This is a genomic window from Pantoea sp. B623 (genome assembly GCF_024814475.1).
Taxonomy (GTDB): Bacteria; Pseudomonadota; Gammaproteobacteria; order Enterobacterales; family Enterobacteriaceae; genus Pantoea; species Pantoea ananatis.
Genome location: NZ_JANUXM010000004.1, coordinates 230,309 through 286,788 on the forward strand (window position 1 = coordinate 230,309; position 56,480 = coordinate 286,788).

A 56,480-nucleotide genomic window follows, 5' to 3' on the forward strand; every position below is an offset into this window, starting at 1 on the left:
CTGATTGTTAAGTTCGTGTTGGCATTTTGTATCCAGATTTCACAGCCTGTAAGCAGACACAAAAAACCTTCCATATTTCAGCTCAAGTGTGGCTGAAGCTTTCATAAGCATCTGATTAGCAAGAAAAGCCAAATTCGTTAACCAGAAAAGGTATTTTATAACTTTTGCCGACAGTCCTTAACATGACCGCGTTAATCGAACTCATGGCGAATGAATTAAAAAATCGATGGCGCTCAACAGGCGCGTGATGCCGTAATTTCAGATACTCAGGAGCACGAAAATGAAAGCACTTGTTCAGGATATTTTGTCTATCTTCTCTCCTCAGACCGTTAGCCCTGTGTTTATCCGTACAGGTTTGTCTCAGGATGAAAAAAATGCCATCAAGCCGATGGGCGTGACAACCGTCACCTGGGCGACATCGATGGAAGAAATCACGGATGCCCTGCTGCGCAAAGCAACGGAGGCGGGTGCTGTGGGCTATCACATTACCCACGTTGATTCCCATAAACCGGGTAACGATCAGCAGCATATTCTGGAAGCCACCGCGACGCTGTATGCGCTTGACGAGAAGGCGTTGCAGAGAGCCTGATTGTGACCGATCACTCTTCGCAATGCGTTATTAGCCACCCTGAACCCTGCTGTTATCTTCGGCAATAACAGCAGGGGTTCCCTTTTTCCCCTGCTTACGCAACGTTATCTCATCTTTTTCAGGCCGTGATCGCTTTACATATTCTGCCTGATCTTCATGTTTCTTATGTATGCTGTAACTAAATAAGGCTGTTCAATAAATTGTTACGCTGCCAGAAGTACGCGTTTGCTCATCAGCCACTATAGTTTTCAACACACTTTCCCCCTGCGCCGACAATGAGGTTTTTATGAGCAAGCTCTTTTCCCCTTTCTCTCTTGGTGAGTTAACCCTGGATAACAGGATAGTCATTGCGCCAATGTGTCAGTATTCGTCTGATGAAGGCAGTGCGACCGCCTGGCATCGTATTCATCTGGGCCATCTTGCCTTATCGGGTGCAGGCTTGTTGATTATTGAAGCTACCGCCGTTGAGGACATCGGCCGGATCACCTATGGCGATTTAGGCTTATGGGACGATGAAGCAGAAACGGCGCTGAGCGAGGTTCTGCAGGATATTCGTCAGTACTCAGATATGCCGATCGGCATTCAGCTCGGCCATGCCGGGCGTAAAGCATCCTGCACCGTTCCCTGGGAAGGTGGCGAACAGATTGCGCCTCAGGATGGCGGCTGGCAAACCCAGGCCCCTTCTGCCCTGTCGTTCAGTGATGGCGAGCATCCTCCGCTGGAGATGCAGGCCAGCGATCTTGAGCGCGTTAAAAATGCCTTTGTCGCAACGGCAAAACGCGCGGTTCGTCTGGGAATAGAATTAATTGAAGTTCACGCCGCGCATGGCTACCTGCTCCACCAGTTTCTTTCTCCCTTATCCAACAAGCGAAGTGATGAATACGGCGGCTCGCTGGAAAACAGAATGCGTTATCCCCTGGAAGTGTTTCATGCGGTACGTGAAGCCGTACCCGCAGAGATTCCGGTTGGGGTGCGTATTTCGGCCAGCGACTGGGTAGAAGGCGGATGGGATGTCGGCCAGTCCATTGCCTTCTCTAAGCAGCTTGAATCCCTGAACTGTGCCTACATCCACGTATCCAGCGGCGGACTGTCGGAACAACAGCAGATTAAGGTCGGGCCAAATTACCAGGTTCCTTTTGCACGCGACATCCGCCAGCAGATTGGCATTCCGGTGATTGCGGTAGGCTTAATTACCGAGCCACAGCAGGCTGAAGATATTTTGCAACAGGAGGAAGCCGACCTGGTCGCCCTGGCGCGCGGCATGTTGTATAACCCACGCTGGCCATGGCACGCCGCGGCCGAATTCAATGCCAATGTCAAAGCACCGCCGCAGTATCTGCGCTCAGAACCCCATGGCGCGAAAGGAACGCTGACGCAGGACGAATAACTGACCCTGGCCGCACCAGGTTGCGGCCTTAACGGTTAGCCTGCTGGTGACACTGCAGCAGCGCCAGATGCGGACCTGACAGGGGCTGACGTTCAGGCGGAAACTGCTGCGCAACCGGTGCCATCGAACTCTGTGCCAATACCACCCGCTCTGCGCCCTGCTGCCAGGCATGTTCCACCGCTGTACGTACGCAGTGAAAATATCCCGCTCCATCTCCCGCTTTAAAGTGCTGCCAGGCTTCGGGAATCAGGCGGATCTCCGGCGTTTGCCCGTCGGTACAGAACAGCGCACGCGTTGCGCCAAGCGTGGATTCTGCCGCACAGAGCACCACCGTTTTTTTTGCGCTCTGATGCACGGCTTTTGCCAACATGCCGTCGGTACGCCAGACAGCGCAGGGTTGTCGGGATGAGGTAAAGGCTTCGGAAACCGGCCCTAATGTCGAGCAGGTGATCAGAATGACATCGAAGTGCGGTTGCAGATCCCGTAACAGAGCAACCAGCCGCTCGTGCAGTCCTGCGGTCAGTCCGCCGCTGGCTTCAGCTTCAGCCAGCAGGTGCGGCATGACCAGATGGCTGAGCTGCAGATGGCCCAGCTCAAGCTGACGGGCAGCATCGTCAAAAATGGCGATATTGCTGGCGGCGGTATGTAAGCAGGCAATATTGATCACGTGTTGGCTCTTAGGCTGAAAGATGTCCCTCATCATGCCACGCGTTTCCCCGGCCACCAAGCCCTTGCCCGCCTCACATATTTGGCGGTTTTGCGTCAGTCGTTCACGTTAACCGCACGCTTATTACTTGCTCTCTGTGACGTCAGGCAGGTTCAAGGGATGAGGCTGAAAAAGAGGACTACAATCGCCAGGTGCCGTGCTGAAGCACCGTACGATAACCGTCTTTATCCTGGAAGGTAGCGCCGTTTTCAGCCCAGTAGGGATTAAACGATGATACGCGCGTAAAACCTGCGCGGGTCAGGCTGAGGCAGCGTTGCTGCCAGTCCGTTTCACTGGGCAAATACAGCACCAGAAGATCCTCGGCTGTTGAAGCCGGTTTGACGGGATGGTGATGGCAGTGGGTAAATTCCAGATGCCAGGACAGGGTTTCATCGCCCAGCATCACCCCACTAAATCCCTCGTGATCGGTGAATTCCCCAATGGGCATCAGGCCCAGGCCCGAACAGTACATTGCGCTGCTCTCGGCTAAATCAGTAACGGGTCGGGCAATACGCAATTGCTGAATCGTCATCTCTTTTCCTCGTCGGGTAAACGCGCTAATAATATGCCATTCAGATGGCCTTACACTGAGGTTTATAGTGCATCTTCAGACCCCGCGTTTATTGCTCAGAGCTATGCGCCCTTCCGATGACAAGGATCTGTTCAGGATTTACGGTGATCCCGCGACCAATACGTTTAACCCGGCAGGCCCTTATCCTGACCTGGCTCACGCGCAAAAGGTGCTGGCCGACAGACTGCGATCGTACCAGCGTTATGGCTATGACAGCTGGGCGATAGCAACCCAGGATGCACCGGATACCCTTATCGGTTTCGGTGGGCTGAGCGTTCGCATTCACGGTGACGAAACCATTCATAATCTTGGCTATCGGTTTGCCACCAGCGCATGGGGTAAGGGCTACGCTACGGAGCTGTCGCGCTTCGCGCTGGAGTATGGTTTTCGCGAACTGGGGTTGGATACGATATCAGCCCGGGTAAGAAGCCATCATCACGCCTCTATCCGCGTGCTGGAAAAAACCGGGTTGCGATTTCTTAAAGAGATTCATGATGTGGATAATGCGCCGCCCAGCCTGTTTTATTCGATCACACAACAAGCATGGCAGGCGCTGGTGGCAGCAGATAATGCGGCTGATATTCACGCTCGTTGCCTATGCAATGACGCACAGCGCCTTCCCTGACCATCAGGCTCAAAGCGGCCCGTCCTGATAAAGCCTTTCTTTTTGTTAAAGGCAACCGCCTGATGATTCTGTTCATCAACATCAAGTTGATTAACGCCCTGATCATGACTGGCCTGTTGCAGGAGTAATGTGGCTCTCCCCCGCGGGATGGCATCGACAAAGCGCATCTCTGTAAAATTTCCACTGGCTCTGGTAAACCCGATGATTGAGCCGTCATGACTACAGACGGAATACTTACTGACCCGAACCATAAAGGACTGGCTGGACAGAACGACAGATATGAAGTGGGCCAGTACAGATGCGGAGCGGCAGGTATCGTGCTGATAAAGCCGAAGGAAAACGCAGGATGATTAAATCTCGCTAATTATTATTAAGCATACCTTAACTTTCCCAGCCCCTTAGTGCCCTTTTATATGGAATTTCGCGCCGGAAATCCATATAATTTATTAATAATATTTAAGTATAAGGGTCTCTGATGCAACTTATAAAAACTGAATACTCTCTCAATTCCGGTTATCCGATTGTCAGGCGCACGCTGGAGGACAAAAAGAAACGAGTGGAACAACCTGGTTTCGGTCCTGAGTCTTGCTGTGCAGTAGTCGAGTACAGGCTTCGGGGGAATATTCGTTATGCGTTCGGAAACAGTCGGATGCAGGTAAGCATGCCACCAGGAATCTATACCCATAACTGGGTCAGGCTACATGGCGAAATGGCGGCGCTAGTTGCCGCGATAGACCGCATCGAGCGCTATTCCACCGATGATGTAATACCTATCACGGCTGCCTATATTGAATTGCGGCCCTGCGAGGCCAATTGTATGCAGGCACTGCGTAATATTCTGCCTGAGGATGCTCGCGTCTATTACTCTTTTGAACATCCCGCTCAGGTTGACGAATGGAAAGTAAGTGCCAACGAGCTTTGTCGCGTTTGAAATTTTCCACCAAAACATTTTCCGGGCAAATCAGAAACGATATCCCCATAATTTATGGTGACGTAGTGGGTGAATGAAAACGCAGACATTTCCATTAAGAGCTACCCCGCTGGTTGCTCTCAGCCAAAATCGCACTGAATTCATGTCCGATCTGTGTCAAGAGCGGACATGACTAAAATCGCGATGTATTGATCAATGAGAGTAGGTCACGACCGCCATATTAAGCCAGCTGGTTTCTTTTAGAAAATCACGCCAGCGACGTAGTAACTACCTGTTATTATATAAAGTGCCAATTAACACAGCGCCATTGACCTGTTTAGAAACCTTATCCTTTACTTAGTACAGTGTTTTATTTTCTCTAGCGAATAATATAATTTTTTCTCTTTCATATTATTTACCTTCAAATTCCCTAAGACCACAAAAAAAATTTAACTTAATAATATTAAAAGAAAAAATAAAATTCCCCTATTTTTTCATTGGATACAAATTGTTAAAAATGAAAATTGGTGAAACAGATTTTTACATTTACCCCTCCGGACTCGACGAATAAAGAATCACTTATTCAATGTATTTCGCCGAAGTTTCCGTCCACACTGTTGCATCATTAGCAATTTGAACGGCACGTCATATACTTTATGCATATTCTCATTCGGAATATAAAACAATTTCAATTTATGGCAGCGCAAACGGCCCTGTGAGGGCGTCTGTGCAAGGAGAAAGTATTATGGATCAAACCGCATTTTTGATCGGGTTTTCGGTCATGGCACTTGCGTCATTGGTGATTTATGCCTCAGGCAAAAAAATATTCCCCCTCCGGCATCATACGTTAATGCATGCCTCGGTCCCTTTTATTGCGGCAACCGCTTATCTGGCAATGGCATTTGGTTTCGGTAATCTGGCGACCGAAAGTGGCAGCATCGTTTATCTCGCCCGCTATGCAGACTGGTCCGTCACTACGCCTGTATTACTGGCGGGGCTGGTTATGGTCGCCTTTCATGAACAGAGTAAACCGGGTGAGATGGGTGGTTTTTTAACGGCTATCATCATTCTGGATGTGATGATGATTATTACCGGTCTGGTCTCTGCACTGGCGACAACGTTCGCCGCAAAATGGGTGTGGTATCTCTGGTCCTGTGCTGCGTTTCTTGGCGTGGTTTACCTCCTGTGGGGACCGCTGCGTACGATTGCCGCTGGGCGCGGCAGGGCGATGGCGGTCGCTTACAACAAAAACGTCGCATTGCTGACGGTGGTCTGGTTTATCTACCCTATCGTTTTCCTTGTCGGTCCGGAAGGATTAAAAGTCATCACCGACCCTGCGTCCGTATGGGCATTCCTGGTTCTTGATATCATCGCCAAGGTGTTTTACGCCTTTTACGCTGCATCCAGCCTTGAAAAAGCGCTGCGCCATTCCACATCAGATGGTGCTGTGCGGGTATGAGTCTGCGGCAAACTGCCAGCTGGACAGGACTGTGGGGGGCAGCGCTGGCTGCCTCTTTCAGTCCGCTGCGCGTACAGTTAATGTTTGCCATAGTAGCAATAGGTGTGATTGGCATGGCACACGGTGCCAGCGATCTGGCAATAGTAAAACGCGGGCGTAAGTTGCCATTCCTGGCGGCTTATGGCGTGATCATCCTGCTTTGCCTGTTCTGGTGGCACTGGTCGCCGGCACTGGCATTACCCGGTTTCTTGCTGGCATCTGCGCTGCATTTTGCCCTTGAGGATGCGCCAAAGGGAGGGATGACAGAGCGCCTTGCCAGAGGAGTCAGCATGATAGCGACCCCAGCCTTCTTCCACCTGCGAGAATACAACATCATCCTTCACCAGGCAGGACTGACACCCTCACTGCTCAGTTCCGTGACGTTTTTCATGGCTAACGCGGGCGCACTTTGTACCCTTAGCCTGATTATCACCGGATTGATTCGTCACGATGTGCGGCTCATTACCGGAACGCTGGCCTTGCTGATCCTTCCACCTTTTGTCGGCTTTTCCATGGGTTTTTTAATTCTGCATGCCCTGCCGCAAACCCGGTTACGTCGAATTCAGTTGGGTTATGCTCATTACACAGGTTACCTTTATGCGACCTGGCCGGTGCTTTTAGCGGCAATTCTGCTGGCGGCCGTGACAGCCTGTATCATGTACCCCTCTAGTGACGCAGACATTAAATCGCTATTTGCTGCGCTCGCTTCTCTCGCTATTCCTCATATGCTGATTACTCCGTACTTTGAGCCAGGTAACAGTGAATAATCTCAGAAGTAACAGGTACGCTTCGCAGTAAGCAGAGAGTTAACTGGCGTCAGCATATAAATGTCCGGTTTTGAGACATGATAACCAGGGGGTATCACTTTTCGATGTAACCACTGCGCGCGTTTCAGCGTTCCCCTGAATATCTCCAGGCCACGGCTCTGAACGTGTGCGTAATGACGGCGTAAGATTATGCCTCAGGAATTATGCAGCGGCAAAAGCGGTTAACGTGAGGGAGATGAGTGGGAAAAACGAGTATTGGGGTTCAGCCTGGCAGTCGTAGGGCATCAGTTCCCGGCTTTAGGGCCGAATAAAATACGAAGGAGTTCACAGTAGTGCTGCTCTTCTTCTGCACTTCCTGCCAGTTCCAGGCGACGGACAAGCTTGCTACAAATGGCCGTGCGGTTCAGGCTTTTTCCTGCGCAAAGGATTTCTGACGCAATGCTTCCCAGCGTTTCCTGCTGAGTAGGCAGTGACGCACTGTCGAAGTAGCGTGCAATGGCGCTCATGGCGTCGGGCTTGGAGGCGTTTTTGTACAATGTCAGCGCTGGGAACGCGATTTAAGGGTTTACTGTTACTTGTTTATAAAGTTGTAGGCTTGATATCAGCTGTTGAAGTGTATTTTAGGAAACGATCGTTCTCTTTAGCAAAACGTGCCTTTACGCAATATGATTTAATCCCCTTTACCGAATCGTAAATGATCCCTGGCTTTACTGTGCAGGTAAACCCTGGACGGAATATCCGAAGATGAGCCATGAGTGAGTCAATACATATGAATTAGCAAATATGTTATTGACTCGCCGTAGACAGACAGCAACAATGTCTTCTGTTCCGTAATCAGGAGTCAGCATGCCTCAACTTCAGCCTCTTCAGCTTTTCAAAAATTTTTCGGATGAAACACGCCTCAGTCTGGTACTGCTGTTGCGTGAAAAAGGCGAGCTTTGCGTCTGTGAACTCACGTCAATCCTGAGGCAAAGTCAGCCTAAAATTTCACGGCATCTGGCACTGCTCAGAGACAGTGGTCTGCTTATTGACAGGCGTGACGGCAAATGGATTCATTATCGGTTGTCACCACACATGCCCGCATGGGCTGCTATGGTGATCGAGCAGGCTTACCTGTGTCAGCGCGATGACATTCTGCAACTCAGCCAGCAGGCTGAAAGGAATAACGCGACCACCAACGGCAAGCCTGTCTGCATTTAAAAATTTACTCAAACACATATGATTTTTCATATCTGTTTGCAGGGCTGTCTTACGTCTTGTTTACCAGACTTTGTATTAAAAGGAAAAAGTATGTTTCTGGCAGGCGCTATATTCGTCCTGACACTGGTACTGGTTATCTGGCAGCCAAAAGGGCTGAGTATTGGCTGGAGTGCTGTTATCGGGGCTGCGCTGGCCCTGCTGACGGGCGTAGTGCATTTCGGCGATATTACGGCCGTCTGGCAGATCGTTTGGAACGCGACGGCCACGTTTATCGCGGTGATTATCATCAGCCTGCTGCTCGATGAATCTGGTTTTTTTGAGTGGGCTGCCCTGCACGTTTCCCGATGGGGTGGCGGTAAAGGCAGGCTGCTGTTCACGTATAGTGTTCTGCTGGGTGCGGCAGTGGCGGCCTTGTTTGCGAATGACGGGGCGGCACTGATCCTGACGCCTGTTGTCATTGCCATGCTGTTGGCGCTGGGCTTCAGCCCCGGCGCAACGCTGGCGTTTGTGATGGCGGCAGGTTTTATCGCTGACACATCCAGCCTGCCACTCATCGTATCGAACCTGGTTAACATCGTGACGGCGGACTTTTTTAAGCTGGGATTCAGCGAATACGCGTCTGTCATGATGCCGGTCAACATGGCATCCGTGGCGGCCACGCTGGTTATGCTTCACTTCTTCTTCCGTAAAGACATCCCGGTCGCCTATGACATGGCAAAACTAAAGGTACCACGGGAAGCCATTCGTGACGTGCGAACCTTCAAAGCCGGATGGCTGGTTCTGTGTCTGTTGCTGACCGGTTTTTTTGCTCTGGAGCCGCTCGGCGTTCCGGTCAGTCTGGTTGCTGCGGTCGCGGCATTTATTCTGTGGCTGGTTGCCCGTAAAGAACAGGTGATTGATACCCGTAAAGTCCTGAAAGGCGCGCCCTGGCAGATCGTCACCTTCTCGCTGGGTATGTATCTGGTGGTTTATGGCCTGCGCAACGCCGGACTGACGGATTACCTCTCGTCCGCCCTGAACGGGTTTGCAGAGCATGGTGTATGGGGCGCCACGCTCGGCACCGGTTTTCTGACGGCCTTTCTGTCATCGGTGATGAACAACATGCCTACCGTCCTGATTGGCGCACTGTCCATTGATGGCAGCACGGCTGAGGGTGTGGTGAAAGAGGCGATGATTTACGCCAATATCATCGGTTGCGATCTTGGCCCGAAAATCACCCCCATCGGCAGCCTGGCGACCCTGCTGTGGCTACACGTTCTGGCGCAGAAAAATATCACCATCAGCTGGAGCAACTACTTCCGCGTGGGCGTTGTGATGACCCTGCCGGTACTTTTTGTCGCGCTGGCGGCGCTGGCCCTGCGTCTTTCTGTTTAACCTATACAACGTGACTGCGCCAGCGCAGCCCCGTAACGGAGTGCTATTTATGACTGACATCACCATTTACCACAACCCGGCCTGTGGGACGTCGCGTAACGCCCTGGCGCTTATCCGCAACAGTGGCGTGGAGCCGAGAGTGATTTTATATCTGGAGACGCCACCCTCCCGCGACGAGCTTAAAAAACGGATAGCGGATATGGGGATCCGCGTGCGCGATCTGCTGCGCAAAAACACAGAGCCGTATGAACATCTGGGGCTGGCCGAAGATCGGTTCAATGATGATGAACTGCTGGATGCTATGCTGGCTCATCCTGTCCTCATCAACCGTCCGATAGTCGTAACGCCGCTCGGCACAAGGCTCTGTCGTCCGTCTGAGGCCGTTCTGGGCATTCTGCCTGAGCCACAGAAGGGAGCGTTTACGAAAGAGGATGGCGAAAAAGTTATTGATGAGTACGGCAACCGGATCGGTCACTGATTTTTCAGCGTTTTGCCGACAAGCAGCAAAAACATAGCCGACGCTTTGTCCCGTATTTACCCTGTGACGCACGACAAAACAACCCGATTCGCCATTTCAGGCAGAGGCGTTCGGTTAGGCATTCGTCGCCATCTGTGCCACCAGCCCCATCCGGTAACCGATATCGCTAAAGAGAGTGAAATTGGCCCCCCGTGACGGTGACGGATACCGGTGACCTCCTCCCCGGCAGACAGCAAAGCCCGGCGAAAAGCAACGTTTACGCTTGGGTACAAGTCACAGGGCCACTCACCTGAAAAGGATGCCCGTAACGGCTTCACGATGATGGCCGCGAACGTCGGACAGCATTGTCGGCCCTCTCTTCTGCAATACTGATATCCGACGAGCACGGCACGTCACTGTAATGCTGATCGTCAGCCCAGCACATCCTCCACACAGGCTTTAAACACTTTCACTCCCAGCGCCAACGCATCGCGGTCAAAATGCATCTCCGGATGATGCAGGCCGGGCGTCAGGTTGGCGCCCAGTCCCCAGAAGCCGCCTTTGATTTGAGGCCGAAGACGCAGATAGTGGAAGAAATCTTCACTGCCTGGTGTCGATTTAGCCGCGATAAGGCCGGTTTCACCAAACACACTGCGGATAGCACGTGTGATAACCGCTGTTGCCTCGTCATGGATAATCGCGGCGGGCATCTCTTTCAGAATGCGAATTTCCGCGCGCGCACCATACGCGGCGGCGCTGCTCTCAATCGCGCGTATTACCTGAGGTTTGAGGCTATCCATCGCTTCGTTCTCTGCGGCGCGCAGATCCCAGCACACCTGCGCGCGATCAGGAATCGAGTTGGTCACGCCCGCATCGCAGAGAAAACGCGTCGCTTTCGCGCTCCATGTCAGCGAGGGCGCAAGATGAATGCCGTTTACCGCCTGCACCGCATGGGCGGCGGCATCCAGCGCGTTAACGCCTAAGTGCGGGCGCGCAGCGTGCGCCGCTTTGCCATGAAACATCACTTCCACCGTGGCGGACGCGGAGTAGTACATTGCCGGCACGGCCTGGCCCATCGGGCACTCCTCCAGCGGGCGCAGATGAAAGCCAAGCAACATATCAACATCATCCAACACGCCGCCTTCGGTCAGGGCTATCGCGCCGGTGCCTAACTCCTCAGCAGGCTGGAAGATCAGCTTCAGCCTGCCCTTTCTCACTCGCTCCTCAGCCATCACCTCCTGGGCCGTGGTCAATACGACGGTGGAGTGACCATCGTGCCCGCAGGTGTGGCGCGCCACATGTTTGCCGTCAATGATATGCCCCAGCGCATCCATATCGGCGCGCAGCGCTAAGGTCGGGCCGGGCTTACCGCTGTCCAGCACCGCGACAATACCGGTGGTGTTATTAACCTGGCGCGTGACCTGGTAGCCTGCCGCCTCCAGCACGCCCGCGATGTAGGCGGACGTCTTGTACTCTTCGAACCCCAGTTCCGGGATCTGGTGCAGGTAATTAAAGTGCTCAAGTGTAGGTGACACGTCTTACTCCTTAATGCTCAGGCAATAACGCGCATAATCAACATGGCGATTACGGCATTGAGAATGCTGACCGCCATCAGTAGCGGCCAGTACTTTTTCGGTACATCGGCCACGCCCAGCAGGCGCCCCATGTACTGGAGTTGCGAACCCATCAAAAAGATGGCGGGCGCAAGAATCGTGATCTGCCCGATATCAAGCTGGCCTTTGCTCAGCAGGCTGATGGCAACGCCGGTTCCGGCAGATGACGAGAGCCAGGCGGTTAACAACACGGTGATCGCCTCACCGGGCAGGCCGAATAGCCCCATCAGCGGTGCGCACACGTGGCCAATAATCTGCATCACCCCTAACAAATTAAGCATTTCGGCGATCACGTAGGCCATTAATACATTCGGCATCAAATTATTAATGGCAATATTAAAACCTTTGCGCGCACCAATTACGAAAATATCAAACGGATTACTGGAGACTTTTGCCTGATTACTCATTGTCGAAATCTCGCTTATAAACAGTATTTAATGCCAGTCGCACCACGGCTGCGCCAACGAATTTAAGCACAAACATTAAAACCAACGGAATAATAATCGGGATGGTGAGTGAAGCGAACATCGCCGAGCCGATAGAAAAATAGTTATTAATCAACCCGGCGCCGGAGTATTGCCAGGATCCCATAATCACCACGTCTTTGCGGGTGATCTTTTTGCTGTCATAGAGCTCTTTCGTTAATGCCGCGCCAGCATCGGTACTTTGCAGGTCGGTAATCAGCGCAAGGCCGGTATAACCCGGAAGGCCGAGCAGTGGTTTTAACAGCGGCGTGAGTAATCTATGTGCTGCGCGGATCGCGCCATAATGGGTGAAGATTTCCAGCAGGCCAAGTGCCAGCATCACCGTGGGCACCAGCGAAAGCGCGAAGAGGAAACCCGCTTTGGCACTGATGCCGCCGCTGCCGATAAAGGTGTTGGTTTCCGGCGTCTTCATGGTGCCGAACGCGCCGCCAAGCGTGGTGAAATCAAACGCGCCCAGCCATGCCATGCCGTCAACCTTGAAAAAGAAGCCTGAAAAGACAAGCAGCACGATGACCAGTGAGATCCACGCGCCAGGCCCGACGTTCCACGCCTCTGTGGCCTCTTTTTCTGGCTCATTCAGTGTTTTTGGTTCGCTCATATCATCTCTCTTTACATCTGTAAGGGAAAAGTCCTGATACTAAGCAGGATCCATGCCTGAATAGCCCAGCCGTAAAATAAATGCCTTTTATTAAGATTAATGACGCAATAAAACCCCCTCGCTAAAACTCGCAAGAAATTTAATTTTTTGCCGGGAATTGCTATTTCATTACGCCTGCATCGAATCGCAACAAACTATTCCCGCCCCCTTTTGGGGCGCATTGTTGGTGCAATAAGAGCACTTTTACTTTTTTATTTACGCTCTCTCAACGCCTGGCCATTAATTTGATTATCACTATTTAAACGGCTTGATAAATAGCCATCAAATGATGTTATTGTTGCTCTCTGGTCAACAGTAACGAGGAAGTGTGGCAGATGTTCCAGGATAAACAGGTGGGTTATCTGTATGAAGTCGGTAACCAGGGCGGCATTCGCCGCGCGGCAGATATCCTCGGCGTTAACGCATCCGTGGTCAGCCGGCAGATTGCCCAGCTTGAACGTTCGCTGCAGCTTCCCCTGCTGGAACGGCGCGGGCGTAATGTGGTGTTGACCGAAGCGGGACGCCTGCTGGCGGCGGATTATTTTACCAGCCGTCAGCGGCGCGAAAAGCTGGAGAGTCAGCTTAAAGATCTGCGCCATATGCGCGGCGGGACGATTTCGGTGCGCATCGGCGGCGGATTGATCACGGCGTTTATTGAGGGCGTCATGCGTGAGTTTGCCCAGTATTACCCGCAGGTGTTTGTCGATATTGTCGTGGGCAGCATGCAGGAGATGATGAACGATATCGTGAGCGGCGAAGCGGATATGGCGCTGGCCTTTGGCCCTATCGGCACACCGGAACTCAAGCGCCACAGCTTCCAGTGGGGGCCGATTTGTGCCGTCGTCGCGCCGCAGCACCCCATTGCCAATCGCGCCAGCATTACCATTGAAGAGTTGACCGCTCATCCGCTTATTGCCCTGACGGAGAACTTCGGCCTGCAGCGGCACATGAATGCGATGTTCAAAAGCCAGGGTTTGCAATTTCACCCGGCCTACCGATGCAACCTCTTCTCCACCGCCATGCACCTCAGCCAGGCAGGGCTCGGCGTCTCATTTATGACGGCCTACGCCGCTGCCGATCCCATTCGCCAGGGGGCGCTTGTCGCTGTTCCACTCGACCACCCGATCGCCAGTAGCGCCCAGTGTCACCTGCTACGGAACTCGGACAGGCGCTTTACGCCCGCAGCTCATCATATGTGGCGACTTCTGCACAATGCGTTTCGTGACAAATAAATATTGAGATCCCTGTCTTTACTGAAGGCCACATTTTTGAGATGCGTTCATGCTGATGGATGCCTGTTGATAACAGAGATGTGCTTAACACCCAGCATCCACAGCGTCAGATAACAGACAGAACGTTACCCTGTAAATGTTGCTCCCGATGTATTGAATGAAAAGTGCACATGACAGTTAACCTCAGGCTTCAGTTTGGCGACGCTGTGGGTCTGATGGTTATTTCTGTTGTGTCAACGTTTTCAGGCGCTTCAATAATGTGCCTTACGGCACGGGCAATATCCGCGGGTTTAAGGGCAACAGAACGGTAAGCGTCCATTGCCGCCATCGTTTCCGCATGGGTAATCGTCGACGCCAGTTCACTTTCTACCACCCCAGGATTGACACAGGTCACGCGGATTTTTGAGCTTTCCTGCCGCAGGCCATCAGAAATAGCCCGTACGGCGAACTTGGAAGCACAGTAGACCGCGGCAGTGGGTACGACAGAAAGGGCGCCAATTGAGCCAATATTGATTATCTGTCCGGAACCCTGCGCTTCCATCAACGGAAGTACGGCACCAATCCCCCACAGCACGCCCTTGATATTGACGTCAATGATGCGTTCCCATTCGTCCTGTTTTCCGGCTGCAAGCGGTGAAAGCGGCATAACGCCCGCATTATTGATGAGAACATCAACCCTGCCCCAGTTATCAAGCGCGGCCTGAACAAAAGCGGCCATAGATACCCGGTCTGTGACATCCAACAAATGTGCTTGCGCGATACCGCCTGCGCTGCAGATTTCCGCTGCAATGGCTTCAATACGCGCCAGTCTGCGTGCTCCCAGTAACACCTTCGCGCCTGTCGCCCCTAACTCTCTGGCAATACCTTCCCCAATACCACTGGATGCGCCGGTAATTAATATAACCTTATTCATAACGTTCTCCTTCAAATGGGTTCGGAGAGAGAATAGGACGTTACGATAAGTTCAGGTATCCTGCTTTCAATGTACTCAGTGGTTAGCAGCATTAAACAATGAAAATCGATCTTAACCTTTTGCCCGTTTTTATCGCGGTAGCAGAAGAAGGTAATTCCAGTAAAGCCGCCGCACGGCTGGGTGTGACTCGTTCGGCGGTCAGTCAGGGAATAAGACGGCTTGAAGATACTTTCGGGACGATGCTTGTCATGCGCACCACCCGCGCGGTTAATTTAACGGAAGCGGGAGAACGACTGCATAAATCGCTGTCATTACCTTTAACCGGAATTAACGCTGCGTTCGAAGAGATCGTTTCTGACCCTGTGCCACGTGGACTTCTCAGAATCGCGGTGACATCAATAGCGGAAGAATTCCTGTCAGGTCCGTTGATCGCTTCGTTTGCAGCGGCCAATCCGGCCGTGACGCTCGATATTGTTGTGACGGACGAAGAGTTTGATATCGTGGCTGCAGGTTACGATGCCGGCGTAAGGCTTGGAGAAGTCATTGAAAAAGACATGATTGCGGTTCCCCTGACCGGTGAGCAACGCGAAATGGTGGTCGCATCCCCTTCCTACTTCACTGCCAACGGCCTGCCTGTTCATCCGCGCGATCTTGTACATCACCAGTGTATCGGCTGGCGCCAGTCCCCGCATATTCCGCCTTATCGCTGGCCATTTGAAGAGAACGGAAGCGCGTTCGACCTTGCGATTGAGCCGCAAATTACCACTAATGATCTGCGTCTGATGTTGAGGCTGGCTCTAACCGGCGGAGGCATCACACTGGCCACTCAGGAAACGTTCAGGCCCTATATTGAGAGCGGTGAGCTTGTATCCGTACTTGATGACTTTCTGCCAAAATTTCCAGGCTTCTATCTGTATTTCCCTCAGCGTCGCAATATGGCACCAAAGCTTCGCGCCCTGATTGACCACGTCAGGAAATGGCGGCAACAATCGACGTAAATTCCTGCACAGGTTCTGTTTCATATCAGACCCGCGTGTTGAAGAAGGGGCGGTGTTGGAGGTGGGTTGAATAACCCTTTACAGGGATGATGCTTCCGCAACGGCACCATAACAGGACGCAGTTTGTCCCATTCGAATATTTTCAGCGGCTCAAACCGGTCTTTAAGCTTGACCTAAACTTAACCTGAGCTTTTAGAATGCATGTTTTGCTACGCATTGGGCGGATTGGGTATATGAAAATAGTCGATGTTGGTTTTACGCACGTTGCATTCGCTGTCAGAGACTTAGATAAGAGCATTGCTTTTTATGAACGCTATGCCGGTATGGTTGTTGTCCACCGTCGCGAACCCAACGTTCCGGATGCACGTAAAGTGGCATGGCTCAGTGATCACAGTCGTCCATTTGCGCTGGTTTTGGTTCAGTCAGACAAGGTCACAGACACGCCCTTAGGTCACTTTGGGCATCTCGGCGTGGCATGTGCCAGCCGGGAAGAAATGGATAAGAAAATTAAAATGGCGCGCACTGAAGGTGTTTTGCGTAAAGAGCCTGAAAATGCGGGTGATCCTGTGGGTTATTACGTTTTCTTCGCTGATCCTGATGGCAATACGCTGGAGCTTTCTTACGGACAGCGAGTGGGGCTTGAGGCCATTGGCAGCATGGCTTCTGATTAAAAGCCCGTTAACAAAAGCGGTATTATTTCAGCAGGATGCGTGCCACCAGCTGTCCGGTATCGTTCTCTGTCCACTAACGGTATTTGATGACTATGCTGAACGGATCATAAAGCCTGCATTCCCGGTGCTCAACATCGTTATTTTGCCAAAGAACGTCGCGCCATGATGTCTTGTGCATAACCTTCAATACCAATATGGTGATCATGACTGATCTGAGAGATAAAGCTCTGCAGGAATTCGGGTGTTGAGTGAAGCGTGTCGGCAACGAGGTTATCGAAATCGCGCTGGGTTAAGCGGTCATTTCCTTTTAGCGTCGAATGCTGAAGCACTGTATGCGCAGTAATTTCGAGAACGGCGCGTCGGTAATTATCAGTCAGCAGGACATCAAGATCTTCCCGCTTAATCTCAAATGCAAATTCATAAGTGATAAATCCCGAATCGACAGGGAGTGAGTAGATCAGTTTGCCCCCTTCCTGAACGACATGAGGTTCATAGCCTTCTCCCATAAGATGCACTGACTGCATATCTCGCTCCTTTTTTGTCCTAAACTATTGAAGATGACTCGCTGAAATAACAACGTTTTTATGTCTTATCGGCTTGATGGCAGGCGGCAAGGTGCTCTGCATCCGTGCCCTTCACGCCCATAATGACACAGGTCTCCCGCAGCGTCGCAACACGAAGTCGCTACGCGTCATACGTCGAAGTGGAAACGGCTGTTCAGGCCTGCATTTACCCCTGCCCATGAGTATCAGCATCTCAAACGTAATGCATGACGTTGTTAATGATTAAAAGATTTCTTTGAATGAAATACCGATATATGCACGGGGATTTAACGAAATGACTTTCGCACAATATATTGTGGATGGGGCATAACATGCAGATTTTAAAAACGTTGCTGTGCAACGTTATATCATTGGTGCTGCCAGAGTAGCCCTTTCGTCCCTGAGGCAATAAAAATTGAATACACTGTCTTCTGGACAACGATCTTCAAAAAAATGATAAGGAAGCCGATGAACGATGTAACCTGTGTACCTGATGGTGAGCTCTACGATGCCACTTACGATGAGCGCATTCTTCATCTCCGGGATCAGGCCAAGGCACTCTGTTATGACTATAACCTGAGTCGACCCGACAATAAGGAGGCGCGCCTGGCTATCCTGCAGCGGCTTCTTAAAAAGTGCGGCAACAACCCTGTTATTGAACCGCCTTTCTACTGTGACTATGGCGCTAACATCAGGGTTGGCGACAATTTTTATGCTAACCATCATCTTGTTATTCTTGATGGGGCGGACGTGGTGATCGGGGATAATGTTTTTCTCGCCCCAAACGTCGGTATTTATACCGCAGGCCATCCTCTGGATTCTGAACGCCGTAATCAGGGACTTGAATATGCGCTTCCCGTGACCATCGGCAATAATGTCTGGATCGGCGCAGGTGTCAGCATTGTTCCGGGCATTACCATCGGCAATGACGTTGTCATCGGGGCGGGAAGCGTCGTGGTTAAAGATATTCCGTCAGGCGTACTTGCTGCAGGCAACCCTTGTCGTATTATTCGCGAAATCAATGACGAAGACCGTGCCCGCACCGCATTTTGCCCAGGGAAAACCCCAAGGTGAGATCGGCATTTTGCGTGATCGAACAGGAAATATCGCTATGGCCGAACAGGTCAGTCAGGTCATGAAGTCAAAACCAGGGCAGGCTATTGCCGGTATTGCACCAGCGTCCTGAGCAGCGACGCTGGAGAGGGCTTACTGGCGAGCCTGGGCCAGAAGATAAGCGAGGCTGCCGCAGTGCTTTCTGTACGCTGTGGCTATTCACCGCCGCGTTATAAGACGATTCTTCAGATTAACGTTAAGCAATTTAAAAAGTGATGGCTTTTATTGCTGCTGTACAAGCCCGCAAGGAAAGCCATGCCCCTCCGGAGAGAAGATCTGGAGAACGATCGCCGTCAGAGGTGGGTAACGTCAAGCAACGTCGACCATCAGGAGTCACGGTTATCGTGTTAACGGAAAGACATAAAAAATTTCTGCTCCGAAGGGGAGATTCGTGATTACAATTCCTCGCAATGTTATTCACTTCAACTAGGTTTCACACTAATACTGACGCAGGCAAAAGGGGTTATCGGGCAAAGGCCGAACGTCTGGAATCTGTCACCTGATGGGCAGTGTGCATCGGCGTCATAAACGAAATTATCTTGTTATGGATTTAAGACCGAAAATCATTTATCCCTGCTGGTTATTATTCTTTGAGGATGCGTTATGACCCCATTTTTACCTCTGCTTGACGTACAGGATGTGACGCTTTCAAGCCAGGGACGCACGCGACTCCTCCCCGTTTCTTTACAGATTCATCACGCAGACTCGCTTGTCCTGACCGGCCCTTCCGGCAGCGGCAAAAGCACACTTCTCAAAATTATGGCTTTATTATTAAACCCAACCGCTGGGCAAATTCGCTTCAGGGGGCAGGATATCACTGCGCTTAACACCGAAGAATATCGCCAGCGGGTGTCTTATTGCTTTCAGACCCCACAGCTATTCGGTAACACGGTCTATGAAAATCTGGCACTGCCGTGGCAACTTCGCCAGCAGAAGCCCCAGCGCGACCACCTTGTGGCAGCCCTGGAAAGCGTGAATCTGTCACCGGAGATGCTGAATAAACCGGTTGAGCAACTTTCAGGTGGGGAAAAGCAGCGTGTCGCACTGCTTTGTCATCTGCAATTTGTGCCTGATGTCCTGTTACTCGACGAGGTGACCAGCGCGCTGGATGAAGATAATAAACGGGTGGTTCATGCGTTGATTAACAGCTTTGTCACCAGCGATCAGATGGCGGTTGTGTGGGTCAGCCATGATGTTAATGAAATACAGCACGCCACACGTCTGTTACGTTTGGCGCCGTCAGAAAAGGAGAATAATGTTGAGTCAGCATAATATTACTGACACCTCGCTACTGCTGTCCCTGATCCTGGTGGCCGTGGCAATGCTGATCAGCCAAAAAGAGAAACTGGGTATGGGGAAAGACATCCTCTGGAGCGTAACCCGGGCCATCATTCAGTTGGTCATTATCGGTTATGTTTTGACGTCGATTTTTGCTGTCAACAATAGCTGGCTGACGGTGTTGATGGTGCTGTTTATTTGCGTGAATGCCGCCATTAACGCGGGAAAACGCAGCCGTAATATTGAGCATGCCGTTGTGATCTCCTTTGTAGCGATCGTCAGCGGAACGGTCATGACGCTGGCTATTTTGGTGTTGAGCGGTGCGATCGCGTTTCTGCCCATGCAGGTTATCCCCCTTTCGGGAATGATTGCCAGTAATGCCATGATTGCGGTGGGCCTGTGTTACAGCAATCTGAACCAGCGCTTTAGCGATAACCGCCAAAAAATTTTGGAAATGCTCAGTCTTGGGGCACCGGTAAAGCTGGCTTCAGCGCGCATCATTAGTGAAAGTATCCGGGCTGCCATGATCCCAACAGTGGATGCGGCTAAAACGGTCGGTCTGGTGAGTTTGCCTGGCATGATGTCTGGATTGATTTTCGCAGGCATTGATCCATTAAAAGCGATTAAGTACCAAATGATGGTTACGTTTATGCTTATTGGCACGGCCAGCTTGTCGACCATCATTGCAGCCTACCTGTCCTATCGGCGATTTTATACTGCCCGTGCACAGCTCAAAATGACCTTGTAGGCGATTTTTAACGCGAGTCTGGCTGTGCTCGCCTTTGCTCGTGGCAGTAACATCGCTGCGCAACGCGTGAGCCTGTTAAATTCACCTCTGTCGTCCTGTTGTTATCGCTTATTTTCAACACAACGAGGTAAAACACATTCATTAAATTTATGCTTAACCATTGGCAAAAAATGCTTTTTTTTGTTAATTTTTGTTCATCGTTATCTGTCGGGCATCACAATAAATGCGCGTTTTAATTGTCGAAAAAGAGCAATCCTGTGGTCACGAGCTGGCATCCCGGTTGTCCTGCCAGGGCATGGTGGCCGACATCGCTTTTGAAGGCAATGACGTAGTCCGTCTTATCAAAAAGAACCCGCCTGACCTGTTTCTCTTCCGGTGTCATCAATTAACGGATCAACACTGCGCGTTGATAGCGCGTTACCGTAAAAGAGGCATAGACGTACCTGTCCTGATTGCGGCGGTGGAGAGCACTAAAGCACTCAGGATTAAGGTCCTGGGCGCAGGCGCGGATGATTTTATTGACGATGATACGGATACAGAAGAGCTGGCAGCGCGTATGCATGCCATCGTTCGCCGTGGTCAGGGCAAGGCCTCATCGCTGATCCAATTGCCCCCCTATGAGCTTGATACCTTTTCCCGACAATTGATGAAAAATGGAACTGACGTCGCGCTGACCTGCTTCGAATATATTATTATTGAGACGCTGATGAAGAATGCCGGAAAAATCGTCACTAAAGAGCGATTGATGCATCAGCTCTATGCCGATGCTGACTATCGAAATCAGGACGTGATCAACGTTCTGGTGTGCAGACTAAACAAAAAGCTGAGCATCGAACCCGACAACCAGATTCGAAGCGTCCGCCGGCTGGGTTATACTTTTCAGCAGCCAGCATGATCTCATTAGCAACCTTAGGGGGAAACCCTTATCTACGCGCTTTTTTTACGCATTATGTACCACGGCGTAAAATGTGTCTTCGCGGTCAGGCGCGACGTAATAACAGCTTGTGAGCAAGTGCCCGCGCGTTGCGATGGCCAAAAGGCCCGGAACACCGGGCCAGCCGAATGAATGAATCCGGAGATGACGTCAGACTCGAAAAGCCTCAACCATTCCGCGCAGCGCATGCGCCTGTTCAGAGAGTGACTGCGAGGCAGAAGAGGATTCCTCAACCAGTGCGGCGTTATTCTGCGTCACCCCATCCATTTGATTCACGGCTACACTAACCTGAGAAATACCTTGCATCTGTTCGGACGAGGCAAGGGCAATGGTATCCATTGTCTCAGCCAGTTCACTCACCATGCCAACCACTTTCAGGATACTCTCGCCTGTTGTTGAGGCGACAACCACACCGCTTTCGACCTGATGAACGGCCTCTTCAATCAACACTTTGATATCTCGTGCCGCATTGGCACTTCGCTGCGCCAGCGTTCTGACCTCGCCAGCCACAACAGCAAAGCCCCGCCCGTCCTCACCCGCCCGTGCCGCCTCAACCGCCGCATTCAGAGCCAGAATATTGGTCTGAAACGCGATACTTTCGATGACGGAGGTGATGTCGCGCACTTTGGTAGCACTCACCGAGATATCGTGCATGGTTTCTGACATTCGCTTAACGTCTTCCTCGCCCGAGCGTGCCAGACTGGCGGTCTCGCGGGCTGATTCAGCCGTCTGCCGGGCGCTCATCGCGTTCGTCTTAACCGTGGCAGTCAACTGTTCCATGCTGGCAGCCGTCTCCTGAAGCGCGGCTGCCTGCTACTCGGTCCGGGATGACAGCTCCGTGTTGCCTTGAGAGATCTCATCAGCAGCGAGTGCAACGGAGGAGGACGTATCCCTGATATGGGTCACCATGCTGCGCAGATTCGTCTGCATGGCATTGAGCGAAGCCAGCAGGCTGGACGTATCATTACGTCGCAGTACGACAGGCGATGTCAGATTACCCGAAGCGATAGCCGCTGCCAGAACCTGCGCCTGCACCGGCTCTCCGCCAAGCTGGCGCATTAACGTGCGGGTAATAATCCAGCACGCCGCGATGGCGATGCCAAAAGAGAGAGCCACCAGCACCGACATCAGAACTGCAGTCTGGGATACCGTTTCCCTCGCATCTTTGACCGTTTTTTCACTGACCTGCATCTGGATTTCAGAAAGTTTATCCAGTGCGTTTAACATCTTACGTTGTACCGGCCTCACTGTTTTCATCAGGTAATCGATCGTTCCCGACGGCGATTTGTTCATGGCTGTTTTACCCGCGAGGGTAAGCATATCCAGGGCTGTATCATCCGTTGCCCGCAGATTTTCAAGGGCGTTTTTTCCTTCTTCTGAAACGTTCACTGCCATGCTGGTAGCCAGCTTGTCTCGGTTCAGTATGTATTTTTCCTTTTGCGCCATCAGCCTGTCCCATTCCGGCTGTTTTTCCTTTTCGTCGGTTAACAGTGCGATGTTTCTTACCGCCACCGAGATGTCCCTGGCCGAGTTGCGCATATCCTGAATCAGGTTGTATCGATACATTTTATTGTTTACCGCATTATCCATGTCATCGCGCGCCTTAAGGAGTGCGTGAAGTGCAATCCCTGTGCAGAGTAGAAACAGGATAATCAGCAGACTAAAACCGGCTGCGAGACGGGTGGCTATTTTCATATTATTTTCCTTTATGGTTCTATACGTTGCTGTGTCGTACTGGCATTGCTGAAAGTATTCGCAGGTAAGCAGGCTACGAATGAAGTTTTTCTCGTCTTAGTACGTTTAACGGCGGACCGGGCATTATTTATAGATCAGAATTGTTAATTTATAGCGGACAAAACGGACGAGACGATAAACCAGGGACGCAAAGCCCAGTACTAATGCGGTTCTGACCATAACGAAGGCAGGCTGAATATATTGTTATAAAAAGTTTCATAACTTCCAAGGACAATTTCAGCAAACGTTTTTTCTTTCTGCCATGCGTTCCATATTAAAATTGAGAGCAGGCAATACGATAAATCAGGTCGCCATCGTCTTCATTATTATCCGGGTGCGATGACCTTTCCAAACCGATAAAAATCGTCCCATTTTTTAATTTATCACTTTGATATAAATATCTTTTTCACACTCACTGTAAACGCCCAATACCTTTCTCCTGAAGATGGCGCTTCTGATGCTGCCTGTAAACTTTAACTTCATGTATTGCTAAAACAGGCGCGCGTACAATGTTTATCAAGTAATGGTTACCATACCGACTTAACACAATTTTTTTCTGTGAAGGATTTCTGAGCGAAGGTAACAGTAAAATGCTTTTTTAAAGTAAACAAAAATAATGACGTTAAGGTTTCTTTAATGTCTTGACCGGAAAATAGGCCTTTTATTCTCCCAACGGACACATACCTAAATGGGCAATGCTCTTGAGACATATAATCAGGCTTTATTCCTGAAAATCAACGCCCTTCCCGGGACGCCTGAATGGCTGATCGATTTTGGCATTTTCTGCGCTCAATACCTGATTTTTTTGCTGCCGCTTATTCTGCTTATCTACTGGTTTGCCGGTGGACGAGAGGAACGTGGAACCGCCTTGTTTGCTGCAGCAACGGTATTTACCGGACTGTCCCTGGGCTTCCTGTGCTCTGCTGTCTGGTTCCATCCGCGCCCGTTTATGATTCGGCTGGGTCATCTCTGGATTGATCACGTGGCGGACTCGTCTTTTCCCAGCGACCACGGTACGCTTTTTTTGAGTATCACACTGGCGTTATTTGCACGACGCAGCTGGCTCGGCGGCATCGCAATGGCACTGATGTCAGCGCTGGTCGCCTGGGCACGTATTTTTCTGGGCGTTCATTTTCCATTAGACATGGTAGGATCACTTGCGATGGCAGTTATAGCCGTGTTGATGACTCAACGCATGTGGCTACACAAGGGCGCATTGCTGCTCTCTCTTTTTGAAGCACTATTACTGTTACTCCTTAGCTTTTTACCCTTTAAGTTTGTTCGCTCGAGCAACAGAAGATGACAGGCGCAGACGCAGAGCGCGCGTGAAGCAGGCCGTTGAAGCGTATCCAGTGCTGGGATTGTTCTCGTAAGATGCGTGTTCGGCAGCGTCCTGCATTAACGTCAGCGTCAGAGGAAGGCCATACTGACCTGTTTTCAGATCTGCTGACATCATCCAAAGCAGGCTTTTGTCATGTCGCTGCGTTTAAACAGTCAGGCTAAACCTGAAACGGGCGACGCCGGGTGCTCAGCCCGCATCCGATTAACCGGGACATCCTCTTCCCTACTCCGCGCCGTGGATTCAGAGCAATCCGAATGCCCCGTAAAAGAGGCGCTGCGCTTAGTGGCGCGCCCTTCTGACCCTTTCCCGCCGGCACGTTAACAGCCAGCAGGGTTAAGCATGCTTTTTTCACTCATCTACACTTTAGCCATTCATTCCCGGCAAGCCTCAGCGGTTTGCCCATGCAAAGGACGACACTATGACTGAACAATCGACAACAAATCACGCCTGGCTTTTGGCTTCACGCCCACAGGGTGAACCAACGGAAGATAATTTCCGTTATGTTGCGCAGCCAACGCCTGAGATCAAAGAGGGCGAGATCTTACTGCGGACGATTTATCTGTCACTCGACCCTTACATGCGTGGACGCATGGACGAGGGAAAATCTTACGCGCCACCGGCCGAGCTGGATCAGCCGATGGTGGGCGGTACGGTCTGTCAGGTCGTCGCATCAAAAAACGGTGAGTTTAAAGAAGGCGACTGGGTACTTTCACAGAGCGGCTGGCAGGAATATGCCGTTTCCAGGGGTAACGATGTTGCCCGCCTGGATAACGATCTGCCCCATCCTTCCTGGGCGCTGGGTATTCTCGGTATGCCCGGCTTTACGGCCTATATGGGGTTAATGGATATCGGTCAGCCGAAAGAAGGTGAAACCCTTGTGGTTGCCGCCGCAACGGGTCCGGTGGGCGCCACCGTGGGCCAGTTAGGTAAAATGAAAGGCTGCCGCGTGGTCGGCGTGGCTGGCGGTGAAGAGAAATGCCGCCATGCCGTTGAAAATCTGGGGTTCGATGCCTGTATCGATCACCACAGTCAGGACTTCGAAGAGCAGCTGAAAAACGCCTGCCCGGACGGTATTGATATCTATTTCGAAAACGTGGGCGGTAAAGTGTTCGATGCCGTGTTCCCGCTGTTGAACACTGCCGCGCGCGTGCCGGTCTGTGGGCTGGTTTCCGCCTACAGCCAGAAAGAGCTGCCTGCCGGTCCGGACAGAACCTCGCTGATTATGGCAGGCATTCTGAAACGCCGTATTCGCATGCAGGGTTTCATTATTTTCCAGGACTACGGCGATCGCTATCCGGAGTTCCTGAAAGCCATGACCCCGCTGGTGGAGAACAAGAAAATTCAGTATCGCGAGCACGTCATTGAGGGCCTGGAAAATGCCCCTAAAGCCTTTATTGATATGCTGAACGGCAAAAACTTTGGGAAAACGGTCGTTAAAGTGGCCTCGTAATCCCGCTCTGGCTGGCAAAATGCAACGTCACTGACGTTGCATTTTTTTTATCAGGCCGGGCGGGAAACATGATCTGCCGCCGCATTGTTGGCTTTAGCGACCGCGCCCGCAAGTTTATCGCCAGCGTTAAGCGCCTGACACAGCACGCCCATGAAGCAGTCGCCCGCGCCATGGGTGCTGACCAGGATGACCTGACGGGCAGGAAAAGCCTGCGTTTCCCCTGCTTCACTGAAGGCCACGCCGTGCTCTCCGGCAGTCACCACCACGCGGTCGAAACGCAGTGCCAGCTCTGCTGCAGCCTGCCTGGCTGAGGCCAGATCGGTCACCGCGATGCCGGTCATGTCCCGGGCTTCAACCCCATTCACCACCAGCAAATCAATGCAGCGCGCAAATTCGGGAGAGAGTGGCCGGGCCGGTGCCGCATTAATGCACACCGGAATCTGCTGCCGCCGCGCCGCCTGCGCCGCGACCAGATTAATGGCTTCCGGCACCTCATTCTGCAGCACCAGCATCGACACATCCTGCCAGAAACCGGCCTGCATGAACGGCTCGGCAGCGATATGTTGATTGGCGTTGGACACCACCACCGCGCCGTAATCGCCTTCAGCATCGGTAATGGCAACGCTCATGCCAGACGCAATATCGTCAATCCTCGTGACCGCATCGGTATTCACCCCTGCCTGGCGCAGCGTTTTCAGCAAAAACGCGCCCTGTTCATCGGCCCCTACCGCACCAATAAAACGGACATCTGCACCTGCTTTTGCGGCCGCTATCGCCTGATTGCCGCCCTTGCCCCCAAACTTGTAGTGGCAGGCGGTTCCCATAACCGTTTCGCCTTTTTCAGGCCGATGATGCGCATCCAGCATAATGTCGTAGTGAAGACTGCCGGTAACTGCAATTTTACTCATGCTCAGAATTCCCGCAGATCCTGAACCGCATGCTGGGTTTTCATCAGGTTTTTCTCCGCACGCGTTAAATCCTTTTTCGCGATGGCCACGAACAGCGCATCCAGTATATTCAGCTGGGCAATTCGTGATGCGGCATTTTCACCTAACAGATGCGATCCCTGAGAAGTTGAATTAAGTACCACATGCGCATGACGCGCAATAGGCGACTCGGCGTAATTCGTAATCACAATCACTCTGGCACCGTTACGTCCGGCTAATTTAACCGGATCGTTAACAGCACGCGTCGCACCGGAGTGACTAATCGCAATCACGACATCATCGTCAGATAACACGGCGGCAGACATCAGCATAATATGGGCGTCATCGTAGGCGGTGGACTTAATGCCGATCTTCAGCATCTTGTGGGAGAGATCGCGGGCAACCGTGGCCGATCCCCCTACCGCATAAAGATCAATATGACGCGCCTTAAAAATAATATCTGCTGCGCGGTTAAATTGAGATACATCTAAAATCGACAACGTTTCTTCAATAGCCTGAATAGATGTTCTGAAGACTTTTGCCAGTAATTGTTCCGATGAATCATCGGGCTCAATTTCCGCATGTAAACCTGCCACTTCAGAGGCGTTATAATAAATTAAACTGCTTCTGAAATTCCTGAACCCCGTGAAGTTAAGCTTTTTAGTGATCTTAACTATCATGGCTTCCGATACGCCGTTTTCCTGCGCAATCTCTTTTAAAGACGTGTGTTCGGTGATATCCGTTCTGGCAATGATTGCCTCAATGACTCGCCGTTCTAACGGCGTCAGTTGGGGTAATCGCATACGAATTTGAGCGCCAATGGCTCGCGGATCTTGCTTCATTACTTGCCTCGGGTCGCTCGGTCAATCAACATCGCTATGATAATAATAAGACCCGTAGCGAGCAATTGATAAAACGCCTGAATATTAAGCAAGGTCAGGCCGTTACGTAACGCCCCGAGAATAATCACGCCAATCAGGGTGCCAAAGATACTGCCTTTGCCGCCCATCAGTGACGCACCGCCGATGGCAGCGGCCGCAATGGCATCCAGCTCCCACAGGTTGCCGATGGTGGGTTCCGCCGCACCCAGACGGCCAATCAGAATCAGCGACGCCAGAGAGGCCAGCATGCCAGAGATCACGTAAACCGTGACTTTGGTACGTTTAACCGGCACACCTGCCACGCGGGCCGCTTCTTCATTACCGCCAATCGCCAGAATGTACTCTCCCAGCGGGGTTTTATTCATGACCGTCCAGAGGCACAGCGCAATCACGGCGACCACGACGATCGGCGTGGGCACGCCGAACACCGTGCTGTTGATCAGGCTACGGAACGACATGGGAATACCGAATACGGGATTACCGCCGGTGGAGATCAGCGCGATAGCACGAAACAGCGACAGGCCACCCAGCGTGACGATAAAGGGTTGCAGGCCGGCATAAGCGATAAGCGTCCCGCTAAATATCCCGCTGACTGCGCCGACGCAAAGCGTGGCCATGATGGCCAGCGGCACCGGCACGCCAGACACCATCAGCGTGGCACCTAACACCGCAGAGAGCGCAGCCGTTGGCCCAACCGATAAATCGATTCCGCCTGAAATGATCACCAGCGTCATGCCCAGCGCAATTAAGGCATTAATGGAGGACTGCTGCAGAATATTGAGCAGATTCGGAACGGTAAAAAATACCGGCGACAGAAAAGAAAATGTCACCACAATAATCAGTAATCCAATTAACGTGCCGGCATCGCGCAGATTAAATTTTAACAGCGGAGAGGCGCGGCTCACCGGCTGCATGTTCGTTTCAGTCGTCATGGTTATCGCCTTTATATACAGGTATGAGATCAGGCAGTTTCAACATCTTTAATGGCAAAACGGGCAATATTTTCTTCGGTGATAGCCTCGCCCTTTAACTCTTTGGTTATTTTCCCTTCGCGCATCACCAGTACACGATCGGAGATACGAATGATTTCCGTCATTTCCGATGAGACAACAATAATGGCTTTACCTGCCTTCGCCAGTCGTTCAATTAAATTATAGATTTCTGACTTGGCACCAATATCAATGCCGCGCGTGGGTTCATCAAATAAAAAGACTTTTGCGTCAGCGGCTACCCAGCGTCCGATAATGACTTTTTGTTGATTACCGCCACTGAGCGTACCGATGGTTTTCTCAATATCCATGGGGCGTAGTTTAAGATCGTTCATCACCTCATGTGCTGCCCTGTTTAACCGCTGCTTATTGATCACGCCGCCCAGGGTGAACTGACGCATGGACGGCAGCGCCATATTCATTTTCACCGGGCGGGCTTTAATGATGCCCTCTTTTTTACGATCTTCCGGCACCAGACCAATCCCCGCTTTTATGGCAGCGCTGATATTATGGTTTGGAACGGAATACCCATTGACCTTCACCGTGCCGCTGCTGCGCCTGTCGATACCGGCAATCAGCTTAAGCAACTCAGTACGTCCTGCGCCGACCAGCCCCGCAATGCCCAACACTTCCCCGGCGTTGACGCTAAAATTAGCGGGCGATATTTCATTGCCACGCGCCAGATTTTCGACGCGTAATACTTCCTGAGCGGTGACAAAGGCGTTGTGATCGAGCCGTTCTATTTTGCGCCCGACCATTTTAGCCACGATGCTTTCTTCATCTTCATCGCAGATGTTCACCACCCCAACCTGTTTGCCATCGCGCATGATCGTCGCCCGGTCACAGACTCTGAAAATCTCGTTCATCTTATGTGATACATAGATTAAAGAGACGCCCAGCGATTTGAGGTCGGCGATCAGTTCAGCCAGCCGGTCAAACTCGCGCGGCGTCAGACTGGAAGTCGGCTCATCCATCGCGATGATTTTGGCGTCATCCAGCAACGCACGGGCTATTTCGACAATCTGCTGCTGCGAAACCTTAAGATGTTTAATCGGGCTGTTGGGATCGATCGTCGGATCGAGCCGTTTCAGAATCAGCGCGGCACGCGACAGCTGGGCTTTTTTATCGACCCACCAGCCTTTTGCTTTGGTCAGTGGGCGGCCCAGAAACATATTCTGCGCGACCGAGAGCTCTGGAACATGCTGCAGTTCCTGATGGATCATCGCGATCCCCGCATGACGCGCGCTGAGTGGGCTTTTCATCTGCACCGTCTGGCCGTTGACGCTGATTTCGCCACTGTCCGCGCCGCGCACGCCGGAGAGAATGTTTAGCAGCGTAGATTTGCCCGCGCCATTCTCACCGATCAAGGCATGTACTTCACCGGGCTTCACAAAAAAGTCGACATTTTGTAAAGCTGCGGCGCTGCCGTAGGTTTTGTTGATGCCGCGCATCATTAAACGATACTGTTCCATACGCTCTCCGCCAGGCTTACTGTTTAGCTAACAGTTGACGCAGCTTTTCCATGTCCTGAGTGGAAAACGCATCCGCATTCTCTTTGGTGATCAGCGCCTGCGGTGTGGACACCACGCGTGAGATTTTCTGGCCGTTAATCAAACGCAGCATCACATCCATCGCCACTTCACCCGTCAGCACCGGGAAGCTGTCCACGGTACCGGTCAGTTCGCCGCGCTTGATGGAGGCATAGGCATCGGAGATCCCATCGGTTCCGAATACGGCCACCTGTTTGGCTTTGTCCATGGCGCGTACCGCTTCCACCACGCCCAGCGCCATCGTGTCGTTATTGGCATAAAAACCGATCAGGTCAGGATGCTGTTGCAGGATAGTGCTCGCCGCATTAAAGGCCTGCTCACGACTCCAGTTAGCCGGTACGCTGGCCACCACATTGAATTTGCCGTTGGCCTTGAGCGTTTCTTTAAAGCCGCTGGTGCGCTGACCGGCAGCATAGACGCCAGGCTGTCCTTCGATCACCGCAACCTTGCCGCCCTGCGGATGGTGCTCAATAAACCATTTCGCTACGCGCACGCCGTTGTCTTTCTGGACATTACCGACGTAGTGTTCCGCATTCGGCATCACCGCGTCATTGACGTTCACAACCGGGATTTTTTTACTGTTGGCGCTTTCCAGTGCAGGCTCAAGGTTAATGTCGGTTTGCGGAGAGACCAGCAGGCCGTTATAGCCCTGAGAAATCATGGTTTCGGCAATCGACAACTGGCCCAGTTGATCGTCTTCATTTGCTGCGGCCTGATAAGCCACGGTGATGCCATATTTTTTGGCGGCGTTCTGGTAGCCTTCGCCCAGCAAACGCCAGTATTCATTGGTCAGGGTTTTGGATACGCCACCGATTTTGAGCGATTTATCGACTTTCGGCATCGCGCCATAGCGACTGTCGAGCGTTGACCAGTCGGTGCGGTCCTGTTCCGTGTCGGACTTAAGCGGTGCCAGATCGGCGGCATAAACGCTGGCACACAAGAGCGACGAAGCGATAACGGCGAGTAAACGTTTTTTCATTTTTTCAGCCTTTTATTCTGCGTTTGTAGGGTAAGAAATTGCTGTTCTGCAGCCGGCGTCGTGCGTTAACGCGCCAGCATAATGTCGTTGACGATTTGCTGTGAGGCGACCGCATCCTGACGGCTGATTGCCGCTGCCAGCGCCGGATTATCATTAAGCTGGTCGCAAAGCTTGAGTAATCGCGTCACGGTGGCAATGTTGGTTTCGGCTTCACGTACTGGATCCAGTCCGCTGGCATCCGGGAAGGTGTCAAAATAGTAGGCGCCCTGATAACCATCACGCTGCATCTGCCACAGAAACTCCAACGTGGCGCGCGGATTAACCGATGCCGCCATCAGTCCGTCGTCACGTTTGCCCCAGCCGTCGTTTAAATCCAGCCCCAGCAGCCGGGAACGACGCGCCACCATGGCCGCCGCCCAGGCAGGAATTTCATTGGCGAACAGGACATGGGCGAAATCCAGCGTGATGCCGAGATTCGGGCTTCCGGCCTCTTCGACGGCCAGCAGGCAGGTGGTCACGTTGGGAAAAATGCTGTAGGCACGCGGCTCGTTGGGTTTGTATTCAATGCTCACATCCACGTCCGGCGCGTAGTCGGCGATTTCACGTACCGCGCTGACGGCGTCTTCCCAGATTTTTTTGTAATCGACCTGGAAGCAGTAGTCGAAACCGTCCTGACCCATCCATAACGTCATTAAGCGGGAGCCAAATTCCCGTCCGGTATCGATTCCCCGCTTGGTCAGGTCAATCGCCTCACGGCGAATTTTTGGATCCGGATGGGTAAATGCGCCAATTTTGAACTGCGGTGCATCCCACCGCATCTGCATGCCGTTGACCGCCAGCCCGGCATCCTCAATAGCCTGGCGCAGCGTTTTACTGTCACTGGTGAGGTGCTGGGGATAGTTGAGATCCAAATGCGTTAAGCCTTTAACCTTGCCTGCGCGCGCCACCATTTGCAGTACAGAGGGCTTGCCCTGCAAATCTGGCCAGTAGAGATGTGCCCCCGAAGCAAAGGAGTTAAGACGAGTAGCAAACTTTAAATCTGACATGAGGCTCAATCCTTAGTAACAGGGTTGTAATGTACTTTCCTTTTTCACAACTAACTGTGAAGTTATATTAGAATTTACACTTCTCGCTTGAACACGCAATCCTTGTTGCCGCTGAAATAACCAAAATGCGAGAGCGGTCACGGATTAATCAGCGCGGGCAACGATCTGCGGGAGAAGCCAGTAAAACGTGGACGACTGCGCCAGGTCAGCCATGGCCGGCAGCAGTAAATGTGAAAACCCGGGAGGATTAGCCGATGCAATGGCCAGATATGCGCTACGCTTACTCCATGCATTACCCTTATAAAAATGGAGACTATTTCGATGAGTCATGATGAGCGTAAACCCACCACAACCGATGCCGGTATTCCGGTGGCCAGCGATGAGCATTCCCTTTCCGTCGGTCCCGATGGCCCCCTGGTGCTTCACGACCATTACCTGATTGAGCAGATGGCCAACTTCAACCGGGAACGCATTCCCGAGCGGCAGCCCCATGCGAAAGGAAGCGGCGCATTTGGCTTTTTTGAGGTGACTGAAGATGTGAGTCGCTACACCAAAGCCAACGTTTTTCAGCCGGGCACGAAAACTGACGTGGTGATGCGTTTTTCAACGGTGGCTGGCGAGCGCGGCAGCCCGGATACCTGGCGCGATCCGCGCGGATTTTCCATTAAGTTTTATACCCGCGAAGGCAATTACGACATGGTGGGCAACAATACACCGGTGTTCTTTATTCGCGATCCCATGAAGTTTCAGCACTTTATTCGCTCGCAAAAGCGCCGCGCCGATAACAATCTGCGTGACAATGATATGCAGTGGGATTTCTGGACGCTGTCACCCGAATCCTCGCATCAGGTCACCTGGCTAATGGGCGACCGTGGGATTCCCAAAAACTGGCGTCATATGAATGGGTATTCCAGCCACACTTATATGTGGGTCAATGAACAGGGTGAAAAGTTCTGGGTGAAATATCATTTCCACACCGACCAGGGCATTGAATACCTGACGCAAGAGCAAGCCGATAAACTGGCAGGCGAAGATGGCGATTACCATACGCGTGACCTGTTTATGTCGATCAAAAACGGCCAATTCCCGAGCTGGACCCTGTACATGCAGATCATGCCGTTTGCTGAGGCTGACAGCTATCGTTTCAATCCTTTCGATTTGACCAAGGTGTGGCCGCACAGTGATTATCCACTGATCAAAGTTGGCAAGCTGACGCTGAACCGCAACCCAACGGACAACCATGCGCAGATTGAACAAGCCGCATTTGAACCGAATAATCTGGTCCCCGGCATCGGGCTCAGCCCGGATAAGATGCTGATTGGTCGCGTGTTTGCCTATGCCGACGCCCATCGCGCACGGCTTGGAGTGAATTATAAACAGATCCCGGTTAATGCCCCGCAGTCGCCGGTAAACAGCTACAGCAAAGACGGGGCGATGCGGATGAATCCGGTATCCGACCCGGTTTATGCCCCCAACAGCAAAGGCGGCCCGGTGGCAGATGGCGACCGCTATCCCACCGACTCGGTCTGGTCAGCCAGCGGCGACATGGTTCGTGCTCCTTACTCACTGCGTCAGGACGATGACGACGTGGGCCAGGCAAATACCCTGATCAACAAGGTAATGGATGATGCCGCGCGCGACAGGCTGGTCAACAACGTTAGCGGTCATCTGCTGAACGGGGTTGAAGAGCCGGTGCTTTCGCGAGCGTTTCAGTACTGGCGCAACATCGACCAGACCATTGGCGATCGTATCGCCAGCAAGGTGCAGGAAGCACGCGCTAAGCGATAACCCGCACATCTGACGGTGGCGTAAGCCACCGTTACTCTTTTGCGCAAACGCGCTCAGCCATGTCTGGCACAAAACAGCTCAATATCCCCTGACTGAAAATCGGCCAGGTTAGCCATGATTTTTTCCAGCGGCCAGTTCCACCAGGCAATGTGCTGTAGCCGGGTTGCAATCGCCGGATGAAAACGAACGCGGATTGGTTTAGCCGGCACGCCACCCACGACGGTATAGGGCGCCACATCTTTGGTCACCACCGCACCTGCCGCCAGCACCGCACCATCGCCTACCGTCACGCCAGGCAGGACAATCACGCCATGACCTATCCAGACATCGTTGCCAATGATCACCCGGTCTTCGCGGCGGGCGCTGAAAAAACCGTGGTCGCGCGTGGCCGTAGCATCGTAATACTCCGGACAATAGGTGAAGCGGTGTTGCGACGCCCGATCCATCGGATGGTTAGGTGCACCGATGCGTACCTGATTGGCAATGGCGGTGAAGCGGCCTATTGCGCTGTCTGCGATGCAGCAGTGTTCACCGACGTAAGAGAAGTCGCCAAGGGTGCTGTATTCAAGGTAACTGTGCGCCAGAATTTCACACTGTGAGCCAATCTGGGTTTCGCGCATACGTACGCTGGCGTCAATTTCGGTCTGCTGGAGTTTGGCGGGTTTGACAATGGCAAGTGACATGAAAAGGCTCCCGGAACTGGTCTGATGTCTGGATAAGTTGTGCCTTTCAGGCACCCGATTGCCGCGCCACTGTAGCCGGGAAAGATGACAGGCAATTGACAACGAAAAAGGCGGAGTGGTTAGCTCCGCCTTGGTCAAAGTTCCGGTTAATTTGCATGACCGGTCAGTTGCATAAGGGCAACGATGATCTGCAAGATGATCCGGATGATTTCCAGAATCAGCTTCGTCAGTTCCATCACTTTCCTTCTCCCGCAACAGGAGCGCGCTGTTCAGCAACCAGGGCCTTACCGTTACCCGCCAGGTGCCTGAGCACAACTTTGTGGAGAGGGCTGAGCGGCACTCGGGGTTTAAGCCACAGGTCAGCACCACCTGTTACCTGCCGGGATTTGCATTACCGAGCTCCCCTGGAAGCAATCAGTTAACCCTGCGGCGATACCCAACACTCAACACATGTATAAATATACAGTATTTTCGCCAAACTTGAAGTCTTGCGCAGCCCTCTTTACAATCAATTTGTGGAGAGTGCTGAGCACCTCGTTCGCCATCCGGTTACCCGCCGGGCAACGAACGCATAAAAAAAGGATTTGGCGTAATGCCAAATCCTTTTTTTGTGCCTGCAGTTTAGCCTTAGTTCGCCGAACTGACGCGCCAGATCGTGTCACCGGCGTCATCCGCAATGATCAGACCGCCCTGTTTGTCGCTGGCCAGACCGACCGGTAAGCCACGCACCTGTTTCTCGTCTTGGGTTAAGAAGCCGGATACCACGGTTTGCGGTTGCCCTACCGGTTTACCGTTCTCAAACTTCACCCAAATCACTTTGTAACCGTTGAGGGGTTTGCGGTTCCAGCTGCCGTGCTCACTGATAAACGCGCCACCGCGATACTGCGGCATGTTCTCAGCGCCGTAGAACAGCAGTCCGAGCGGTGCGACATGCGAACTCAGCGCATAGTCAGGCTTAATCGCCTTTTCAACCAGGTCCGGCCGCTGTGGCTGCGCCCGCACGTCAACATGCTGGCCGAAATAGCTGTAAGGCCAGCCATAGAAGCCGTTCTCTTTAACCGAGGTCAGGTAATCAGGCACCAGGTCAGAGCCGATTTCATCACGCTCATTAATCACCGCCCATAGCTGCTTCGTCTGGGGTTCCCAGTCAAGGCCGGTGGGATTACGCAGCCCGCTGGCATAGATCCGGCTGGCGCCGCTGGCGGCATCCACTTCCAGAATCGCGGCGCGGCGATATTCGGCGCCAATGCCGTTCTCGGTAATGTTGCTGTTGGAACCGACGCCGACATAGAGCTTGCTGCCGTCCGGGCTGGCCAACAGCGCTTTCGTCCAGTGGTGGTTAATGGGCCCGCCAGGTAACTCGGTGACCCACTGGGGCGCGGTGCGAATTTCGGTTTGCCCTTCGCTGTAGGGGAATTTCACCAGACTGTCTGCGTTAGCCACATACAGCGTGTTCCCCACCAGCTGCATACCAAAGGGGGCACTCAGGTTTTCAATAAAGCGATGCTGTTCCCATTTACCGTTTACGTTGCGCAGCAGCGTGATGCGGTTGCCGCCCTTGCCCCCTTTGCCCGAGGCATTTTTGACCAGCCCGGTGATCAGCTCTTTGGGCTTGGTGGTCGGTTTTGGCATGCCGTTCGATTCGGCGATCAGGATGTCGTTATTCGGCAGAACATAAACCTGACGAGGATGCTGAAGATGGTCGGCAATTTTTTCAATTTTCAGCCCCTGCGCCACGGTTGGCTTTTCACCGTTCTTCCAGGGTGCGCCTTCCGGTACCTGCATGGGCGGCACCATAAAGTTTTTGGCTTCCGGTAACTCGGGATTGGCACCGATTTGCTTTTGCGGATCGATCGTCGCCCCGGTATCACAACCCGCCAGCAGGGCCATCATCGTCAGCGCAATAAGGGATTGTTGCGGCATTTTCATTATGGCTTCTCCTTAAGCAGTACGTTGACGTAGCGCAAGTTGCACGTTCGCCAGCAGCAGAAGTATCACGACCAGGGTCGACAGAATCGCCGCCGTTGGCACCACCGCATACGCATCACGGCTGTGAATAAAGGCATTGGCAATGGCCAGAATGATGGCGACCAGAGAGAGCCAGAAATGGGTTTTCTCTGGCGCAGTGCTGCCGCGAAACATATAAATCAGACTAATTATTCTGGGCAGGATGGCAATCACAAGGCCAATGGCGATTAACCAGCTGGCACTGATTGACCAGAGAATGATAAAGGTTTTCATATAGATGATATCGAACAGCCAGGCCGCCACGAAAAAGCCAAGCGGTACAGGCTCCAGAAGAGCATACAGCGTCACGGCGACGGCCGAACGTCCAGAGGTATTGCGCATGTTTTTCTCCATTTTGAATAATATTACAGCTCAAGCACAGCGCATTACTTTTCCATCACGCCGTAAACCTGCCTGTAAAATATTAGTAAATCTGAAGAAAAATGACGGTTTTAATTCACATTATCGCGGATTTAACCTGACCCGCACCGCTGTCAGGCGGCGATGAGAGAAAACGTCCCGGATAATCGGCCGTAATCGCCTGTTCCAGGGTATGGCGCCCGAACAGCCTGTAGCGGTTGAGCGCGATACCGTTGTAGAAAAAATTACTGATGGGGTCGGGAAACGCGCGCAGGACGCTTAGCGCCCGCCACGGCAGCGGTAACTGCTGCATCACCCGCAGCACCGCCTGGGCACGCAGCCAATGACCATCGTTACGGATGTAGACGATCGTATTGATATTATCCTCGGGCAGGCCGGCCCATTTCAGCAGCCCTTTGCCCTGTTCACTTTGCACGGACGCAAAACGAACCTGCCGCGCCAGCCGATGGCGCAGCAGAAAACGCACCCAGCCCGTACAGAGTTTACATACGCCATCATAAAGCACGACGCTCTCGCCCGTTTGCAGATAGGGTGGCTGTGGCATGCTGCTCTTCCTCTGTTTCATCCTTAACAGAAGCAGTATAGCCTGCCCACCTCAGATGTTGAGCCAGCCACTGGCCCACCGCGTGCTCGTCAATGGCACTGGCATTGACTTTCAACAGCGGCCCCAGCGCCATCGGCTGCGCCTCCTCCGCCAGGCGACGCAGCTCGGGAAGGTACTCTGCGCCCGGATGGCCCGGCATGCGCTGCGTGAGCCGTGACTGATAGCGCGCGACGGCGGCGTCCGGTGCTATCTGCATCCAGACCTCCAGCACCTCGCTCACGCCAGCCCGCTTTAATCCCTGCTCCAGTACGCTTTTGGGCTGAAACCCAAACCATGCATCGATCAGGAAGACGCAATCAGCCGGCGACTGAGCGACAATGTTCCAGATAGCCTGATACGCTGCACAGCCCAACTGCCGGTTACGCTGGCGATCGACCGGCGCAAAGCTGGACATAAAAGGCTCCTTCAGGCTGTCCAGCGTGAGAACCGGCAGGGAAAAACGCCGTGACAGCGCACGGGCCAGCGTGCTTTTGCCTGAGGCGGGAATGCCGTTAACCAACACCACCCGCTTGGTGACAGTTTCACTGGTCATAGGATCTCCATCACTTCCGCGACGCTGCTGGCCTGACGTAACCTGACCAACGTTTCTTCATCCTCTAGCAGGGTGACAATCGCGCGAATCCCCTCCTCTATGTGGGCATTACTGTCACGGGCGCCAAACATGATCACAATATCCGCCTTGTCGCTGCCGTCAAACGAGACCGGCTCCGAAAGCAGTACCATGCTGAAGCAGTCGCGAATCACGCCCGTTTCTGGGCGGGCATGCGGGATGGCGATACCTTCTTCAAACACGTAATAGGCACCGTGAGTCAGCGTATTCTCGATCACCGCCTGAGGATAAGAGGCCTGAATATAGCCGCCCTCCACCAGCGGCCTGGCCGCCATGGCGATAACCTGCTGCCAGTCCCTGGCGGCAATACCTACCTGAACAGCATTGGCTTCCTGTAATAACTGTTTAATGGTCATTACTGCTCCTTAAACTGATTTACGCACCAGATTGCGTAATTCATCAATTTTCACAAAAAGAGGATCAATGTCATCCCGGTAAAGGCGACTTTTCGCAAACAATGATAATGCACGGTTATATTCCAGCATTAATTGTTTTTGCGTTTCAGTGTCGCCTGAATTCGCTGCCAGCTTTGCTTCCAGCGCCGTTATTTTTTGACTGACCTGCTCTGCCTGACGATCGCGTTCTGCATCCTCTGAGGCCGTATTTTCCACTTTCTTTTTCATGAATCCAAACATAGCGTCTCCTGCCCCGAAAAGCGCCAGGGCACTTCAGGTTTATTCACGTCGGGATAATAAAAGTGCTTAACGGAACAGCTGCATTTTTTCTACTAATACATTGGTCACTGCATTATTCGCAGGCACGAGGAAATTACGCACGCTGTCGTTAACTTTGCCTTTTTCAAACGTTGCCTTGCATTGGGCGACCCACTGCACATTCATTTCCGTTCCCACGTTCACTTTTTCGATACCGCTGCCCACCGCCAGGCGCATGTCCTCGTCACTGACCCCGGTACCACCGTGCAGAACCAGCGGCGTAGCCGTGGCAGCCGTAATCTCCGCCAGCCGTTGATGCTGAATATGGGCTTTGCCGGTGTAGAGCCCGTGAACCGTGCCGATGGAAATGGCCAGCATATCCACGCCGGTTTCATTCACAAAACGTTTGGCATCCTCTACCGTGGTGAACGCAATATCGCTCATTTCCACACATTTCCCGTCTTCAGAGCCGCCAATTGCGCCCAGCTCCGCTTCCACAGAGACATTTACGGGCCGGGCCATATCAATCACCCTGCGGGTATTGGCAATATTCTCATCAAGCGGTAAATGTGACCCGTCATACATGACCGAACTAAACCCGGCTTGAATTGCCGTCTGAATCGCGTCTAAATCGGAACAGTGATCCAGGTGCAAACAGGTCGGAATATTTTTACTCTTTGACAGCGATTTAATTGCATCCACCAGTAATTCATGTCCCAAATATTTCGCTGTACCGGTTGAAATTTGAATCATCAATGGGCTGTTGGTATTTTCGGCGGCTTTAAAAAAAGCCGGTAACATTTCCAGGCAGTGTAAATTAAATGACCCTACCGCTTTAAATTGGCGTTCTTTGGCAATTTTCAGCAATTCGGTAAAGTTATAAAGTTTCATGCACGTTTTCCTCACGGGGTTTAGTGGATTTTCCGTTAACAAACCAGGCGATAGCGGTAACAAAAGCAATGAACACGGCAACGAACAGCCAGTTATTCTGGAAAGCATGTCCCAGCACCAGGCCGGTACTGATGACGTCGGAATCGCTGAAGGTCACGCCGGTAAAACCGTAGCTTTCCAGCATCGGCACCAGAATGGCGGGCAGGAAAGTGATAAACAGGCCGTGGACGAATCCGCCGATCATCGCCCCGCGTCGTCCGCCCAGCGCGTTACCGAACACGCCTGCCGTTCCGCCGGCAAAAAAGTTAGTCAGCAGACCGGGCAAAATCATCGCCAGACCAAACATCGGGAAAACCAGCATCCCCACCACAGAGCCCAGTGTTGTCGCGAGAAAGCCGACAATGACCGCGTTTGGCGCATAAGGGAACATAACGGGACAGTCGAGGGCGGGTTTCGCATCCGGCACCAGCCGCATGGCAATACCGCGGAAAGCCGGCACCAGTTCGTTCAGCAGCAGTCGCACGCCGCTGTAGAGCACAAACACGCCTGCCACAAACTGGATGGATTGCATAAAGGCATACATCAGGTAGTTGGTGCCGCTGCTGTACTGGGCGATAAAAGCCGGGCCTGCCGCCACGGCAGGAATCAGGTACATCGGCACCATCACCACCGCCATGGACAGATAGGTGTCCTGCAGAAACTTAAAGTTATCGGGCAGCTTTAAGTCTTCCGTCGAGCGTGAGCCTTTTCCGACCACCTTCGCCACTGCCGCAGTGAGCAGGTAACCAATGGTGCAGAAGTGACCGAGCGCGACATCGTCCGAGTCGGTGATACGACGCACCACCGGCTGCGCCAGCGCTGGCATCACAACAGCCATCACGCCACCAAAAATACCGCCGGTTAAAATGAGCGGTAATCCGGTGAGGCCGGCTTTATAGCCGATAACCGCGCCAATGGTGGCCATCCACAGTAGCGCCTGGCCGGTCAGGAAGATGTATTTAAACGGTGTCAGGCGGGCAATGATGATGTTGACGATGAAGATCACCAGCAGCGTCATGGCCACTTCCGATCCCAACTCGCGGTTTGCCAGTCCGGCAATCGCCGCCACGTCGGTGATGTAGCCCTGCATCCCAAAACCGTGGGTGAAGATGCTGTTAAGGAAGGTCAGCGCGCCCACGATGATGTTGATGCCGGCCATCATGATCAAGAACCCCAACAGGGTTTTAAACGTGCCTTCTACCACCTTGCCGGCAGATTTTTTTTGCAGGACCAGTCCGATTAGCGCAATAAACGCGATCAGAATGGATGCCTGCCCCAGTAAGTCTTTAACCAGAAAATTAATTACACTATTCATGATTAGCAACCTTCACATTACGCTCTTTTAAGAAAGCCACGATTTTTTGCTCAATTTCAGCTTTATCGGTGAGTTTATTTAATATAATTACGCGTTTAATCTGTTCTGGTGTGGCGTCGGCATTTAAGACATCCGCAAAGGCTTTTTGCGTCAGGATCATGTCGGATTTAAATGCGTTAGCTTCTGAAATCGTGGTGTGATCGATGTCGGCGTCAATCTCCAGTTTTTTTAAAACGGCTTTCGCACTCATTTCGATAGCGAAACTTGACCCCAGACCACAACCACAGACACATAAAATTTTCAGCATGTTTTCTCCTCACAATATATGCAGTTGTTTAGCGAGTTTATAATGATGCCCTTCTGTATCGACCAGGCGTTTTTTCATGCTTATTAAGTCAATCGGAATAGGCTTATTACTGCCGTTAATAATCACGGCTTTATTGCGCATTCCGGATTGAATACAACGAACCACTTCACTTGCCATAATGGTGCCCTGATAAATTTCCTCACAGGTGGGATCGCCATTTCGCAGTCCATAGCCGACGATCGTTTTGCGAATGCGCACGCCGATCAACGGTTCAAGCTGCTTAATTAATGTGTCAATCGCCCCCTGAAAGCCCGGTGAATATTCCCGTGTGTAACCTTCTGAGCAGAGGATTACCACGCTGTTTTGTTCGCTGAGGCGCTGAGTGATGCGTTCTGCCAGCACGTTTGTGGGGATCTGGCATTCCGGGATCAGCGCAAAGTCGGCGTTGGATTTGAGCGCTGACTGGAGCGTCAATTCGCCACAGTAGCCGCCGAGCAGTTCCACCATAAATACCCGGCCCGTTAATGCCCGACCGGTGTTTCTGAGCTTTGCCACCTCTTTTAAAACCTGCTCACAGGCGGTGGAAAAGCCCACCGTGTAATCACTGCCGTAGACATCGTTGTCAATCGTCATGCCGATGCCAAAACAGTTCACACCAAATTCACTGAGCGTATGCAGAAATTGCAGCGATCCGTCGCCTCCAGCCAGAATTAATACGTCGATGCGTAATGCTTTTAACTGCCGGGCGATCGTTTCATATTCGCTACGAATTAATTTTCGCGCGGTTCGGCCTGACTGCATTACCGGAAGAGAAGTAATGGAAAAATCCACTAAATCGCGCTGAGAAATTTCCTGGCAGACATTATCCAGCAAGCCTGGAATTCCGCCGTTAAATAATATCATCTCCGCCTGCGTCATCCTGGCTATCTGGAAAATGAAATTATTAATGCCGGTGACGTCGCCGCCGCTAATGACCATTCCGATTCTCATCCTGACATCCTTCTGGCTTAATGCGTCTGAAGCTATTGTTTCGGGATATCAGCTTGGTATTTGCAAGTGAGATCACAAAAACGAGAGGAATTTATGCAGGCAATATATTGACAGCCCCTTGAACCAGCTTATTTATGTGAAACAAATCACATTTACTGATTCAGGAAAGACGATTAGCTTCACGTTATAAAACAACAGGTTAAATACAGGGATCGGAATAACTTTTCTGTCAATACGGCATCACGCCGTTGCCAATAAAATCTCGATGTGAATTTGTGATTCTGACCTCATTTTTTTAGGTTCGGCAGGCGATCTGTTATTTCCGAAACAGATGATGGCGTGGTGAATCCGCAGGAACACCATGATGAGATGCATTTTTTTGCTTGTACTGTCGCAGGGCGAAAGGATGCCGAGGGGTGAGTGGAAGGACGACGAATGGCGCTTAGCCTGGCCGGCGGCGTAATCTGCTGCAAAAAAAAGCCCGACACCTGGGTGCCGGGCCGGAAAAGTAAACGGAATTTACTTGGCGTACGCTTCCGTAGAAATAGTCAGTGTCACGTCATCACTGACTGCTGGGACATATTTGTCCAGTTTGAAGTCAGAACGCTTAATGGTACCGGTGGCGTCAAAACCAATCGCCTGCTTCTTGACCATCGGATGCTCACCCTGCTTATTCAGCGTGGCATGCAGCGTCACAGGTTTGGTAATGCCTTTCAGAGTGAGGTTCCCTTCAACATCAAATTTGTTATCGCCTTTGGCAATAACTTTGGTGCTGCGGAAGGTTGCACTGGGATACCTCGCCACGTCGAAATACTCCGCGCCTTTGAATTCCTTGGTCAGGGCAGGAACATGGCTGTCGATTTTGCTAACCGGTAACGTGACGTCAACGCGCGACTGCTCAGGCTTGCTGCTGTCAAAAACCAGAGAACCTGTCGTGTCTGGAATGTCAGCAGTGGGATGGGAGAAGCCGAAGTGCTCCCAACTTACCACAACAGAGGTATGTTGCGGGTCGAGTTGATAATGCATGGCTTCAGCCTGAGAAACCGGAACATACAGTGCAGCAGCTGCGAGCAGTGGCAGCGTGAAACGTTTTACATTCTTCACTTTTACTTCCTTATTTTATGACATCACCTTGAGTCTGAGCCATATAAGCAGGAAGTAAAAGTGAACAGATTTGGCGTAAACAATCAAAATTATTCAGCAATATCAGTGTGTGATTATTCTAATTCTTACCTTTAGCATACAGGATCTGCCAGCGGTGCCGATCGGTCAGTAAATGCTGCTGTAACTGCTTCACCTCTCCCTCAGTGAGTGCGGCTATCTTCTCCGCCTCCAGGTTTGGCAACCCATTCGCCTGGCGTAACGCCACTTCACGTGCATCTTCTTTCACCTGCAAAAGCGGCGTTTTGAGCGGATCGATTGCCTGCTGGGCAATGTAGATCGCTATGTCACGCAGAAAGTCTTCGCAGTATTGGATCAGGGTCGATGCCGGACAATCCGGTGACTGAAGCGCAAAGAGAAGACCATCGCTATCCGTACTGCGATGGTAGCGGCAACTGACGACGTAGCCGATCGGCTGTTCTACCCGGTAGCGCTGATAAAAGCGCGGCTCACAGATCAGCGCCAGCGCGCGAAGTGCGGCCAGCTGCTGCGGGTCGCCCAGGGGAATAAACAGCAGAACGGCACTGTCATCGCTGGGATGGGGAATACAGGTTTCACCGCCTACGCAGCGGTACTCAGGGCGCGTAGGTGAATTCACCGTCAGCACACTCAACTGCCGGGACACGAGCCGATGCTGTTCGGCATTGCCCCCGAGCAGGACGGCACGCCAGCATTGCGGATTGAGTGACGTCGCCAGCCGGAGCGGCAGCTGGCGCAGCAGTTCGCGTATCGCAATGCCCGGTATCACCGGCGTGGATACGCTGTGTGTCTGCATCAGGCATTGCACAAGCTGCCCCAGTGCCGCACTGAGCAGCGTCTTGTCTGACGGGAGGCGCAGGGTGAGTTGCCAGACGCCCTGCACCTCACGCCACTCTCCGCTGCCGGAAAAATGCCGCAGCACCGCAAACACGGGGCGTAACTCAGGCTCGCAGGCCGCGCCGGCTGCCCATGTTGTATAAAGTTCAGGACGCAGCACCAGCGTGCCCTGCGTCTCATCCGGTGTGATATGGGGTAACACGGCCTGACCGGTCGGCTCTGCACGCAGCGGCAAGAGATTCGGCTGCGGGTAAAATGTCCACCTGACGGGCGGGCAATTCATCACGGGCTTTTGCCAGGCTGTCAGTGACAGGTCATAACCCTGAACCCTGTGCGTTTCACCTTTAACCTCGGCGGCGCACATCAGCGTGGTCGCCGTGGCGGCGTGCATTTCGTTCAGTAAGGCGTCCAGGTCGGGACAGTCGCCCACGGCCGCAAAGCCCAGCGCGCGCGCCTGAAGTTGCTGCAGGGGCGACTGTGCGGCCAGGCGCTGCTGCGCCAGCTGCCAGTAGTGCTGCCGCTGCACCGGCGTGGTATGGCGCAGCGCCTCAAGAAAGGACGCGATCAGGGGCGGAACAGCGGACGGATCCTCCGTGACGAACGTGACCGCCACCCACATGTCCGCGTCCGACTGATAAAGCCATTTCACGTCAGGCTGGCTGGCGCGCGTGCGTGCATACAGCGTTTCCAGCAGCCCGCCTGGGGCATCATCAAGCAAAAACTCGCGCAGTAAAGTGACGCCGTCACGAAATTGCGCGGGTAAAATCCAGCTTTGCCAGAGTACTGATGGCCCTTCCTGCTGTAACGCCAGCGCCCTGTTGGGCGAAAGCGTTACCGGGGCATCGGGCCGCCTGGCACTGTTGCGTGGCTGAAACGCAGCGGCAAACGCCTTCGCCAACGCGGTGAGCTGTTCCAGCGACTGTGGGCCCTGCAGCCACAGCGTCAGGTTGTCTGAGTGAAAGAAGCGCTGATGAAAAGCCCGAAGCGCCGCCTGCAAATCAGTGACGTTGTCACCGAACGACATCCTGTTCCCTACATGAAAGCGTTTAAACTGCGCCGGAGACGTCACTGGCGTAAACATGGCGGCTTCCGCGCGGGCCGCAGCATGGCGCTGCAGCAGGCGGTACTCTGCATCAATCACCGCGATTTCCTGGCTGATGGCCTCGCGGGTCAGGCTCGGCGCACTCAGCATATCCTGCAGGCGCAACAGGCCTTCACTGAAGTTGTCGGGGGTGACCTCAAAAAACCAGGCGCTTTCGCGTGCCTGGGTGGTAGCATTCACCTGTCCGCCGTTCGCCTGAACCCAACTCATCAGCCGCCCATCATGCGGCCAGCGCTGACTGCCGGTAAAAAGCAGGTGCTCCAGCAAATGCGCGAGTCCAGGCCAGCGCTCTGGCTCGTCATGGCTGCCTGCCGCCACTTTGACCAGCGCCGCCGCCTGGGTGGCGTCCGGCTGGTGGCACAGCGTTACGTTCAGTCCATTGAGTTGCAGGCAGCGTGAATGCATTACAGAATCCGCGTTTTATAGATCAGCTGAGAATTGCTGCGATTGCGGAACTGAAGCTGACCAATTTTAATGTCGCTGCAGTCGGCTTCACGGCGGGCATCAAGGATTTTGCCATGGTGCGGCGATTTGCTGCAAACCGGATCGGCATTGTCTGCATCGCCGGTAAGCATAAAGGCCTGACAGCGACAGCCGCCAAAATCTTTCTCTTTTTCGTCACAGGAGCGACAGGGTTCCGGCATCCAGTCATAGCCGCGATAGCGGTTGAAGCCAAACGAGTGGTACCAGATATCCTCCAGGCTCTGTTCAAGCACAGAGGGAAAAGCCACCGGCAGCTGGCGTGCGCTGTGGCACGGAAGCGCGGTGCCATCGGGCGTGACGCTCAGGAAGATCGCGCCCCAACCGCCCATGCAGGGCTTGGGACGTTCTTCATAATAGTCAGGCGTCACGAACAGCAGATTGGTGAGGCTACCGCTGTCGCTCATGCGCGCACGGTACTGATTCACGATGCCTTCGGCCCGGGCGATCTGCTCACGGGTAGGCAGCAATCCCTCACGGTTTAACTGCGCCCAGCCGTAAAACTGACAGGTCGCCAGCTCCACATCATCGGCTTCAAGCTCGATGCACAGGTCGATAATCTTATCGATCTGATCGATATTGTGACGATGCAGCACGAAGTTCAGCACCATGGGATAGCCGTGGGCTTTGACCGCGCGCGCCATCTCCAGCTTCTGCTGAAACGCCTTCTTAGAGCCGGCCAGCGCCGCGTTAAGGGTTCCATCACTGGCCTGGAAACTGATCTGAATATGATCCAGTCCCGCGTCGCTGAAAGCCTCAAGCTTTTTCTCCGTCAGGCCAATCCCGGAGGTAATCAGGTTGGTATAAAAACCTAAGTCACGTGCCGCTTTGATCAGGTCGGGCAGGTCTTTGCGCGTTAACGGCTCCCCGCCGGAAAAGCCGAGCTGAACGCTGCCCATGGCGCGTGCCTGGCGAAAGACGTCGATCCACTGTTCAGTGCTCAGCTCTTTTTCCTGCTGGGCAAAATCCAGTGGATTTGAGCAGTACGGGCACTGGAGCGGACAGCGGTACGTCAGCTCGGCCAGCAGCCACAGGGGCGGATTGACGCCGGGTTTATGCTGGTTCACGGAACTGTATCCACTTCTGTTCATAGGCTGACTGCAGGAATTCTTTGACATCCTCGCCCACACCGCCGGCCTCGGGGAAACGCGCATCCAGAATGGCAATGATCGCGGCGATATCCTGCTTGCCGTCAACCAGCTCCAGAATGGCGGCGGCGGTTTCATTGAGTTTCGCCATGCCTTCCGGGTAAAGCACGACGTGGCTGTCCTGTGCCGCTTCCCATTGCATACGGTAGCCCCGGCGAAAGGCGGCAATTGTGTGTTCGTTCATCGTTATACCAGTCGGGTTGTGTGCCAGGCCGCTTTATCCGTCACGCTATGATAAGGCGGGCGTTGAAGTTCGTAAGCCATGGTCATGGCATCCAGCATTGTCCACAGAATGTCCAGCTTGAACTGCAGGATCTCCAGCATGCGGTTCTGTTTTTCGGCGGTGTCGCAAAACGCCAGCGCCAGCGCCAGGCCGTGCTCCACGTCGCGGTTGGCCTGACTCAGGCGGCTACGGAAATAGAAGTAACCTTCTTCTTTGATCCACGGATAGTGCTGCGGCCAGCTGTCGAGCCGCGACTGATGAATCTGAGGCGCAAACAGCTCGGTCAGCGAGCTGCAGGCCGCTTCCTGCCAGTTCGCGCGACGGGCAAAACTGACATAGGCATCAACCGCAAACCGGACACCCGGCAGGACATGCTGCTCCGAGACCAGTTCATCCCGGCTTAAGCCCACCGCTTCGCCCAGGCGTAACCAGGCCTCAATGCCGCCATCTTCGCCCTGGCTACCATCATGATCCAGGATGCGTTGTACCCATTTACGTCGGGTTGCCGGATCGGGGCAGTTGGCCATGATCGCCGCGTCTTTCAGCGGAATGCTGGTCTGGTAGTAAAAGCGATTCGCCACCCATCCCTGAATCTGCTCAGGCGTGGCCTGACCTTTATGCATCGCAATATGGTACGGGTGATGAATATGGTAGTAGGCGCCTTTATCACGCAGCGCCTGTTCAAAGGCCTGCGGCGACAGGGTTTCCGTAATCAGCATCGTTTAGTCCTGAAGATGTATCGCCATCCCGTCGTGACTCACCTCAATGCCCTGTTGTGTCAGGTACTGCCGCTGAGGTGACTGTTCGTTGAGAACGGGATTCGTGTTGTTAATATGGATTAAAATCTTTCGTTTTGCTGGCAGACGGGCGAGCAGTGCCATCAGCCCCTGCTCTTCGGCCAGCGCCAGGTGGCCCATGGCCTTGCCGGTATTTTTACCCACGCCCGCGGTCAGTAATTCATCATCCTGCCATACCGTACCATCAATCAGCAGGCAGTCGGCCTGCTCAAGCCAGGGCAGGATCACCGCATCCGGCTCCCCAAGCCCCGGGGCATACAGGAGCGTCTGGCCGTTGGCGCGGTTTTCAATAAACAGCGCGACGTTGTGGCCCGGTAACGGACGGTCACGGTAAGGGGAATACGGCGGTGCATTGCTGAGGATCGGGATAGCGGTAAACTGGAGATCCGGACACACATCCACGTTAAACGGCGTTAACGGACGAATGGGCCGGTGTTGAAGTCCGCCATTCCAGTGTTTCAGCATGGTAAACACCGGGAAACCGGTCGTCAGATCGTCATGCACTTCGGGTGTACACCACACCTGATGCGGGCAGCCCTCACGCAGGCTGAGCAGCCCGGTGGTGTGGTCAATCTGACTGTCGGTAAGAATAATGCCGCCGATCGCGGTCCCGCGCAGAACGCCCTTTTTCACTAATTCAGGCGTGTGCAGTATTTGCTGGCTGATGTCAGGTGAGGCATTGCAGAGAACCCAGTCTTCACCGTTATCACTGATGATGATGGAGGACTGGGTACGCGGGCTGGCCTGCAGAGTCCCGTTACGCACACCATCACAGTTGGGGCAGTTGCAATTCCACTGAGGGAATCCACCGCCTGCAGCCGATCCAAGGACTTTAATAAACATGAAAGGAACCAGGTGTTGAAACAAAATGCCCGCACAGACGGCGGGCAAGTGATTAGCGGTTGGAGATGTACAGCGTCACTTCCAGACCGAGGCGCAGGTCAACAAACGTTGGTTTTTTCCACATAACTTTCTTCCTTATAGATTGAGATAAACAGACAAATAAATGACTGCAAGACAGCATTGTGACAGGGGTTAAAATGCGAACCTTGTCACACTATTTTCACGCAGACGGCCAGGTGAAATCAATGAAAAGCCCGTAAGAAAACGTGTTAGTGCAGTCCGGTGTGTTGCAAAACCCGCAGCCAGTTTCCCCACGTTAATTTTTCCAGCATGCGTTGATCATAGCCCGAGTCGCGAAAAACGGCGAGCAATCGCGGCAGACCGCTGACGTCACCTAACGCCTCAGGCGGCGAGATCCCGTCAAAGTCTGAACCGAATGCCACGTGATCTTCGCCCATTATGTTAATTAAGTGATCGCAATGTTTGACGATTTCTGTCAGATCGGTATCGCTGTCGCGTTTTCCATCAGCACGAAGGAACGCATTGCCAAAGTTTATGCCAACCAGCCCACCGCTGGCATGGATCGCCTTAAGCTGGTTATCGGTCAGGTTGCGCGGCTGAGCACATAAAACGTGAGCATTAGAGTGGCTGGCCACCAGCGGCGCATCGGAAAGCCGGACCGTATCCCAGAAGGCTTTTTCATTCATATGCGACACATCAATCATCATGTTTAAGGCAGCGGCCTGCCTGATAAGCGCTTCCCCTTCTGCCGTCAGGCCTGGCCCCGTATCCGGCGAACCTGGAAAACTGCCGTTAACCCCTTCGCCGAAGCGATTTTTCAGATTCCAGAATGGGCCGATAGAGCGAACACCTGCCTGGTAGAAGGCGTTTAGCGTTTCGCCCTCCGCATCCAGCGCGTCGGCCCCTTCAATATGCGCCACCAGCGCCAGCACGCCCTCAGCACGGCAGGCTTCAATCTCTGCAGCGCTGTGGCATAGCCTGGCACGGCCCGCTGACTGCGCAGCGATCTGCTGCAGTATCGCCAGCTGCTGCCACATGATTGTCAGCGGATCATAGGGTTCTTGCGCGGCGCGAGCCGGGGCGACCTGAGCGAGATAGTCCTGCGGCGGCACAAAAACAGCAAACAGCCCACCGGCAAAACCGCCCTGCTGCATACGAGGAAAGTCGAGGTGACCTTTTGGCACGCCCGCATAGAAAGCCTCTGCGGGCGCATCGCGATGGTACAGCCACAGATTGAGTAACAGATCGTTGTGCCCGTCGAAAACCAGCATAGGGAAACCACCTTGAGAAGCATCAGGTTATGCTACCGCTCTCTTTCCCCTTCAGCAAACGCCTGCGCACTCAGCGCCACAAGGCGTCAACAAAATTGTCACTTTTGCGCTTCAGGTTGTCAGTTTTCCGCGCGCGGCGGGCGTAACGCCACGCCACACTGGATTAACACCTACAAGGAGATGACTATGTTGATGCATCCGGCTGAGAAATATCGTCCGTTCCCGTCCGTTGATCTGGCCTCTCGCCAGTGGCCTTCACAGCAGATCACCCGCGCGCCGCGCTGGCTGTCTACCGACCTGCGGGATGGCAATCAGGCCCTGGCAGAACCGATGAATCGTGCGCAGAAACTGCAGTTCTGGCAATTATTACTGGACTGCGGCGTTAAAGAGATTGAAGCCGCCTTTCCTTCTGCCTCGCAAACGGATTTTGACTTTGTGCGGGATCTTATCGAACAAAAGCGCATTCCTGATGACGTGACGTTGCAGGTGTTAACGCCAGCACGTCACGACCTGATTGACAGAACATTCTGCGCACTGGAGGGCGCACCGCGCGCCATTGTGCATTTGTATAATGCCACCGCCCCCTTATTTCGCGAACGCGTGTTTAATCAGAGTAAAACACAGATCGTGGCGCTGGCGACCACGAGCGCAAGACAGATTCGTGCTGCATGTGAGGCCGCGCCTGACACACAGTGGAGCTTTGAATATTCACCCGAAACCTTCTGTTTTACAGAGCCGGCCTTCGCGCTGGAGATATGTGAGGCGGTAGCAGAGGTCTGGCAACCCAGCCCGGAACGTCCCATGATCATCAACCTGCCCGCCACTGTTGAAGTAAATACGCCCAACGTCTATGCCGATCAGATAGAGTTTTTCTGCCGTCACTTTAGCCGACGCGACGCGGTATGTATCAGCGTTCATCCTCATAACGACAGAGGAACGGGCGTCGCCTGCGCGGAACTGGCCCTGCTGGCAGGCGCGGATCGGATTGAAGGCTGCCTGTTTGGCAATGGTGAACGTACAGGTAACGTTGATTTGGTGACGTTGGCGTTAAATCTTTATACCCAGGGCATTGCGCCGGGACTGGACTTTAGTGATATGGCGCGGGTTATTGAGGTGGTGACCGACTGCAATAAACTGCCGGTTCATCCCCGTCATCCCTATGCCGGTGAGCTGGTATTTACCGCTTTTTCCGGCTCGCATCAGGATGCGATCAAGAAGGGATTCGCTTACCGCCGCCAGCATAAGGAAACGCAGTGGCAGATCCCCTATTTGCCGCTCGATCCTGCCGATATCGGCTGCAGTTACGAAGCTGTAATTCGGGTAAACAGCCAGTCGGGTAAAAGCGGCGCCGCCTGGTTGCTGGAGCAAAATCATGGCCTGCAACTTCCCCGCCCTCTGCAGCAGGATTTCAGCCGTTGCGTTCAGCAGGAGAGCGATCTGCACGGTAAAGAAATGACGCAGCACGCTGTCTGGCAGCTTTTCTGCCGTCACTATCAGATTGAGCATCCCGCTCTGCGCCTGATGGAAGCGCACAGTCAAAGCGAGTCGGGCGAGCAGACGCAACTGCGTGCCCACGTCCATCATCAGGGCCGCACTCTGCGTCTGACAGGCCGCGGTAATGGCCTGCTTTCTGCCGCTGTGACGTCACTCCGTCAATCCCTCGACCTGGCGCTGACCATTGAAGATTATCATGAGCATACGCTGGGAAAACGTAGCGACAGCCGCTCAGTTGCCTATGTCAGCTGCATCAACCTTCAGGGCGAACGCCACTGGGGCGTCAGCATCGACAATGATACGTCGCGCGCCGCACTGCAGGCGTTGCTTAACGCGGCAAGCCACTTTCTGCCGCAGGAAAATAGTCCGTTGGCGATACACCCAGCAGACGGCGAAACATGGCGCTAAAGGCACTCGGGCTTTCATAGCCCAGATCCAAAGCCACGCGCAATACGCTGTCGCCCTGCGCCAGACGCGTCAGGGCAACAGCCACGCGCGCCCGCCGGACCCAGTCACTGAACTGCAGGCCGGTTTCACGCACGAAATGGCGAGCCAGCGTCCGGCCAGACAGGTTGAGCCTGGTGCTGGCCGCCGCCAGAGACCAGTCGCCCGCCAGATCGGCCTGAATCTGCATGCACAGCGCCCGTAAACGTGGGCTCTGAGGCAGGGGCAACGCATAAGGCAGCGCATCCATGCCGCGAATTTCATCCAGAATCAATTCATAAATCCGCTCGCTACGGCTGGCTGGCGCATAGGACACGGGCAAATCGATGGCGTGGATGATCAGCTCGCGCAGCAGCGCTGAAATCTGCACGACCTGGCAGCTGGCGGGAAGATCGGCCCTGGCAAGGGGATCGATAAACAGCGTGCGTGCGGCGACTGCGCCGGTAATGTACAAGCGATGACGGGTAAAAGCGGGCAGCCAGACGCCACGACTTGGCGGTACGGTCCAGCTGCCCTGTTCTGTTTCCACGCGCACGACGCCGCTCAGCGTATGAATAAGCTGCGCGCAGCTGTGATGGTGCCAGGGTTCTGTCGCACCATGCGAATAGTCGTGCGCCAGCGGCACCAGCGGGCGCGTGCTGAAATCAAAACTGACCCTTGAACTCATTGCGACTTAAGATATTTATAGATCACGGCTAAGTCCTCTTCACCATGACCGGCTTCCACGGCCTGCTGCCAGACGCTGGCGATATTTTCCAGCGCGGGCAATGAACTGTCTGAGGCGTCCAGTGCCAGCTTCGCGTCTTTAAGCGCCCATTGCAGATTCATCTGCGGGGTATAATCATCGCTGGCCATCATGCCCAGCTTCATTTTGGCATAAGGCGCCGCCAGCGGGCCACCGTCCAGCACCTGCCACAGATCGTCGGTTGAGAAACCAAACTGGTCGGCAAGCCGGGTACTTTCGGCCAGGCTCTGCATCAGACCAATCAGCCAGCTGTTGATGACCAGCTTCATGCGCGAGCTCTTGCCCGCCTCACCCAGCCACTGCGTTCCTTTACCTATCGCGTCGAAGACGGCCTCTGCGGCCTGAGCACGGGACCGATCGCCACTGGCCATCACCAGAATCTGGGCGTTCTCTGCGGGCGCCTTGGTGCCGGAAACCGGCGCGTCGATAAACACCACATCGGGACGAGCCTGAGCAAAGAAAGTGATCAGCGCATCCGTTTTTTCAACGCCGATCGTGCCCATCTGGCAAAGCGTTGCGCCCTGTTTCAGCGCCGCTTTCGCCTCGTGCAGGACCTGCTCTGTGGTCTCGCCGTCGGACAACATGGCAATTACCACGTCCGCCTTCTGAACGGCTTCCGCTGCGGAATCGGTTAACGTCAGCCCCGCCGCAATCAAATCTTCCCCCCGCGCACGGGTGCGGTTCCAGCCGTACACCCTGAACCCCTTTTTCAGTAAATTAGCGGCAAAGGCATGCCCCATCGCCCCTAATCCCAGTACTGCAACATCAGGTTGTTTCATGCTGATTTCCTTCGTTCTGATTATGGGTATCCGTCTTCTGATTACCTGACGGCGCAGGCTCAAATGTAGCATCTGTTACCCGGCGCGTCCCGTCGGCACGCCGTGACCCGCGCGTAACGGGCCATGAAGACACCGTGGCCCGACAGGCCTCTTCGCGGGGGCGAGCCGGTCAGAGAATAACAAAGTTGGCGACGATGCGATCACATAAACCGGCCAATCATTTACGCTTTCCAAACCTCTGACAAAACCAGTAACATGTGTCGCGATTGTTCCAGTTGGTTCATTTAGTACCACCATTTTCGCGACCTGCCGATAGCCACCGTTGTTTTCGTCACTCTGGCAGGCGACATATACCCAGGGATCCACGCTTTCAGGCCAAATACCGATGAATATTAAGCGATCACGCCAGGCAAGCCTGCCGTTATTAGTGCTGCCTGCACTCTTTCCACTGCCGCTGTTTGCGGCAGATGGCGGTAATACCCTTGTTGTCAGCGCCGCGCCGCCAGAAAAAGGCCTTAATGAACTTGATACGCCTGCCGCCGTGAGCGTGGTAAACGGCGACGATATGCGTCAGGCCGCCCCGCGCGTTAACCTGTCAGAAAACCTGACCAGCGTACCGGGGTTGCAGATCCAAAACAGACAAAATTATGCACAGGACCTGCAGTTGTCCGTGCGCGGCTTTGGTTCCCGTTCGACTTACGGGGTCCGTGGCCTGCGCATTTATGTCGATGGCATTCCGGCCACCATGCCGGATGGTCAGGGACAAACGTCCAATATTGATATCGGTTCGGTCGATCGGGTGGAGGTGCTGCGTGGGCCGTTTTCTGCGCTGTATGGCAATGCCTCCGGCGGCGTCATTAACGTTACCACTCAGACCGGTCAGCAGCCCCCCACGGTTGAAGCAGGCAGTTGGTTTGGCAGATACGGTAGCTGGCGCAACAGCGTGAAAGTCAGCGGCGCCACCGGCGACGGCACAAAAGCCGGCGATGTTAATTACACGCTTTCCGCCTCGCGCTTTACCACTCACGGTTATCGCGACCACAGCGCCGCGCAAAAAAATCTGGGTAACGCAAAGCTGGGCGTACGCATTGATGACGTCAGCACCCTGACCTTACTGTTTAATAGCGTACATATCGACGCGCAGGACCCGGGTGGGTTGACGCCTGACCAGTGGCGCGCGAATCCCCGTCAGGTTGTCAGTAATGTCTCACTTTACAACACCCGCAAAACCGTCGATCAAACCCAGGGCGGCCTGCACTATCAGCGTAGGATGAGCGAAAACGACGACCTGAGCGTGATGATGTATGCCGGGATGCGTGAAACGACGCAGTTCCAGTCCATTCCTGCCAACGTGCAGCGAAGCCCATCGCATCCCGGCGGCGTGATCGCGTTGACCCGCCACTATCAGGGCATTGATACCCGCTGGACACACCGTGATGATCTGTTTTCGGTTCCGGTCACGCTGACTGCCGGGCTGGATTACGAAACCATGAGCGAACAGCGCAAAGGTTTTGAGAATTTCACTACGGCCAACGGCGTGACGCAGTTCGGTGAGCAGGGAAATATGCGGCGCAACGAACGTAACCTGATGTGGAATCTTGATCCCTATTTGCAGACCACCTGGCAGCTCAGTCAAAAATGGTCGCTGGATGCAGGCGTCCGTTTCAGTACGGTCAGTTTTGACTCCAACGACTTTTACATCACGCCAGGCAACGGCGATGACAGTGGCGATGCCCGTTATCACAAATGGCTGCCCGCCGCCGCGCTGAAGTATGCGTTTGACGACAGCTGGAATGCCTATTTATCTGCCGGCCGTGGATTTGAAACCCCGACGATTAATGAGCTGTCCTATCGTTCAGACGATCAGTCCGGCCTGAATCTGGGGCTGAAACCCGCGACCAGCGACACGGTTGAGTTAGGCAGCAAAAAACGTCTGGGCAATGGCCTGCTCAGCGCTGCCGTTTTCCAGACCGATACTCAGGATGAAATTGTTGTCGACAGCAGCAGCGGCGGACGCACCACTTACAAAAATGCCGGAGAAACCCGTCGGCGTGGCCTCGAACTGGCGTTCGATCAGCAGGTTAACTACGACTGGCGACTGAAAATGGCCTATACGCTGCTGGATGCGCGCTACCGCAGTAATGCCTGCGGCAACGCCAGCTGCGACGGCAACCGTATTCCGGGCATTGCGCGCAATATGCTGTATACCGGGCTGGCTTATGCGCCTGAAGAAGGCTTTTATGCCGGAGCGGAATGGCGTTATATGAGCAACATCGCAGCGGATGACAGCAATGCTGTCCGTGCGCCTTCCTATGCCATCACCTCGGTCAACAGCGGCTATAAGTGGCTTGTCGATGCCTGGACGCTGGATTTGTTTGGTCGGGTGGATAACCTGTTTGACCGCAACTACGTTGGCTCGGTGATCGTCAATGAAAGCAACGGTCGCTACTTTGAACCGGCTCCGGGGCGCAACTACAGCGTGGGCCTGACGGTCAGTTACGCTTTCCATTAGTGAACATGGCCGCCGCCTGAGCACAACGCGGCGGCGCAGCGTGGCGACCTCTCAGGTTATTCTCATCGCGCCTGGCACAATCCCCTGACGCATTACCCTCTTTCGCCGTCAACGTCGGCCTCCAGAATACCTATTTGCGAAAGCACTCGAATTTTTGTTCAAAACTCGCTCAAACAAAGTCCACGATCCTAAAATCCATGCAGTAACGTAACGACATCATAAGGAGCACGC

56 protein-coding genes and 1 pseudogene are annotated in these 56,480 nt (G+C 53.3%); 21 read left to right on the forward strand and 36 right to left on the reverse strand.

What is annotated here, in order from left to right; all coding sequences use genetic code 11:
* The first annotated feature begins 280 nt into the window (after positions 1 to 280).
* Together NXS97_RS02885 and NXS97_RS02890 are read left to right on the forward strand one after the other, a co-directional pair.
* Positions 281 to 589: a DUF1471 domain-containing protein gene (locus tag NXS97_RS02885; protein WP_013025782.1), complete on the forward strand. Its 309-nt coding sequence runs from the start codon at positions 281 to 283 to the stop codon at positions 587 to 589.
* 286 nt (positions 590 to 875) lie between these two features.
* Positions 876 to 1,976 carry an NADH:flavin oxidoreductase/NADH oxidase gene (locus tag NXS97_RS02890; RefSeq protein ID WP_116219733.1) on the forward strand — a complete coding sequence of 367 codons (1,101 nt, stop codon included), beginning with the start codon at positions 876 to 878 and terminating at the stop codon, positions 1,974 to 1,976.
* A 28-nt stretch (positions 1,977 to 2,004) separates the two neighbouring features.
* On the opposite strand, the gene NXS97_RS02895 is transcribed toward NXS97_RS02890, so the two are convergent.
* Together NXS97_RS02895 and NXS97_RS02900 are read right to left on the reverse strand one after the other, a co-directional pair.
* Entirely contained in the window at positions 2,005 to 2,679 is a 675-nt protein-coding gene (locus NXS97_RS02895) for a glutamate racemase (protein WP_116219787.1), read from the reverse strand.
* A gap of 142 nt (positions 2,680 to 2,821) precedes the next feature.
* On the reverse strand, positions 2,822 to 3,214 hold the full coding sequence (locus NXS97_RS02900; protein WP_116219732.1) for a VOC family protein: 393 nt from the start codon (positions 3,212 to 3,214) through the stop codon (positions 2,822 to 2,824).
* 67 nt (positions 3,215 to 3,281) lie between these two features.
* Here NXS97_RS02900 and NXS97_RS02905 point away from each other — a divergent pair, with 67 nt between their 5' ends.
* The 4 genes from NXS97_RS02905 (at position 3,282) to NXS97_RS02920 (ending at position 7,053) form a co-directional block, all read left to right on the forward strand.
* Positions 3,282 to 3,878 carry a GNAT family N-acetyltransferase gene (locus tag NXS97_RS02905; RefSeq protein ID WP_022622780.1) on the forward strand — a complete coding sequence of 199 codons (597 nt, stop codon included), beginning with the start codon at positions 3,282 to 3,284 and terminating at the stop codon, positions 3,876 to 3,878.
* Between the two features lie 475 nt (positions 3,879 to 4,353).
* Complete coding sequence (locus NXS97_RS02910; protein ID WP_028715134.1) at positions 4,354 to 4,809, forward strand: hypothetical protein; 456 nt, start codon at positions 4,354 to 4,356, stop codon at positions 4,807 to 4,809.
* Positions 4,810 to 5,533: 724 nt separating this feature from the next.
* On the forward strand, positions 5,534 to 6,247 hold the full coding sequence (locus NXS97_RS02915) for a bacteriorhodopsin (protein ID WP_014593707.1): 714 nt from the start codon (positions 5,534 to 5,536) through the stop codon (positions 6,245 to 6,247).
* Entirely contained in the window at positions 6,244 to 7,053 is an 810-nt protein-coding gene (locus tag NXS97_RS02920) for a Brp/Blh family beta-carotene 15,15'-dioxygenase (protein ID WP_116219731.1), read from the forward strand. The genes NXS97_RS02915 and NXS97_RS02920 overlap by 4 nt, the downstream gene beginning before the upstream one ends.
* Before the next feature lie 284 nt (positions 7,054 to 7,337).
* Here the strand turns inward: NXS97_RS02920 and ycgZ are convergent, their stop codons facing one another.
* Positions 7,338 to 7,589, reverse strand: a complete 252-nt coding sequence (ycgZ, locus tag NXS97_RS02925) for a regulatory protein YcgZ (RefSeq protein ID WP_024471607.1) — start codon at positions 7,587 to 7,589, stop codon at positions 7,338 to 7,340.
* A 310-nt stretch (positions 7,590 to 7,899) separates the two neighbouring features.
* Between ycgZ and NXS97_RS02930 the strand changes: the two genes are divergently transcribed.
* The 3 genes from NXS97_RS02930 (at position 7,900) to arsC (ending at position 10,105) form a co-directional block, all read left to right on the forward strand.
* Positions 7,900 to 8,253: a metalloregulator ArsR/SmtB family transcription factor gene (locus NXS97_RS02930; protein WP_013025773.1), complete on the forward strand. Its 354-nt coding sequence runs from the start codon at positions 7,900 to 7,902 to the stop codon at positions 8,251 to 8,253.
* A 90-nt stretch (positions 8,254 to 8,343) separates the two neighbouring features.
* Positions 8,344 to 9,627 carry an arsenic transporter gene (locus NXS97_RS02935; RefSeq protein WP_089517349.1) on the forward strand — a complete coding sequence of 428 codons (1,284 nt, stop codon included), beginning with the start codon at positions 8,344 to 8,346 and terminating at the stop codon, positions 9,625 to 9,627.
* A 49-nt stretch (positions 9,628 to 9,676) separates the two neighbouring features.
* Positions 9,677 to 10,105 (forward strand): glutaredoxin-dependent arsenate reductase, encoded by a 429-nt coding sequence (gene arsC, locus NXS97_RS02940; RefSeq protein ID WP_088900272.1) that lies wholly within the window; start codon positions 9,677 to 9,679, stop codon positions 10,103 to 10,105.
* A 410-nt stretch (positions 10,106 to 10,515) separates the two neighbouring features.
* Here arsC and NXS97_RS02945 read toward each other — a convergent pair whose 3' ends face one another.
* Genes NXS97_RS02945 through NXS97_RS02955 form a run of 3 tightly spaced genes read right to left on the reverse strand, consistent with a single transcriptional unit; the run spans position 10,516 to position 12,780 of the window.
* Positions 10,516 to 11,619 (reverse strand): M20 peptidase aminoacylase family protein, encoded by a 1,104-nt coding sequence (locus tag NXS97_RS02945; protein WP_116219730.1) that lies wholly within the window; start codon positions 11,617 to 11,619, stop codon positions 10,516 to 10,518.
* Positions 11,620 to 11,636: 17 nt separating this feature from the next.
* On the reverse strand, positions 11,637 to 12,104 hold the full coding sequence (locus tag NXS97_RS02950; RefSeq protein WP_013025769.1) for a YjiG family protein: 468 nt from the start codon (positions 12,102 to 12,104) through the stop codon (positions 11,637 to 11,639).
* Positions 12,097 to 12,780, reverse strand: a complete 684-nt coding sequence (locus NXS97_RS02955; protein ID WP_116219729.1) for a nucleoside recognition domain-containing protein — start codon at positions 12,778 to 12,780, stop codon at positions 12,097 to 12,099. The genes NXS97_RS02950 and NXS97_RS02955 overlap by 8 nt, the downstream gene beginning before the upstream one ends.
* Before the next feature lie 374 nt (positions 12,781 to 13,154).
* Between NXS97_RS02955 and NXS97_RS02960 the strand changes: the two genes are divergently transcribed.
* Complete coding sequence (locus tag NXS97_RS02960) at positions 13,155 to 14,051, forward strand: LysR substrate-binding domain-containing protein (protein ID WP_015700316.1); 897 nt, start codon at positions 13,155 to 13,157, stop codon at positions 14,049 to 14,051.
* Between the two features lie 190 nt (positions 14,052 to 14,241).
* Here NXS97_RS02960 and NXS97_RS02965 read toward each other — a convergent pair whose 3' ends face one another.
* Positions 14,242 to 14,964, reverse strand: a complete 723-nt coding sequence (locus tag NXS97_RS02965) for an SDR family oxidoreductase (RefSeq protein ID WP_014593700.1) — start codon at positions 14,962 to 14,964, stop codon at positions 14,242 to 14,244.
* Positions 14,965 to 15,062: 98 nt separating this feature from the next.
* On the opposite strand from NXS97_RS02965, the gene NXS97_RS02970 reads away from it, so the two are divergent.
* Positions 15,063 to 15,962 (forward strand): LysR family transcriptional regulator, encoded by a 900-nt coding sequence (locus tag NXS97_RS02970; RefSeq protein WP_116219728.1) that lies wholly within the window; start codon positions 15,063 to 15,065, stop codon positions 15,960 to 15,962.
* 233 nt (positions 15,963 to 16,195) lie between these two features.
* Complete coding sequence (locus NXS97_RS02975) at positions 16,196 to 16,633, forward strand: VOC family protein (protein ID WP_234033875.1); 438 nt, start codon at positions 16,196 to 16,198, stop codon at positions 16,631 to 16,633.
* Positions 16,634 to 16,770: 137 nt separating this feature from the next.
* On the opposite strand, the gene NXS97_RS02980 is transcribed toward NXS97_RS02975, so the two are convergent.
* Positions 16,771 to 17,157, reverse strand: coding sequence for a hypothetical protein (locus NXS97_RS02980; protein WP_015700319.1), 387 nt, complete (start codon positions 17,155 to 17,157; stop codon positions 16,771 to 16,773).
* A gap of 486 nt (positions 17,158 to 17,643) precedes the next feature.
* Between NXS97_RS02980 and NXS97_RS02985 the strand changes: the two genes are divergently transcribed.
* The 4 genes from NXS97_RS02985 (at position 17,644) to NXS97_RS03000 (ending at position 21,209) form a co-directional block, all read left to right on the forward strand.
* Positions 17,644 to 18,249 (forward strand): sugar O-acetyltransferase, encoded by a 606-nt coding sequence (locus NXS97_RS02985; RefSeq protein ID WP_019105229.1) that lies wholly within the window; start codon positions 17,644 to 17,646, stop codon positions 18,247 to 18,249.
* A 642-nt stretch (positions 18,250 to 18,891) separates the two neighbouring features.
* Positions 18,892 to 19,560, forward strand: a complete 669-nt coding sequence (fetA, locus tag NXS97_RS02990) for an iron efflux ABC transporter ATP-binding subunit FetA (RefSeq protein WP_014593695.1) — start codon at positions 18,892 to 18,894, stop codon at positions 19,558 to 19,560.
* Entirely contained in the window at positions 19,547 to 20,314 is a 768-nt protein-coding gene (gene fetB / locus NXS97_RS02995) for an iron efflux ABC transporter permease subunit FetB (RefSeq protein WP_024471601.1), read from the forward strand. The genes fetA and fetB overlap by 14 nt, the downstream gene beginning before the upstream one ends.
* 223 nt (positions 20,315 to 20,537) lie before the next feature.
* Entirely contained in the window at positions 20,538 to 21,209 is a 672-nt protein-coding gene (locus NXS97_RS03000; protein ID WP_116219727.1) for a winged helix-turn-helix domain-containing protein, read from the forward strand.
* Positions 21,210 to 21,398: 189 nt separating this feature from the next.
* Here NXS97_RS03000 and NXS97_RS03005 read toward each other — a convergent pair.
* Positions 21,399 to 22,943: pseudogene (locus NXS97_RS03005) on the reverse strand (methyl-accepting chemotaxis protein).
* A 727-nt stretch (positions 22,944 to 23,670) separates the two neighbouring features.
* Here NXS97_RS03005 and NXS97_RS03010 point away from each other — a divergent pair.
* Together NXS97_RS03010 and NXS97_RS03015 are read left to right on the forward strand one after the other, a co-directional pair.
* On the forward strand, positions 23,671 to 24,285 hold the full coding sequence (locus NXS97_RS03010) for an undecaprenyl-diphosphatase (RefSeq protein WP_013025756.1): 615 nt from the start codon (positions 23,671 to 23,673) through the stop codon (positions 24,283 to 24,285).
* Between the two features lie 457 nt (positions 24,286 to 24,742).
* Positions 24,743 to 25,774: an NADP-dependent oxidoreductase gene (locus NXS97_RS03015; RefSeq protein WP_072138050.1), complete on the forward strand. Its 1,032-nt coding sequence runs from the start codon at positions 24,743 to 24,745 to the stop codon at positions 25,772 to 25,774.
* Between the two features lie 50 nt (positions 25,775 to 25,824).
* Here the strand turns inward: NXS97_RS03015 and NXS97_RS03020 are convergent, their stop codons facing one another.
* The 6 genes from NXS97_RS03020 to NXS97_RS03045 form a co-directional block, all read right to left on the reverse strand.
* On the reverse strand, positions 25,825 to 26,682 hold the full coding sequence (locus NXS97_RS03020; protein ID WP_116219726.1) for a PfkB family carbohydrate kinase: 858 nt from the start codon (positions 26,680 to 26,682) through the stop codon (positions 25,825 to 25,827).
* A gap of 2 nt (positions 26,683 to 26,684) precedes the next feature.
* A complete protein-coding gene (locus NXS97_RS03025; RefSeq protein ID WP_116219725.1) occupies positions 26,685 to 27,542 on the reverse strand; it encodes a MurR/RpiR family transcriptional regulator in 858 nt (285 codons plus the stop codon).
* Entirely contained in the window at positions 27,542 to 28,513 is a 972-nt protein-coding gene (locus NXS97_RS03030; protein ID WP_014605862.1) for an ABC transporter permease, read from the reverse strand. Before NXS97_RS03030 ends, NXS97_RS03025 begins: the two co-directional genes overlap by 1 nt.
* Before the next feature lie 29 nt (positions 28,514 to 28,542).
* The gene (locus NXS97_RS03035; RefSeq protein ID WP_116219724.1) at positions 28,543 to 30,042 is read right to left on the reverse strand and encodes a sugar ABC transporter ATP-binding protein; all 1,500 of its coding nucleotides are present in this window, start codon (positions 30,040 to 30,042) and stop codon (positions 28,543 to 28,545) included.
* A 16-nt stretch (positions 30,043 to 30,058) separates the two neighbouring features.
* A complete protein-coding gene (locus tag NXS97_RS03040) occupies positions 30,059 to 31,099 on the reverse strand; it encodes a substrate-binding domain-containing protein (protein ID WP_014605863.1) in 1,041 nt (346 codons plus the stop codon).
* 65 nt (positions 31,100 to 31,164) lie between these two features.
* Complete coding sequence (locus NXS97_RS03045; protein ID WP_014605864.1) at positions 31,165 to 32,145, reverse strand: TIM barrel protein; 981 nt, start codon at positions 32,143 to 32,145, stop codon at positions 31,165 to 31,167.
* A 321-nt stretch (positions 32,146 to 32,466) separates the two neighbouring features.
* On the opposite strand from NXS97_RS03045, the gene NXS97_RS03050 reads away from it, so the two are divergent.
* Complete coding sequence (locus NXS97_RS03050) at positions 32,467 to 33,933, forward strand: catalase (protein ID WP_014605865.1); 1,467 nt, start codon at positions 32,467 to 32,469, stop codon at positions 33,931 to 33,933.
* Between the two features lie 53 nt (positions 33,934 to 33,986).
* On the opposite strand, the gene NXS97_RS03055 is transcribed toward NXS97_RS03050, so the two are convergent.
* The 19 genes from NXS97_RS03055 to NXS97_RS03145 form a co-directional block, all read right to left on the reverse strand.
* Entirely contained in the window at positions 33,987 to 34,616 is a 630-nt protein-coding gene (locus tag NXS97_RS03055) for a DapH/DapD/GlmU-related protein (protein WP_116219723.1), read from the reverse strand.
* A 627-nt stretch (positions 34,617 to 35,243) separates the two neighbouring features.
* On the reverse strand, positions 35,244 to 36,545 hold the full coding sequence (locus NXS97_RS03060; RefSeq protein WP_014593685.1) for a sorbosone dehydrogenase family protein: 1,302 nt from the start codon (positions 36,543 to 36,545) through the stop codon (positions 35,244 to 35,246).
* 12 nt (positions 36,546 to 36,557) lie between these two features.
* Positions 36,558 to 36,965, reverse strand: coding sequence for a hypothetical protein (locus NXS97_RS03065; protein WP_014605867.1), 408 nt, complete (start codon positions 36,963 to 36,965; stop codon positions 36,558 to 36,560).
* Positions 36,966 to 37,080: 115 nt separating this feature from the next.
* Positions 37,081 to 37,548 (reverse strand): thiol-disulfide oxidoreductase DCC family protein, encoded by a 468-nt coding sequence (locus NXS97_RS03070; protein WP_014605868.1) that lies wholly within the window; start codon positions 37,546 to 37,548, stop codon positions 37,081 to 37,083.
* Complete coding sequence (locus NXS97_RS03075; RefSeq protein WP_116219722.1) at positions 37,499 to 38,140, reverse strand: glucokinase; 642 nt, start codon at positions 38,138 to 38,140, stop codon at positions 37,499 to 37,501. Before NXS97_RS03075 ends, NXS97_RS03070 begins: the two co-directional genes overlap by 50 nt.
* Positions 38,137 to 38,574 carry a PTS sugar transporter subunit IIA gene (locus NXS97_RS03080; RefSeq protein ID WP_013025742.1) on the reverse strand — a complete coding sequence of 146 codons (438 nt, stop codon included), beginning with the start codon at positions 38,572 to 38,574 and terminating at the stop codon, positions 38,137 to 38,139. The genes NXS97_RS03075 and NXS97_RS03080 overlap by 4 nt, the downstream gene beginning before the upstream one ends.
* A 9-nt stretch (positions 38,575 to 38,583) precedes the next feature.
* Positions 38,584 to 38,853: a hypothetical protein gene (locus tag NXS97_RS03085; RefSeq protein WP_013025741.1), complete on the reverse strand. Its 270-nt coding sequence runs from the start codon at positions 38,851 to 38,853 to the stop codon at positions 38,584 to 38,586.
* A gap of 66 nt (positions 38,854 to 38,919) precedes the next feature.
* Positions 38,920 to 39,762 (reverse strand): class II fructose-bisphosphate aldolase, encoded by an 843-nt coding sequence (locus tag NXS97_RS03090; RefSeq protein WP_014605870.1) that lies wholly within the window; start codon positions 39,760 to 39,762, stop codon positions 38,920 to 38,922.
* On the reverse strand, positions 39,749 to 41,116 hold the full coding sequence (locus NXS97_RS03095; RefSeq protein WP_014593681.1) for a PTS sugar transporter subunit IIC: 1,368 nt from the start codon (positions 41,114 to 41,116) through the stop codon (positions 39,749 to 39,751). Before NXS97_RS03095 ends, NXS97_RS03090 begins: the two co-directional genes overlap by 14 nt.
* On the reverse strand, positions 41,109 to 41,423 hold the full coding sequence (locus NXS97_RS03100; protein ID WP_013025738.1) for a PTS sugar transporter subunit IIB: 315 nt from the start codon (positions 41,421 to 41,423) through the stop codon (positions 41,109 to 41,111). The genes NXS97_RS03095 and NXS97_RS03100 overlap by 8 nt, the downstream gene beginning before the upstream one ends.
* Before the next feature lie 9 nt (positions 41,424 to 41,432).
* Positions 41,433 to 42,413, reverse strand: a complete 981-nt coding sequence (locus tag NXS97_RS03105) for a 6-phosphofructokinase (protein ID WP_014593680.1) — start codon at positions 42,411 to 42,413, stop codon at positions 41,433 to 41,435.
* A 519-nt stretch (positions 42,414 to 42,932) separates the two neighbouring features.
* Positions 42,933 to 43,517 carry a YceI family protein gene (locus tag NXS97_RS03110; protein WP_014605872.1) on the reverse strand — a complete coding sequence of 195 codons (585 nt, stop codon included), beginning with the start codon at positions 43,515 to 43,517 and terminating at the stop codon, positions 42,933 to 42,935.
* A 118-nt stretch (positions 43,518 to 43,635) separates the two neighbouring features.
* Positions 43,636 to 45,897, reverse strand: a complete 2,262-nt coding sequence (gene pqqF, locus NXS97_RS03115) for a pyrroloquinoline quinone biosynthesis protein PqqF (protein WP_116219721.1) — start codon at positions 45,895 to 45,897, stop codon at positions 43,636 to 43,638.
* On the reverse strand, positions 45,897 to 47,039 hold the full coding sequence (pqqE, locus tag NXS97_RS03120; RefSeq protein ID WP_041455895.1) for a pyrroloquinoline quinone biosynthesis protein PqqE: 1,143 nt from the start codon (positions 47,037 to 47,039) through the stop codon (positions 45,897 to 45,899). Before pqqE ends, pqqF begins: the two co-directional genes overlap by 1 nt.
* The gene (gene pqqD / locus NXS97_RS03125; protein ID WP_013025733.1) at positions 47,026 to 47,304 is read right to left on the reverse strand and encodes a pyrroloquinoline quinone biosynthesis peptide chaperone PqqD; all 279 of its coding nucleotides are present in this window, start codon (positions 47,302 to 47,304) and stop codon (positions 47,026 to 47,028) included. The genes pqqE and pqqD overlap by 14 nt, the downstream gene beginning before the upstream one ends.
* Positions 47,305 to 47,306: 2 nt before the next feature.
* Positions 47,307 to 48,062, reverse strand: a complete 756-nt coding sequence (gene pqqC / locus NXS97_RS03130; RefSeq protein ID WP_014605874.1) for a pyrroloquinoline-quinone synthase PqqC — start codon at positions 48,060 to 48,062, stop codon at positions 47,307 to 47,309.
* Between the two features lie 3 nt (positions 48,063 to 48,065).
* Positions 48,066 to 48,983: a pyrroloquinoline quinone biosynthesis protein PqqB gene (gene pqqB, locus NXS97_RS03135; protein ID WP_014593676.1), complete on the reverse strand. Its 918-nt coding sequence runs from the start codon at positions 48,981 to 48,983 to the stop codon at positions 48,066 to 48,068.
* A gap of 52 nt (positions 48,984 to 49,035) precedes the next feature.
* A complete protein-coding gene (pqqA, locus tag NXS97_RS03140; RefSeq protein WP_009090272.1) occupies positions 49,036 to 49,107 on the reverse strand; it encodes a pyrroloquinoline quinone precursor peptide PqqA in 72 nt (23 codons plus the stop codon).
* A 145-nt stretch (positions 49,108 to 49,252) separates the two neighbouring features.
* Positions 49,253 to 50,275 carry a dipeptidase gene (locus tag NXS97_RS03145; protein WP_014605875.1) on the reverse strand — a complete coding sequence of 341 codons (1,023 nt, stop codon included), beginning with the start codon at positions 50,273 to 50,275 and terminating at the stop codon, positions 49,253 to 49,255.
* 186 nt (positions 50,276 to 50,461) lie between these two features.
* Between NXS97_RS03145 and leuA the strand changes: the two genes are divergently transcribed.
* Entirely contained in the window at positions 50,462 to 52,177 is a 1,716-nt protein-coding gene (gene leuA, locus NXS97_RS03150) for a 2-isopropylmalate synthase (protein WP_259231692.1), read from the forward strand.
* Here leuA and NXS97_RS03155 read toward each other — a convergent pair.
* A complete protein-coding gene (locus NXS97_RS03155; RefSeq protein ID WP_104933367.1) occupies positions 52,098 to 52,880 on the reverse strand; it encodes a helix-turn-helix domain-containing protein in 783 nt (260 codons plus the stop codon). The two genes, leuA and NXS97_RS03155, sit on opposite strands and share 80 nt — an antisense overlap.
* Positions 52,877 to 53,737, reverse strand: a complete 861-nt coding sequence (locus NXS97_RS03160; protein WP_116219718.1) for an NAD(P)-dependent oxidoreductase — start codon at positions 53,735 to 53,737, stop codon at positions 52,877 to 52,879. The genes NXS97_RS03155 and NXS97_RS03160 overlap by 4 nt, the downstream gene beginning before the upstream one ends.
* A 385-nt stretch (positions 53,738 to 54,122) precedes the next feature.
* On the opposite strand from NXS97_RS03160, the gene pqqU reads away from it, so the two are divergent.
* Positions 54,123 to 56,249 carry a TonB-dependent receptor PqqU gene (gene pqqU / locus NXS97_RS03165; protein ID WP_259231693.1) on the forward strand — a complete coding sequence of 709 codons (2,127 nt, stop codon included), beginning with the start codon at positions 54,123 to 54,125 and terminating at the stop codon, positions 56,247 to 56,249.
* Positions 56,250 to 56,480: the final 231 nt, after the last annotated feature.

Excerpts from the sequence above, each read along its gene's own strand:
- NXS97_RS02885 (WP_013025782.1), top strand. The coding sequence starts at position 281 with ATGAAAGCACTTGTTCAGGATATTTTGTCTATCTTCTCTCCTCAGACC.
- NXS97_RS02890 (WP_116219733.1), top strand. The coding sequence starts at position 876 with ATGAGCAAGCTCTTTTCCCCTTTCTCTCTTGGTGAGTTAACCCTGGAT.
- NXS97_RS02895 (WP_116219787.1), bottom strand. The coding sequence starts at position 2,679 with ATGATGAGGGACATCTTTCAGCCTAAGAGCCAACACGTGATCAATATT.
- NXS97_RS02900 (WP_116219732.1), bottom strand. The coding sequence starts at position 3,214 with ATGACGATTCAGCAATTGCGTATTGCCCGACCCGTTACTGATTTAGCC.
- NXS97_RS02910 (WP_028715134.1), top strand. The coding sequence starts at position 4,354 with ATGCAACTTATAAAAACTGAATACTCTCTCAATTCCGGTTATCCGATT.
- NXS97_RS02915 (WP_014593707.1), top strand. The coding sequence starts at position 5,534 with ATGGATCAAACCGCATTTTTGATCGGGTTTTCGGTCATGGCACTTGCG.
- NXS97_RS02920 (WP_116219731.1), top strand. The coding sequence starts at position 6,244 with ATGAGTCTGCGGCAAACTGCCAGCTGGACAGGACTGTGGGGGGCAGCG.
- NXS97_RS02930 (WP_013025773.1), top strand. The coding sequence starts at position 7,900 with ATGCCTCAACTTCAGCCTCTTCAGCTTTTCAAAAATTTTTCGGATGAA.
- NXS97_RS02935 (WP_089517349.1), top strand. The coding sequence starts at position 8,344 with ATGTTTCTGGCAGGCGCTATATTCGTCCTGACACTGGTACTGGTTATC.
- arsC (WP_088900272.1), top strand. The coding sequence starts at position 9,677 with ATGACTGACATCACCATTTACCACAACCCGGCCTGTGGGACGTCGCGT.
- NXS97_RS02950 (WP_013025769.1), bottom strand. The coding sequence starts at position 12,104 with ATGAGTAATCAGGCAAAAGTCTCCAGTAATCCGTTTGATATTTTCGTA.
- NXS97_RS02955 (WP_116219729.1), bottom strand. The coding sequence starts at position 12,780 with ATGAGCGAACCAAAAACACTGAATGAGCCAGAAAAAGAGGCCACAGAG.
- NXS97_RS02960 (WP_015700316.1), top strand. The coding sequence starts at position 13,155 with ATGTTCCAGGATAAACAGGTGGGTTATCTGTATGAAGTCGGTAACCAG.
- NXS97_RS02965 (WP_014593700.1), bottom strand. The coding sequence starts at position 14,964 with ATGAATAAGGTTATATTAATTACCGGCGCATCCAGTGGTATTGGGGAA.
- NXS97_RS02970 (WP_116219728.1), top strand. The coding sequence starts at position 15,063 with ATGAAAATCGATCTTAACCTTTTGCCCGTTTTTATCGCGGTAGCAGAA.
- NXS97_RS02975 (WP_234033875.1), top strand. The coding sequence starts at position 16,196 with ATGAAAATAGTCGATGTTGGTTTTACGCACGTTGCATTCGCTGTCAGA.
- NXS97_RS02980 (WP_015700319.1), bottom strand. The coding sequence starts at position 17,157 with ATGCAGTCAGTGCATCTTATGGGAGAAGGCTATGAACCTCATGTCGTT.
- NXS97_RS02985 (WP_019105229.1), top strand. The coding sequence starts at position 17,644 with ATGAACGATGTAACCTGTGTACCTGATGGTGAGCTCTACGATGCCACT.
- fetA (WP_014593695.1), top strand. The coding sequence starts at position 18,892 with ATGACCCCATTTTTACCTCTGCTTGACGTACAGGATGTGACGCTTTCA.
- NXS97_RS03000 (WP_116219727.1), top strand. The coding sequence starts at position 20,538 with ATGCGCGTTTTAATTGTCGAAAAAGAGCAATCCTGTGGTCACGAGCTG.
- NXS97_RS03010 (WP_013025756.1), top strand. The coding sequence starts at position 23,671 with ATGGGCAATGCTCTTGAGACATATAATCAGGCTTTATTCCTGAAAATC.
- NXS97_RS03015 (WP_072138050.1), top strand. The coding sequence starts at position 24,743 with ATGACTGAACAATCGACAACAAATCACGCCTGGCTTTTGGCTTCACGC.
- NXS97_RS03020 (WP_116219726.1), bottom strand. The coding sequence starts at position 26,682 with ATGAGTAAAATTGCAGTTACCGGCAGTCTTCACTACGACATTATGCTG.
- NXS97_RS03025 (WP_116219725.1), bottom strand. The coding sequence starts at position 27,542 with ATGAAGCAAGATCCGCGAGCCATTGGCGCTCAAATTCGTATGCGATTA.
- NXS97_RS03030 (WP_014605862.1), bottom strand. The coding sequence starts at position 28,513 with ATGACGACTGAAACGAACATGCAGCCGGTGAGCCGCGCCTCTCCGCTG.
- NXS97_RS03035 (WP_116219724.1), bottom strand. The coding sequence starts at position 30,042 with ATGGAACAGTATCGTTTAATGATGCGCGGCATCAACAAAACCTACGGC.
- NXS97_RS03040 (WP_014605863.1), bottom strand. The coding sequence starts at position 31,099 with ATGAAAAAACGTTTACTCGCCGTTATCGCTTCGTCGCTCTTGTGTGCC.
- NXS97_RS03045 (WP_014605864.1), bottom strand. The coding sequence starts at position 32,145 with ATGTCAGATTTAAAGTTTGCTACTCGTCTTAACTCCTTTGCTTCGGGG.
- NXS97_RS03050 (WP_014605865.1), top strand. The coding sequence starts at position 32,467 with ATGAGTCATGATGAGCGTAAACCCACCACAACCGATGCCGGTATTCCG.
- NXS97_RS03055 (WP_116219723.1), bottom strand. The coding sequence starts at position 34,616 with ATGTCACTTGCCATTGTCAAACCCGCCAAACTCCAGCAGACCGAAATT.
- NXS97_RS03060 (WP_014593685.1), bottom strand. The coding sequence starts at position 36,545 with ATGAAAATGCCGCAACAATCCCTTATTGCGCTGACGATGATGGCCCTG.
- NXS97_RS03065 (WP_014605867.1), bottom strand. The coding sequence starts at position 36,965 with ATGCGCAATACCTCTGGACGTTCGGCCGTCGCCGTGACGCTGTATGCT.
- NXS97_RS03070 (WP_014605868.1), bottom strand. The coding sequence starts at position 37,548 with ATGCCACAGCCACCCTATCTGCAAACGGGCGAGAGCGTCGTGCTTTAT.
- NXS97_RS03075 (WP_116219722.1), bottom strand. The coding sequence starts at position 38,140 with ATGACCAGTGAAACTGTCACCAAGCGGGTGGTGTTGGTTAACGGCATT.
- NXS97_RS03080 (WP_013025742.1), bottom strand. The coding sequence starts at position 38,574 with ATGACCATTAAACAGTTATTACAGGAAGCCAATGCTGTTCAGGTAGGT.
- NXS97_RS03085 (WP_013025741.1), bottom strand. The coding sequence starts at position 38,853 with ATGTTTGGATTCATGAAAAAGAAAGTGGAAAATACGGCCTCAGAGGAT.
- NXS97_RS03090 (WP_014605870.1), bottom strand. The coding sequence starts at position 39,762 with ATGAAACTTTATAACTTTACCGAATTGCTGAAAATTGCCAAAGAACGC.
- NXS97_RS03095 (WP_014593681.1), bottom strand. The coding sequence starts at position 41,116 with ATGAATAGTGTAATTAATTTTCTGGTTAAAGACTTACTGGGGCAGGCA.
- NXS97_RS03100 (WP_013025738.1), bottom strand. The coding sequence starts at position 41,423 with ATGCTGAAAATTTTATGTGTCTGTGGTTGTGGTCTGGGGTCAAGTTTC.
- NXS97_RS03105 (WP_014593680.1), bottom strand. The coding sequence starts at position 42,413 with ATGAGAATCGGAATGGTCATTAGCGGCGGCGACGTCACCGGCATTAAT.
- pqqF (WP_116219721.1), bottom strand. The coding sequence starts at position 45,897 with ATGCATTCACGCTGCCTGCAACTCAATGGACTGAACGTAACGCTGTGC.
- pqqD (WP_013025733.1), bottom strand. The coding sequence starts at position 47,304 with ATGAACGAACACACAATTGCCGCCTTTCGCCGGGGCTACCGTATGCAA.
- pqqC (WP_014605874.1), bottom strand. The coding sequence starts at position 48,062 with ATGCTGATTACGGAAACCCTGTCGCCGCAGGCCTTTGAACAGGCGCTG.
- pqqB (WP_014593676.1), bottom strand. The coding sequence starts at position 48,983 with ATGTTTATTAAAGTCCTTGGATCGGCTGCAGGCGGTGGATTCCCTCAG.
- NXS97_RS03145 (WP_014605875.1), bottom strand. The coding sequence starts at position 50,275 with ATGCTGGTTTTCGACGGGCACAACGATCTGTTACTCAATCTGTGGCTG.
- leuA (WP_259231692.1), top strand. The coding sequence starts at position 50,462 with ATGTTGATGCATCCGGCTGAGAAATATCGTCCGTTCCCGTCCGTTGAT.
- NXS97_RS03155 (WP_104933367.1), bottom strand. The coding sequence starts at position 52,880 with ATGAGTTCAAGGGTCAGTTTTGATTTCAGCACGCGCCCGCTGGTGCCG.
- NXS97_RS03160 (WP_116219718.1), bottom strand. The coding sequence starts at position 53,737 with ATGAAACAACCTGATGTTGCAGTACTGGGATTAGGGGCGATGGGGCAT.
- pqqU (WP_259231693.1), top strand. The coding sequence starts at position 54,123 with ATGAATATTAAGCGATCACGCCAGGCAAGCCTGCCGTTATTAGTGCTG.